Origin of the sequence: Pseudomonas sp. NPDC089428 (genome assembly GCF_044749325.1) — a bacterium.
In the GTDB taxonomy this organism is placed as follows: Bacteria; Pseudomonadota; Gammaproteobacteria; order Pseudomonadales; family Pseudomonadaceae; genus Aquipseudomonas.
The window spans coordinates 1-52,407 of sequence record NZ_JBIVHT010000024.1; the positions used below are offsets into that span (position 1 = coordinate 1).

The 52,407-nt window shown below is 63.0% G+C and carries 52 protein-coding genes and 1 pseudogene; 32 read left to right on the forward strand and 21 right to left on the reverse strand.

What is annotated here, in order from left to right; all coding sequences use genetic code 11:
- Positions 1–130: 130 nt before the first annotated feature.
- Together ACIPZ5_RS26095 and ACIPZ5_RS26100 are read right to left on the reverse strand one after the other, a co-directional pair.
- Positions 131–826 (reverse strand): glutathione S-transferase N-terminal domain-containing protein, encoded by a 696-nt coding sequence (locus ACIPZ5_RS26095; RefSeq protein WP_400811378.1) that lies wholly within the window; start codon positions 824–826, stop codon positions 131–133.
- A 74-nt stretch (positions 827–900) separates the two neighbouring features.
- Positions 901–1,401 (reverse strand): PaaI family thioesterase, encoded by a 501-nt coding sequence (locus ACIPZ5_RS26100; protein ID WP_400811379.1) that lies wholly within the window; start codon positions 1,399–1,401, stop codon positions 901–903.
- 224 nt (positions 1,402–1,625) lie between these two features.
- On the opposite strand from ACIPZ5_RS26100, the gene ACIPZ5_RS26105 reads away from it, so the two are divergent.
- The gene (locus ACIPZ5_RS26105; RefSeq protein WP_400811380.1) at positions 1,626–2,018 is read left to right on the forward strand and encodes a hypothetical protein; all 393 of its coding nucleotides are present in this window, start codon (positions 1,626–1,628) and stop codon (positions 2,016–2,018) included.
- 64 nt (positions 2,019–2,082) lie between these two features.
- Here the strand turns inward: ACIPZ5_RS26105 and ACIPZ5_RS26110 are convergent, their stop codons facing one another.
- Positions 2,083–3,468 carry an amino acid permease gene (locus ACIPZ5_RS26110; RefSeq protein ID WP_400811382.1) on the reverse strand — a complete coding sequence of 462 codons (1,386 nt, stop codon included), beginning with the start codon at positions 3,466–3,468 and terminating at the stop codon, positions 2,083–2,085.
- A 267-nt stretch (positions 3,469–3,735) separates the two neighbouring features.
- Here ACIPZ5_RS26110 and gcvA point away from each other — a divergent pair, with 267 nt between their 5' ends.
- Both gcvA and ACIPZ5_RS26120 read left to right on the forward strand, forming a co-directional pair.
- The gene (gene gcvA / locus ACIPZ5_RS26115) at positions 3,736–4,632 is read left to right on the forward strand and encodes a transcriptional regulator GcvA (protein ID WP_343596704.1); all 897 of its coding nucleotides are present in this window, start codon (positions 3,736–3,738) and stop codon (positions 4,630–4,632) included.
- Between the two features lie 210 nt (positions 4,633–4,842).
- Entirely contained in the window at positions 4,843–6,093 is a 1,251-nt protein-coding gene (locus ACIPZ5_RS26120) for an aspartate aminotransferase family protein (protein ID WP_343596706.1), read from the forward strand.
- 8 nt (positions 6,094–6,101) lie between these two features.
- On the opposite strand, the gene ACIPZ5_RS26125 is transcribed toward ACIPZ5_RS26120, so the two are convergent.
- Positions 6,102–6,404 carry a hypothetical protein gene (locus tag ACIPZ5_RS26125; RefSeq protein WP_085676159.1) on the reverse strand — a complete coding sequence of 101 codons (303 nt, stop codon included), beginning with the start codon at positions 6,402–6,404 and terminating at the stop codon, positions 6,102–6,104.
- Between the two features lie 263 nt (positions 6,405–6,667).
- Between ACIPZ5_RS26125 and ACIPZ5_RS26130 the strand changes: the two genes are divergently transcribed.
- On the forward strand, positions 6,668–7,093 hold the full coding sequence (locus tag ACIPZ5_RS26130) for a hypothetical protein (RefSeq protein ID WP_343596709.1): 426 nt from the start codon (positions 6,668–6,670) through the stop codon (positions 7,091–7,093).
- A 73-nt stretch (positions 7,094–7,166) separates the two neighbouring features.
- A complete protein-coding gene (gene fusA / locus ACIPZ5_RS26135) occupies positions 7,167–9,278 on the forward strand; it encodes an elongation factor G (protein WP_261943425.1) in 2,112 nt (703 codons plus the stop codon).
- 112 nt (positions 9,279–9,390) lie between these two features.
- On the opposite strand, the gene ACIPZ5_RS26140 is transcribed toward fusA, so the two are convergent.
- Positions 9,391–10,833, reverse strand: coding sequence for a SulP family inorganic anion transporter (locus ACIPZ5_RS26140; RefSeq protein ID WP_400811384.1), 1,443 nt, complete (start codon positions 10,831–10,833; stop codon positions 9,391–9,393).
- A gap of 178 nt (positions 10,834–11,011) precedes the next feature.
- On the opposite strand from ACIPZ5_RS26140, the gene ACIPZ5_RS26145 reads away from it, so the two are divergent.
- The 16 genes from ACIPZ5_RS26145 (at position 11,012) to nuoN (ending at position 29,839) form a co-directional block, all read left to right on the forward strand.
- Positions 11,012–11,776, forward strand: a complete 765-nt coding sequence (locus ACIPZ5_RS26145; RefSeq protein WP_313712802.1) for a secretin N-terminal domain-containing protein — start codon at positions 11,012–11,014, stop codon at positions 11,774–11,776.
- A 490-nt stretch (positions 11,777–12,266) separates the two neighbouring features.
- Positions 12,267–13,592, forward strand: a complete 1,326-nt coding sequence (gene aceA, locus ACIPZ5_RS26150) for an isocitrate lyase (RefSeq protein ID WP_138221560.1) — start codon at positions 12,267–12,269, stop codon at positions 13,590–13,592.
- A 224-nt stretch (positions 13,593–13,816) separates the two neighbouring features.
- Positions 13,817–14,479, forward strand: a complete 663-nt coding sequence (locus tag ACIPZ5_RS26155) for a lysoplasmalogenase (RefSeq protein ID WP_313712803.1) — start codon at positions 13,817–13,819, stop codon at positions 14,477–14,479.
- Between the two features lie 381 nt (positions 14,480–14,860).
- Entirely contained in the window at positions 14,861–15,274 is a 414-nt protein-coding gene (locus tag ACIPZ5_RS26160; protein WP_011534614.1) for an NADH-quinone oxidoreductase subunit A, read from the forward strand.
- A 10-nt stretch (positions 15,275–15,284) separates the two neighbouring features.
- A complete protein-coding gene (locus ACIPZ5_RS26165; RefSeq protein ID WP_027920598.1) occupies positions 15,285–15,962 on the forward strand; it encodes an NADH-quinone oxidoreductase subunit B family protein in 678 nt (225 codons plus the stop codon).
- 79 nt (positions 15,963–16,041) lie between these two features.
- On the forward strand, positions 16,042–17,823 hold the full coding sequence (gene nuoC / locus ACIPZ5_RS26170; protein ID WP_261943421.1) for an NADH-quinone oxidoreductase subunit C/D: 1,782 nt from the start codon (positions 16,042–16,044) through the stop codon (positions 17,821–17,823).
- A 2-nt stretch (positions 17,824–17,825) separates the two neighbouring features.
- A complete protein-coding gene (nuoE, locus tag ACIPZ5_RS26175) occupies positions 17,826–18,323 on the forward strand; it encodes an NADH-quinone oxidoreductase subunit NuoE (RefSeq protein WP_003251433.1) in 498 nt (165 codons plus the stop codon).
- Positions 18,320–19,696, forward strand: coding sequence for an NADH-quinone oxidoreductase subunit NuoF (gene nuoF, locus ACIPZ5_RS26180; protein WP_400811387.1), 1,377 nt, complete (start codon positions 18,320–18,322; stop codon positions 19,694–19,696). Before nuoE ends, nuoF begins: the two co-directional genes overlap by 4 nt.
- A 132-nt stretch (positions 19,697–19,828) precedes the next feature.
- The gene (gene nuoG / locus ACIPZ5_RS26185; RefSeq protein WP_343596720.1) at positions 19,829–22,543 is read left to right on the forward strand and encodes an NADH-quinone oxidoreductase subunit NuoG; all 2,715 of its coding nucleotides are present in this window, start codon (positions 19,829–19,831) and stop codon (positions 22,541–22,543) included.
- Complete coding sequence (gene nuoH, locus ACIPZ5_RS26190; RefSeq protein ID WP_027920602.1) at positions 22,540–23,547, forward strand: NADH-quinone oxidoreductase subunit NuoH; 1,008 nt, start codon at positions 22,540–22,542, stop codon at positions 23,545–23,547. The genes nuoG and nuoH overlap by 4 nt, the downstream gene beginning before the upstream one ends.
- 11 nt (positions 23,548–23,558) lie before the next feature.
- A complete protein-coding gene (gene nuoI, locus ACIPZ5_RS26195; RefSeq protein WP_043209143.1) occupies positions 23,559–24,107 on the forward strand; it encodes an NADH-quinone oxidoreductase subunit NuoI in 549 nt (182 codons plus the stop codon).
- 10 nt (positions 24,108–24,117) lie between these two features.
- Positions 24,118–24,618, forward strand: a complete 501-nt coding sequence (nuoJ, locus tag ACIPZ5_RS26200; protein WP_261943418.1) for an NADH-quinone oxidoreductase subunit J — start codon at positions 24,118–24,120, stop codon at positions 24,616–24,618.
- Positions 24,619–24,621: 3 nt separating this feature from the next.
- Positions 24,622–24,930 carry an NADH-quinone oxidoreductase subunit NuoK gene (nuoK, locus tag ACIPZ5_RS26205; protein WP_008096201.1) on the forward strand — a complete coding sequence of 103 codons (309 nt, stop codon included), beginning with the start codon at positions 24,622–24,624 and terminating at the stop codon, positions 24,928–24,930.
- Positions 24,927–26,780: an NADH-quinone oxidoreductase subunit L gene (gene nuoL, locus ACIPZ5_RS26210; protein ID WP_085676170.1), complete on the forward strand. Its 1,854-nt coding sequence runs from the start codon at positions 24,927–24,929 to the stop codon at positions 26,778–26,780. The genes nuoK and nuoL overlap by 4 nt, the downstream gene beginning before the upstream one ends.
- A 49-nt stretch (positions 26,781–26,829) precedes the next feature.
- Positions 26,830–28,362, forward strand: coding sequence for an NADH-quinone oxidoreductase subunit M (gene nuoM, locus ACIPZ5_RS26215; RefSeq protein ID WP_261943417.1), 1,533 nt, complete (start codon positions 26,830–26,832; stop codon positions 28,360–28,362).
- Between the two features lie 7 nt (positions 28,363–28,369).
- Entirely contained in the window at positions 28,370–29,839 is a 1,470-nt protein-coding gene (nuoN, locus tag ACIPZ5_RS26220; RefSeq protein ID WP_261943416.1) for an NADH-quinone oxidoreductase subunit NuoN, read from the forward strand.
- Between the two features lie 43 nt (positions 29,840–29,882).
- Here the strand turns inward: nuoN and ACIPZ5_RS26225 are convergent, their stop codons facing one another.
- Positions 29,883–30,188 carry an ogr/Delta-like zinc finger family protein gene (locus ACIPZ5_RS26225; protein ID WP_343596778.1) on the reverse strand — a complete coding sequence of 102 codons (306 nt, stop codon included), beginning with the start codon at positions 30,186–30,188 and terminating at the stop codon, positions 29,883–29,885.
- A 201-nt stretch (positions 30,189–30,389) separates the two neighbouring features.
- Here ACIPZ5_RS26225 and ACIPZ5_RS26230 point away from each other — a divergent pair, with 201 nt between their 5' ends.
- Entirely contained in the window at positions 30,390–30,782 is a 393-nt protein-coding gene (locus ACIPZ5_RS26230; protein ID WP_400811390.1) for a helix-turn-helix domain-containing protein, read from the forward strand.
- Here the strand turns inward: ACIPZ5_RS26230 and ACIPZ5_RS26235 are convergent.
- Genes ACIPZ5_RS26235 through ACIPZ5_RS26245 form a run of 3 tightly spaced genes read right to left on the reverse strand, consistent with a single transcriptional unit; the run spans position 30,779 to position 31,763 of the window.
- Positions 30,779–31,141: a hypothetical protein gene (locus ACIPZ5_RS26235; protein ID WP_343596733.1), complete on the reverse strand. Its 363-nt coding sequence runs from the start codon at positions 31,139–31,141 to the stop codon at positions 30,779–30,781. The two genes, ACIPZ5_RS26230 and ACIPZ5_RS26235, sit on opposite strands and share 4 nt — an antisense overlap.
- On the reverse strand, positions 31,134–31,505 hold the full coding sequence (locus tag ACIPZ5_RS26240) for a head completion/stabilization protein (protein ID WP_343596735.1): 372 nt from the start codon (positions 31,503–31,505) through the stop codon (positions 31,134–31,136). Before ACIPZ5_RS26240 ends, ACIPZ5_RS26235 begins: the two co-directional genes overlap by 8 nt.
- A 9-nt stretch (positions 31,506–31,514) precedes the next feature.
- Positions 31,515–31,763 (reverse strand): helix-turn-helix domain-containing protein, encoded by a 249-nt coding sequence (locus tag ACIPZ5_RS26245; RefSeq protein ID WP_343596737.1) that lies wholly within the window; start codon positions 31,761–31,763, stop codon positions 31,515–31,517.
- A gap of 230 nt (positions 31,764–31,993) precedes the next feature.
- Between ACIPZ5_RS26245 and ACIPZ5_RS26250 the strand changes: the two genes are divergently transcribed.
- Positions 31,994–34,057: a TonB-dependent receptor family protein gene (locus tag ACIPZ5_RS26250; RefSeq protein ID WP_400811393.1), complete on the forward strand. Its 2,064-nt coding sequence runs from the start codon at positions 31,994–31,996 to the stop codon at positions 34,055–34,057.
- Between the two features lie 9 nt (positions 34,058–34,066).
- On the opposite strand, the gene ACIPZ5_RS26255 is transcribed toward ACIPZ5_RS26250, so the two are convergent.
- Entirely contained in the window at positions 34,067–35,131 is a 1,065-nt protein-coding gene (locus tag ACIPZ5_RS26255; RefSeq protein WP_400811394.1) for an AI-2E family transporter, read from the reverse strand.
- 129 nt (positions 35,132–35,260) lie between these two features.
- Between ACIPZ5_RS26255 and yegQ the strand changes: the two genes are divergently transcribed.
- From yegQ to ACIPZ5_RS26280, 5 genes are all read left to right on the forward strand, one after another.
- Positions 35,261–36,625 (forward strand): tRNA 5-hydroxyuridine modification protein YegQ, encoded by a 1,365-nt coding sequence (gene yegQ, locus ACIPZ5_RS26260; protein ID WP_400811395.1) that lies wholly within the window; start codon positions 35,261–35,263, stop codon positions 36,623–36,625.
- A gap of 43 nt (positions 36,626–36,668) precedes the next feature.
- The gene (locus ACIPZ5_RS26265; RefSeq protein ID WP_400811397.1) at positions 36,669–36,773 is read left to right on the forward strand and encodes a hypothetical protein; all 105 of its coding nucleotides are present in this window, start codon (positions 36,669–36,671) and stop codon (positions 36,771–36,773) included.
- Between the two features lie 14 nt (positions 36,774–36,787).
- Entirely contained in the window at positions 36,788–37,216 is a 429-nt protein-coding gene (locus ACIPZ5_RS26270) for a DUF411 domain-containing protein (protein ID WP_261943412.1), read from the forward strand.
- Positions 37,216–37,653 (forward strand): YqaA family protein, encoded by a 438-nt coding sequence (locus ACIPZ5_RS26275; protein ID WP_261943411.1) that lies wholly within the window; start codon positions 37,216–37,218, stop codon positions 37,651–37,653. The genes ACIPZ5_RS26270 and ACIPZ5_RS26275 overlap by 1 nt, the downstream gene beginning before the upstream one ends.
- A gap of 75 nt (positions 37,654–37,728) precedes the next feature.
- A complete protein-coding gene (locus tag ACIPZ5_RS26280) occupies positions 37,729–38,727 on the forward strand; it encodes an alpha/beta fold hydrolase (RefSeq protein WP_400811398.1) in 999 nt (332 codons plus the stop codon).
- A gap of 22 nt (positions 38,728–38,749) precedes the next feature.
- On the opposite strand, the gene ACIPZ5_RS26285 is transcribed toward ACIPZ5_RS26280, so the two are convergent.
- From ACIPZ5_RS26285 to ACIPZ5_RS26310, 6 genes are all read right to left on the reverse strand, one after another.
- Positions 38,750–39,331: a DinB family protein gene (locus ACIPZ5_RS26285; protein ID WP_400811400.1), complete on the reverse strand. Its 582-nt coding sequence runs from the start codon at positions 39,329–39,331 to the stop codon at positions 38,750–38,752.
- 12 nt (positions 39,332–39,343) lie between these two features.
- Positions 39,344–40,453 (reverse strand): cell division protein ZapE, encoded by a 1,110-nt coding sequence (zapE, locus tag ACIPZ5_RS26290; protein ID WP_400811402.1) that lies wholly within the window; start codon positions 40,451–40,453, stop codon positions 39,344–39,346.
- A gap of 87 nt (positions 40,454–40,540) precedes the next feature.
- On the reverse strand, positions 40,541–41,689 hold the full coding sequence (locus ACIPZ5_RS26295; RefSeq protein WP_343596751.1) for a PQQ-dependent sugar dehydrogenase: 1,149 nt from the start codon (positions 41,687–41,689) through the stop codon (positions 40,541–40,543).
- Between the two features lie 43 nt (positions 41,690–41,732).
- A complete protein-coding gene (locus ACIPZ5_RS26300) occupies positions 41,733–42,050 on the reverse strand; it encodes a hypothetical protein (RefSeq protein WP_400811404.1) in 318 nt (105 codons plus the stop codon).
- Positions 42,051–42,185: 135 nt separating this feature from the next.
- Complete coding sequence (gene speB / locus ACIPZ5_RS26305; RefSeq protein ID WP_400811406.1) at positions 42,186–43,148, reverse strand: agmatinase; 963 nt, start codon at positions 43,146–43,148, stop codon at positions 42,186–42,188.
- A gap of 25 nt (positions 43,149–43,173) precedes the next feature.
- Positions 43,174–44,253, reverse strand: a complete 1,080-nt coding sequence (locus ACIPZ5_RS26310; protein WP_400811408.1) for an extracellular solute-binding protein — start codon at positions 44,251–44,253, stop codon at positions 43,174–43,176.
- 103 nt (positions 44,254–44,356) lie between these two features.
- On the opposite strand from ACIPZ5_RS26310, the gene ACIPZ5_RS26315 reads away from it, so the two are divergent.
- Positions 44,357–45,247, forward strand: a complete 891-nt coding sequence (locus ACIPZ5_RS26315; RefSeq protein ID WP_400811409.1) for a LysR family transcriptional regulator — start codon at positions 44,357–44,359, stop codon at positions 45,245–45,247.
- 114 nt (positions 45,248–45,361) lie between these two features.
- Here ACIPZ5_RS26315 and ACIPZ5_RS26320 read toward each other — a convergent pair whose 3' ends face one another.
- From ACIPZ5_RS26320 to ACIPZ5_RS26330, 3 genes and pseudogenes are all read right to left on the reverse strand, one after another.
- Positions 45,362–47,785 carry a TonB-dependent siderophore receptor gene (locus ACIPZ5_RS26320; RefSeq protein ID WP_400811417.1) on the reverse strand — a complete coding sequence of 808 codons (2,424 nt, stop codon included), beginning with the start codon at positions 47,783–47,785 and terminating at the stop codon, positions 45,362–45,364.
- Between the two features lie 129 nt (positions 47,786–47,914).
- Positions 47,915–48,790 (reverse strand): FecR family protein, encoded by an 876-nt coding sequence (locus tag ACIPZ5_RS26325; RefSeq protein ID WP_400811411.1) that lies wholly within the window; start codon positions 48,788–48,790, stop codon positions 47,915–47,917.
- A gap of 4 nt (positions 48,791–48,794) precedes the next feature.
- Positions 48,795–49,301 (reverse strand): annotated as a pseudogene (locus ACIPZ5_RS26330) (RNA polymerase sigma factor); the annotation flags it as partial.
- Positions 49,302–49,436: 135 nt separating this feature from the next.
- Between ACIPZ5_RS26330 and ACIPZ5_RS26335 the strand changes: the two are divergent.
- The gene (locus tag ACIPZ5_RS26335; protein ID WP_261943401.1) at positions 49,437–49,925 is read left to right on the forward strand and encodes an LEA type 2 family protein; all 489 of its coding nucleotides are present in this window, start codon (positions 49,437–49,439) and stop codon (positions 49,923–49,925) included.
- Between the two features lie 9 nt (positions 49,926–49,934).
- Here ACIPZ5_RS26335 and ACIPZ5_RS26340 read toward each other — a convergent pair whose 3' ends face one another.
- The gene (locus tag ACIPZ5_RS26340) at positions 49,935–50,198 is read right to left on the reverse strand and encodes a hypothetical protein (protein ID WP_027920628.1); all 264 of its coding nucleotides are present in this window, start codon (positions 50,196–50,198) and stop codon (positions 49,935–49,937) included.
- Between the two features lie 129 nt (positions 50,199–50,327).
- Here ACIPZ5_RS26340 and ACIPZ5_RS26345 point away from each other — a divergent pair, with 129 nt between their 5' ends.
- Positions 50,328–50,648, forward strand: a complete 321-nt coding sequence (locus ACIPZ5_RS26345) for a YqjD family protein (protein ID WP_261943400.1) — start codon at positions 50,328–50,330, stop codon at positions 50,646–50,648.
- A gap of 3 nt (positions 50,649–50,651) precedes the next feature.
- Here the strand turns inward: ACIPZ5_RS26345 and ACIPZ5_RS26350 are convergent, their stop codons facing one another.
- Positions 50,652–51,269, reverse strand: coding sequence for a tRNA-(ms[2]io[6]A)-hydroxylase (locus tag ACIPZ5_RS26350; RefSeq protein WP_400811414.1), 618 nt, complete (start codon positions 51,267–51,269; stop codon positions 50,652–50,654).
- Positions 51,270–51,422: 153 nt separating this feature from the next.
- Between ACIPZ5_RS26350 and ACIPZ5_RS26355 the strand changes: the two genes are divergently transcribed.
- Positions 51,423–52,286: a universal stress protein gene (locus tag ACIPZ5_RS26355; protein ID WP_400811416.1), complete on the forward strand. Its 864-nt coding sequence runs from the start codon at positions 51,423–51,425 to the stop codon at positions 52,284–52,286.
- The last annotated feature ends 121 nt before the right edge of the window (positions 52,287–52,407 follow it).

The following is a 52,407-nucleotide window of genomic DNA, read 5'->3' on the forward strand; positions in this document are numbered from 1 at the left end:
TGGGAGCCGCGCTTGCCGGCGATGGGCCGCGAAGCGGCCCCACGATTTCAAGGTTCTTGCATGAATCGCCGGGGCCGCTTCGCGGCCCATCGCCGGCAAGCGCGGCTCCCACAGTGTCCTCAGCTGTTTATCAGGCGGGGATTTTCAGCCCACGCTGCACCGCTGGCCGCTCGAGGAATTTCGCCAGCACCCGCTGCACTTCCTTGAATTGGTCAAAGCCCACCAGCTCGCGCGCGTTGTAGCGCTCCACCAGGTTGCGCACCCAGGGGAAGATGGCGATGTCGGCGATGCTGTACTCATCGACCATCCACTCACGCCCTTTCAGGTGCCGGTCCAGCACCCCCAGCAGGCGCTTCGATTCGTTGACGTAACGGTCACGCGGGCGCTTGTCTTCATATTCCTTGCCAGCAAAGAAATGGAAGAAACCGACCTGGCCAAACATCGGCCCGATGCCGCCCATCTGGAACATCAGCCACTGCAGGGTCTGGTAACGTTGGGCCGGGTCCTGACTCAAAAGCTGCCCGCTTTTCTCCGCCAAGTACTGCAAGATCGCCCCCGACTCGAACAACGGCAGCGGCTGGCCGCCTGGGCCGTTGGGGTCGAGGATCGCCGGGATCTTGTTGTTGGCACTGAGCGAGATGAACTCGGGGCTCAGCTGGTCATCGTTGTCGAAGCTGACCTTGTGTGGCTCATAGGCCAGACCGACCTCCTCCAGCATGATCGACACCTTGACGCCGTTGGGCGTGGGCAGCGAGTACAGTTGCAGGCGCTCGGGGTGCTTTGCGGGCCACTTGTGAGTGATAGGGAATGCGCTCAGATCGGTCATGGTCAACCTTGGCCTTGAAATGGAACCTCTCACTCTAGAGACATCCCGGCTGGCTGACCATCACCCGCCGTTGATCAGCTGGCCTGACCATGCGCCTTGAGCTTGAGCTTTTCGGTGTCCACCCGCACGAACACCGAGTCGGCGCTGACCGTCAGCACGTCGCCGGCCCAGACCTCGCAGATGACCCGGGTCTTGCGCCCGACTTCACCTTCGACGCGCGCCTTGAGCAGCAGCTCCACCCCCATCGGCGTGGGTTTGAGGTAGTTCAGCCCGAGGCTGCCGGTCACGCAGTCGATACGCGGCAGGCTGCCCGCTTCGCGGCCTTCGGCGCGGTAGTGATAGGCCATCGCGGTCCAGTTGGAATGGCAGTCGACCAGCATGGCCAGCAGGCCGCCGTAGACCAGGCCGGGCCAACCGATGAAGGTGCTGTCGGGTGAATGCCGGCACAAAAGGTGGATGCCATCGTCATCCCAGTGGCTTTGCAGGTGCAGGCCGCTGGGGTGCGAGCAGCCGCAGCCGTAGCAGGTGCCATCGGGTGCAGCCAAGGTCTGGAGAGAAAGGTGGTTGTCGGTCATAGGCTGACTCTGCTTGTTGTAAAAGCTTATAAGTGGGGCTAAGCGCCCCCATTAAAGCAGAAAGTCAGGCGAGTGGGTTATTACATCGCCCGAGCGCGGATTCGCCGAGCCCGTTGCCTGAGATCTAACTTAGACGTACTGGCAACTATTAGTTTTGTCAGTTTTTGCCCTTGGCTCACGCGCCTATGATTGCGAGGTGTTTTCCAACATTAAAGGGTGTTCAAATGGCCAATACAGCAGTCAAGGCAGAATCCACTGCACAGCAATTATTCTCTCTAACACTCAAAGATGGCGATGTCATCAAAGCAGACGGCAAGTTCAGGGGGTTAAAAGCAACCAGAAACTTGATCCATGGGGTTGACTTGCCAGACTATGATCTGAACCTGGCAATATCCGTCAAATGGGATTTCGTAACGGGGCAATATGGCACAGGCGATTTCAGTGCGACGCTGTTGGGCACGATCGATGGAAAAGCGATCAGACTCGGCAGTGACGAGGGCACGATCGACGTCACGAGACTAGACAGTAACAATATAAAAGGAAACTACCGTGTTAATTTCAGCTCGGATAACAATACGTGGGTAGCAACGGGTGAATTTGAGTTGCACCATGACTAATGGACTATGGGCGGGCGTGCCGGCCCGGCAAGTTGTTGCTGCCGGCACGCCGCTTCATTTAGTTTCAGGCCATTTGTTCAAGCACCTTGGCGCTCTTTTTCTGGGTCAGTGAAACCAGCAGGATGAATGCGGTCACGCCAGCGGTCATCAGCGTCTCGTAGCGGTAGGCATCGCTCAACAGCATGTAGCCCAGGACCATGACGATGGTGCCGATCACCAGCCACGTCAGCCATGGGAACAACCACATCTTCAGCTCCAGCGGCCGCCCTTCACGTTCGGCGCGGGCGCGCATGCGCAGTTGCGACACGGCAATCACCAGGTACACCAGCAAGGCGATGGCGCCCGTGGTAGACAGCAGGAACCCGAACACCTTGCCCGGCAGCACGTAGTTGACGAAGCAACCGACGAAACCTGCCAGGGTCGAGAGGATTACCGCCACGGTCGGCACGCCAGCACCGGAAATACGCTTGGTCATGCTCAGCGCCTGGCCACGGGCACCCAGCGAATAGAGCATCCGCGACGCCGTGTACAGGCCGGAGTTCATGCAGCTGGTCACAGCTACCAGCACCACCAGGTCGACCAGCAACTTGGCGCCCGGCACATTGAGCACTTCAAGCACGCGCTGGAACGAGCCCACCGCCTTCAGGCCAGGGTCGTTCCAGGCCACCAGTGACACCACCAGGAAGATCGACGCCAGGTAGAAGATCGCGATGCGGTACACCACCAGGTTGGTGGCGCGGCGGATCTTGTCTTTCGGGTTGGCGGTTTCGTCGGCGGCAATGGTGACGATCTCGGCGCCGAAGAACGAGAAGATGGTGATCAACACGCCACCGAGCACGGTGCCAAAGCCGTTGGGCATGAACCCGCCGTGGTCCCACAGGCGGCTGATGCCGGATACCTCGGCCAGCGGCCAGAAGCCAAACACCGCCAGGCTGCAGACCACGATGAAGGCGATGATCGCGATCACCTTGACCAGTGCGAACCAGTACTCGAACGCGCCGAAGTTCTTCACGCTGACCAGGTTGCTGCCCGACAGCACCACCATGATCAGGAAGGCGAACAGCCAGGACGGCACGCCCGGGAAGTAGGCATGCAGGATGTCCGCGCCGGCGATGGCCTCGACCGGGATGATCAGTACCCAGAACCACCAGTACAGCCAGCCGATGGTGAAGCCGGCCCACGGGCCGATGGCCTCGGAGGCGTAGGTCGAGAACGAACCGCTGTTGGGGTTGGCGATGGCCATTTCGCCCAGCATGCGCATCACCAGCAGCACCAGCAGGCCGGTCATGGCGTAGGAGATGAGAATGGCCGGGCCAGCCGTGGCAATGGCGTTGGAAGATCCGATGAACAGGCCGGCACCGATGATGCCGGCAATGGAAATCATGGACACCTGACGCGAAGTCAGGCCGTGCTGCAAGGAACGCTGTTTGTTGTTGTGTAGCGAAGCCATGGAGAACCCTCGAATGGGTCGGCCGGCGTGCGGCTGTGCTGCCGTCGACGGCTGAAAAGTTGGAGCAGAATTCGTGCAGGTCGTATTGCTCGTTGTTGTTGTTTTATGTCGCCGGTGCCGTACTTGCCTCCTCTTCGCCGTACCGGTTGTAATCGTTGTTCGAGGTCAGTATTAATCTATAGGGCGAGGTCAACAAACGACCTTTTCGAAGCACATGATTCCATTACGGAATGAACTTCTTCCTTTTTTGCTCGGTATGCGCCTGCCATGTCCAAACGCCTGATGCCCTCGACCACCGCCCTGCAGTGCTTCGAAGCCGCCGCCCGGCACCTGAGCTTCACCCGTGCGGCACAGGAGCTGCACCTGACCCAGAGCGCCGTCAGCAAGCAGGTCGCGCAGCTCGAGGACATGCTGTCGCATTCGCTGTTCCAGCGTATTCGCCGGCGCCTGCACCTGACCCCGGCTGGCGCGCTGTACCTCACCGAGGTGAACAAGATCCTCACCCAGATCGACATCTCCAGCCGCTACATCCTCAGCTACGGCGACGAGACCGAGGTGCTGCGCATCGCCACCCAGCCGACCTTCGGCGCGCGCTGGCTGGTACCCAGGCTCAAGGGCTTCGGCGACCGCCACCCGCGCATCCACCTGGACATCCGCAACGAGCTGGAACCGTTCGACCTGGTGCAGGCCAAGGCCGATATCGCCTTCTTCTTCGGCCAGGGCACCTGGCCGGGGGCCACCTGCATCGAGCTGTTCAGCGAGGAGGTGGTACCGGTGTGTGCGCCCGAGGTGCTGGCCCGGCACCGTTTCGACAGCGCCCAGGCACTCACCGAACACCGGCTGCTGCAGTGCGCCTCACGGCCGGAGGCCTGGCACGAATGGTTCCTGGGGCTGGGCCTGCATAGCCAGAACAGCTACCACGGGCCGCGCTTCGACACGTTCTACCTGTGCATCCGGGCGGCCATCGCCGGCTGTGGCATCGCCCTGATCCCGCGCTACCTGGTCGCCGAGGAACTGAGCGAAGGCAAGCTGGTGGTGGCCTGGGACCACCCGGTGGCGAGCAATGGCCGGCATTTCATTGCCCATGCCGAACATGCCGCCGAAGTGCCCAAGGTCAAGGCGTTCGTACAGTGGATTCGCGAGCGGGTGGCTGAGGGAGATTGATATGGCCTGTACTGGCCTCTTCGCGGGCAAGGCCCGCTCCCACAGGTACTACACAAGACTTGAATCTTGCGCTGACCCTGTGGGTGCGGGCTTGCCCGCGAAGGGGCCAGTTCATGAATCTGGGGAATGACCGCAATCGAATAATTCGTTTGCGCAATAATACCGCGGCGCGATTGGATATTAAGAAACTCGAACAAGGTCCGCGTGCCCATGAATCTGGAAAGTATCAGTCAATCCATCGCCATCGTTCATCCGATCACACTTTCCCATGGGCGTAATGCCGAAGTCTGGGATACCGACGGCAAACGTTACATCGACTTTGTCGGCGGCATCGGCGTGCTCAACCTGGGCCATTGCAACCCGGCCGTGGTCGAAGCGATCCAGGCCCAGGCCAGCCGCCTCACCCACTACGCGTTCAACGCCGCCCCCCATGGCCCGTACCTGGAATTGATGGAGCGCCTGCGCCAGTTCGTGCCGGTCAGCTACCCGCTGGCCGGCATGCTCACCAACAGTGGCGCGGAAGCGGCGGAAAACGCCCTGAAGGTCGCCCGCGGCGCCACCGGTAAACGCGCCATCATCGCCTTCGACGGAGGCTTCCACGGCCGCACCCTGGCCACCCTGAACCTCAACGGCAAGGTCGCGCCCTACAAGCAACGGGTCGGTGAACTGCCAGGGCCGGTGTACCACCTGCCCTACCCCAGCGCCGATACCGGCGTCACCTGCGAGCAGGCGCTCAAGGCCATGGATCGCCTGTTCAGCGTCGAGCTGGCGGTAGAAGACGTGGCGGCGTTCATCTTCGAGCCGGTGCAAGGCGAAGGTGGGTTCCTTGCCCTCGACCCGGCGTTTGCCCAGGCGCTGCGGCGCTTCTGCGACGAGCGCGGGATCCTGATCATCATCGACGAGATCCAGTCCGGCTTCGGCCGCACCGGCCAACGCTTCGCCTTCCCGCGTCTGGGTATCGAACCAGACCTGCTGTTGCTGGCGAAAAGCATCGCCGGTGGCATGCCACTGGGTGCGGTGGTCGGGCGGCAGGAACTGATGGCAGCGCTGCCCAAAGGCGGCCTGGGCGGCACCTATTCGGGCAACCCGATCGCCTGCGCGGCGGCGCTGGCGAGCCTGGCGCAGATGACCGACGAGAACGTCGCCACCTGGGGTGAGCGACAGGAGCAGGCGATCGTTGGCCGCCATGCCCGCTGGAAGGCCTCGAACCTGAGCCCGTACATCGGCCGCCTGACCGGTACCGGCGCCATGCGCGGCATCGAATTCGTCAATGCCGATGGCAGCCCGGCGCCCGCCCAGTTGGCCAAGGTGATGGAGGCGGCGCGAGCCAAGGGGCTGCTGCTGATGCCCAGCGGCAAGGCGCGGCACATCATTCGCCTGCTGGCACCGCTGACCATCGAGGCCGAGGTGCTCGAGGAAGGGCTGGATATCCTCGAGCAGTGCCTGGCCGAGCTGAACTGAATCGGGGCTTACAGGCCCAGTTCTTCAGGGGTGAGCATGTCGGACTCGAAGGCGATCCAGCCGCCTTCGAGTTCAGCGTGGCCGTTGACGATCGGGCCGTAGTAGGTCAGGCCGTTCTCCAGGGTCACGCAGATGTGCGTGGCGGATTTCTCGGGGGCCGCGAGCGTACCGACGAAATGCACCTTCTTCAGGGTTTCGGTCACCGCCTCCAGGCCAACGCGCATGCCGGGGTTTTCCGAGGCTTCGGTGTCACCGCCACGGTCTTCGGCGCTGATGGTCACGGTGGCGGTGTACGGGTACTTGGTGCTCAAGCGGGGTTACCTCAAAGGGATGTATAGGCGTGAAGGCGCGTAGAGTACGGCAGGTGATCGCTGTTGTCTCTAGCGGCCTCTTCGCGGGCAAGCCCGCTCCCACAGGAATTTCTCATTGCTCACGATGTGCACAATACCTGTGGGAGCGGCGGTTCGGCGCCACGATTCATCCGCGAAAAGGCCAGACCTGCAACAGGTGATCTGAAAGGCCTGATCTGTTAGGGTGCCCGCCGATGCACGCCACACCACACGAGGACACCTGAGTGAGCGCCGAAGAACCCCTGATCGCCGACCTGTTCGAGGTCGACAAACGCCTGACCCTCAAGCCCGTCGTGGATTTCAACAGCTACCTGCGCAACGCCTTCGGCGAAGGCCCGTGCAGCTGTTACCGCTGCGCCGAAGGCAGCGATGAAAGCAGCTACAGCCACGCCCACAATTTCACCTTCGAAGGCCGCCCGTGGCACCGCCGCTTCGCCAGCACCGCCGGCAGCGACGTCGCCCAGGTGCTGAAAAAGGCCTGGCTGTCGTACACCAAGGCCGACCTCAGCCTGATCGGTGCGCTGGACCTCACCACCCTCAAGACCTTCACCGAAACGGCCCTGCACGAGCGCCTGCTGGCCCTGCTGCCGGCCAGCGGCCTGGCCCGCGAAATCGACGGCCAATGGATGCTGCAAGCCCAGGCTGACTGACGGCCCGGCGGTCAGGCAGGATTCCCCCGCTCTGCTACCGTGGGAGAATCCGCATCGCCGCAGGTAGTCCGTCATGGCCCGTACAACGCCCATCGAGCTGTACCGCAATATCGGCATCGTCGCCCACGTGGATGCTGGCAAGACCACGACCACCGAGCGCATCCTGTTCTACACCGGGGTCAACCACAAGATGGGCGAGGTGCACGATGGCGCCGCGACCATGGACTGGATGGCCCAGGAGCAGGAGCGCGGCATCACCATCACCTCGGCGGCGACCACGGCCTTCTGGCAAGGCTCGACCAAGCAGTTCGCCGACAAGTACCGCTTCAACATCATCGACACCCCCGGCCACGTCGACTTCACCATCGAGGTGGAGCGCTCGCTGCGCGTGCTCGATGGCGCGGTGGTGGTGTTCAGCGGCGCCGACGGCGTCGAGCCGCAATCCGAAACGGTCTGGCGCCAGGCCAACAAGTACCACGTGCCGCGGCTGGCTTACATCAACAAGATGGACCGCCAGGGGGCTGACTTCCTGCGGGTGGTCAAGCAGATCGACCAGCGCCTGGGCCACCACCCGGTGCCGATCCAGCTGGCCATCGGCAGCGAGGAGAACTTCATCGGCCAGATCGACCTGGTGAAGATGAAGGCGATCTACTGGAACGACAACGACCAGGGCACCAGCTACCGCGAAGAGGACATTCCCGCCGAACTGCAGGCGTTGGCCGACGAATGGCGCGCGCACATGATCGAGGCCGCCGCCGAAGCCAATGATGAGCTGACCATGAAGTTTCTCGAAGGCGAGGAACTGAGTGTCGATGAAATCAAGGCCGCCCTGCGCCAGCGCACCATCGCCAATGAAATTGTCCCGACCATCCTCGGCTCGTCGTTCAAGAACAAGGGCGTGCCGCTGATGCTCGACGCGGTCATCGACTACCTGCCCGCCCCCTCGGAGATCCCGGCGATCAAGGGCACCGACCCGGACGACGAAGAAAAACACCTGGAACGTCACGCCGACGACAAAGAGCCGTTCTCCGCCCTGGCCTTCAAGATCGCCACCGACCCCTTCGTCGGCACACTGACCTTCGCCCGGGTGTATTCCGGCGTGCTCAGCTCAGGCAACGCCGTGCTCAATTCGGTGAAAGGCAAGAAGGAACGTATCGGCCGCATGGTGCAGATGCACGCCAACCAGCGCGCCGAGATCAAGGACGTATGCGCCGGTGACATCGCCGCGCTGATCGGCATGAAGGATGTCACCACCGGCGATACCCTGTGCGACATCGACAAGCCGATCATCCTCGAACGCATGGACTTCCCCGACCCGGTGATCTCGGTGGCGGTAGAGCCCAAGACCAAGGGCGACCAGGAAAAAATGGGCATCGCCCTGGGCAAGCTGGCCCAGGAAGACCCGTCGTTCCGCGTGCGCACCGACGAAGAAACCGGCCAGACCATCATCTCCGGCATGGGCGAACTGCACCTGGACATCATCGTCGACCGCATGAAACGCGAGTTCAACGTCGACGCCAATATCGGCAAACCGCAGGTGGCCTACCGCGAGAAGATCCGCAACACCTGCGAGATCGAAGGCCGCTTCGTTCGCCAGTCCGGCGGGCGCGGCCAGTATGGCCACTGCTGGATCCGCTTCGCGCCCGGCGATGAGGGCAAGGAAGGCCTGGAGTTCATCAACGAGATCGTCGGCGGCGTGGTGCCGCGCGAGTACATCCCGGCGATCCAGAAAGGCATCGAAGAGCAGATGAAGAACGGCGTGCTGGCAGGTTATCCGCTGATCAACCTGAAAGCGGCAGTATTCGACGGCTCCTACCACGACGTCGACTCCAACGAGATGGCCTACAAGATTGCCGCCTCCATGGCCACCAAGCAGCTGTCGCAAAAAGGCGGCGCGGTGTTGCTGGAGCCGGTGATGAAGGTCGAGGTAGTGACGCCGGAAGAGTATCAGGGCGATATTCTTGGCGACTTGAGCCGGCGCCGGGGCATGATCCAGGATGGCGACGAGACGCCGGCCGGCAAGGTGATCCGCGCCGAGGTGCCGCTGGGCGAGATGTTCGGCTATGCCACCTCGATGCGCTCGATGACCCAGGGGCGGGCGAGCTTTTCGATGGAGTTCACTCGGTATGCCGAGGCACCGGCGAGCATTGCCGATGCCATCGTGAAGAAGAACCGCGGGGAGTAAAGCTCTCTCCTGTGCTGGCCTCATCGCGGCTAAAGCCGCTCCTACAGGGATCGCATAGCCCTTGTAGGAGCGGCTTTAGCCGCGATGAGGCCGGAACAGGCAGCAACCCTCTTCAATGTTGCTCGCCAGCCCGCTTCAGCAGCTTCTTGCAGCGCTCGGAAAGGTGCACCACACGCAAATGCTTGCCCGCCTTGGCATAGCGCTCACGCAAGGTCTTCAGCGCAGCAATCGCTGAGTAATCGACAAAGCTCAAATGCTGGCAATCAAGGGTGACCTTGGCCGGGTCACTGGCCGGGTCGAACTGGTTGAGAAATGGCGCGGTCGAGGCAAAGAACAGTGTGCCATGCACCTGGTAGTGCTTGCCCCCTTCCCCGTCCTCGTGGCTGTCGGCATACAGCTCGCGGGCATGCTGCCAGGCAAAGTTCACCGCCGCGATGACGATACCGAACAACACCGCCATGGCCAGGTCGGTGAACACCGTCACCACCGTGACTGCGATGATCGCCAGCACATCGCTCACCGGCACCTTGTGCAGCACGCGCAGCGAGGCCCAGGCAAAGGTCTGCTGGGCCACCACGAACATCACCCCGACCAGCGCCGCCAGCGGGATGCGCTCGATCAGCGGCGACAGGAACAGCACGAACAGCAGGATCATCACCCCGGCCACCACCCCCGACAGCCGACCACGGCCATTGGAGCTGAGGTTGATCACGGTCTGGCCGATCATCGCGCAGCCGCCCATGCCACCGCACAGGCCGGAGAGCATGTTGGCGGCCCCCAGGGCCACGCATTCGCGGTCCGGGTAGCCGCGGCTCTCGGTGATTTCGTCGGTCAGGTTGAGCGTCAGCAGGGTTTCCAGCAAGCCGACCATGGCCATCAGCACCGCGTAGGGGGCGACGATCTTCAGGGTTTCCAGGTTCCACGGCACCTGCGGCAAGGCCAGCTGCGGCAGGCCACCAGCGATGTGCGCCATGTCACCAAGGGTGCGCGTCGGCAGGTCGAGCAGGTACACCAGCATGCCAACCCCGAGAATCGCCACCAGCGCTGGAGGCACCGCGCGGGTCAACTTCGGCAGCACGTAGACCACCAGCATGGTCAGTGCCACCAGGCCGATCATCAGGTACAGCGGCGAGCCGGCTAGCCAGTGCTCACCGTCCTTGAAGTGCTCGAGCTGAGCCATGGCGATGACGATCGCCAGGCCGTTGACGAAGCCGAGCATCACCGGGTACGGCACCAGGCGCACCAGCTTGCCCAGTCGCAACAGGCCGAACAGGATCATCACCACCCCGCCCAGCAGCACCGTGGCCAGCAGGTATTGCACACCGTGTTGCACCACCAGGGCGACGATCACCACCGCCATCGAACCTGCGGCGCCGGAAATCATCCCCGGACGGCCGCCGAACAACGCCGTGAGGGTGCAGATGATGAAGGCGCCATACAGGCCCATCAATGGGTTGAGATGGGCCACCAGGGCAAAGGCGATGCATTCGGGCACCAAGGCAAACGAAGTGGTCAGGCCGGCGAGCAGGTCGGCGCGTAGTCGGGCGGGTTTCATGGGCATCCTGTGGTGCTGTCCAGGCGGACGGTACGAAAAATCAAGGGGCGCGATGTTACGGAATTTGTCTGGCAGCGGCCACCGCAAGGCGTTTCATCGGCCTGTGGCCATTGCGTGACAAACCTGCAGACAAGCAGCTGTGATCCAGGCCCGGCAAACTCCTGACAAATTTGCCATCATGTTGATTCCACTTGCGGAGAACATGAGCATGCCGCTACGCCCCCTTTTCGCCTCGCTGCTGCTGGCCGCCAGCCTCACCGCCCAGGCCGCCACCGAGGTGGTGCCCCTGCAGCATCGCAGTAGCGCCGAACTGCTGCCCGCCGCCCAGGCCTTCATCGGCCGCGACGGCACCGTCAGCGCCTTCGAGAACAAGCTGATCGTCAACGCCAGCCCCGAACGCATCGACGACCTGCGCACCCTGCTGCAACAGCTGGACACCGCACCCAAGCGCCTGTTGATCAGCGTCGACAACACCGACAGCAACTACCAGGACAACCGTGGCAACGGCCAGGTCATCCGCTACGGCACCAGCAACCGCGACGGCGGCCTGCAGCAGATCCAGGCCAGCGAGGGCCAACCGGCATTGATCCAGGTCGGCCAGAGCATTCCGATCACCAGCACCAGCACCGACGGCTACGGGCGCATCCAGAGCAATACCGAATACCGCAACGTGACCCAGGGTTTCTATGTCACGCCAAGCCTGAGCGGAGATACGGTTCGTCTGCAAATCAGCACCAATAATGACCGAATGAGCCAGGAACGTGCCGATGTAGTGAAAGTGCAAAGTACCGACACGACCATCAGCGGAAGGCTCGGCGAATGGATCACCCTGGCCGGCCACAACCAGCAGAGCCAAGCCGATCGCAACCCGTCAAGCCGTACTTACAGCACGCAACGGGGTGAAAACATGACTTTGCGTGTCAAAGTCGACCTTCTGGACTGATCCCAGGCAAATCAAGGCCTCGACCAAAGGCCTTGAAACTGACCAGCAAGTCGCATTAGACCAAAGATGTAGTAAGCAGAAAAAAGCACTACAAAACATTTGACAGGGTCTTTTTCCCAAGGGCATGATGGCCTCGCTCCCGCTAATCAGGGGCCCTGGCAAGGGCCTTCGAGGCGTACTCCTCCCACCCCTGGAGGCACCTCGTGTCTATACGGCCCACAAGGCGGTTCGACGGGATTGCGACTGCAACGAAGAAGTTGTCCCGAGGGACGGAAGCGCATCACCGCAGTACTGGCAATCGCGTAGCACCGCAGCAAGGCAACCACGAGCCGACCTGCCGGAGCACACTTGCGCCTGGGCTGCACACCCTTCCCCTTCGAGCCTTCGCGTTCGCCGCCGCACTCCCCCGGACAGGACAGCCGCCAGGTCCCTGATCAGCCCCGAGCATCAGCACAATTAACCCAAGATCGATGCGACGAGGTTTATTTCCATGGCACTGACACGCGAACAGCAAATTGCAGCCCTCGAGAAAGACTGGGCCGAGAACCCGCGCTGGAAAGGCGTGACCCGTACCTACACCGCCGCCGATGTCGTTCGCCTGCGTGGCTCCCTGCAGCCTGAGCACACCTTTGCTCGCCAAGGCGCAGAAAAACTGTGGAAGCTGGTCACCCAGGGTGCCCACCCGTCCTTCCGCCCAGAAAAAGATTTCGTCAACTGCATGGGCGCCCTGACCGGCGGCCAGGCGGTGCAGCAGGTAAAAGCCGGCATCCAGGCCATCTACCTGTCGGGCTGGCAGGTGGCCGCTGACAACAACTCGGCCGAGTCGATGTACCCAGACCAGTCGCTGTACCCGGTCGACTCGGTACCGACCGTGGTCAAGCGCATCAACAACGCGTTCCGCCGCGCCGACCAGATCCAGTGGAAAGCCGGCAAGAACCCAGGCGATGACGGCTACATCGATTACTTCGCACCGATCGTGGCCGACGCCGAAGCCGGTTTCGGCGGCGTACTCAACGCCTACGAACTGATGAAGAACATGATCGAAGCGGGCGCTGCCGGCGTGCACTTCGAAGACCAGCTGGCTTCGGTGAAAAAATGCGGCCACATGGGCGGCAAGGTACTGGTACCTACCCAGGAGGCCGTTCAGAAGCTGGTGGCAGCCCGCCTGGCTGCGGACGTTGCCGGCGTGCCGACCATCATCCTGGCCCGCACCGACGCCAACGCCGCCGACTTGCTGACCAGCGACTGCGACCCGTACGACCAGCCGTTCGTGATCGGCGAGCGTACCCGTGAAGGCTTCTACAAGGTGCGCGCCGGCCTCGACCAGGCCATCGCCCGTGGCCTGGCCTACGCCCCGTACGCCGACCTGATCTGGTGCGAGACCGCCAAGCCGGACCTGGACGAAGCCCGCCGCTTCGCCGAAGCGATCAAGAAGGAGTACCCGGACCAGATCCTGTCTTACAACTGCTCGCCTTCCTTCAACTGGAAGAAGAACCTGGACGACGCGACCATCGCCAAATTCCAGCGTGAGCTGTCGGCCATGGGCTACAAGCACCAGTTCATCACCCTGGCCGGTATCCACAACATGTGGCACGGCATGTTCAACCTGGCGCACGACTACGCCCGCAACGACATGACCGCCTACGTGAAGCTGCAGGAGCAGGAATTCGCCGACGCCAGCAAGGGCTACACCTTCGTGGCGCACCAGCAGGAAGTCGGCACCGGCTATTTCGATGACATGACCACCGTGATCCAGGGTGGCGCTTCGTCGGTAACCGCGCTGACCGGTTCGACCGAGGAAGAGCAGTTCCACTGATAGTGGGTTGCTGACTGAGGCCCGGGGCTTGCGAAAGCCCCGGGCCTTTCTTTTTCCTGTACCGGCCCTTTCGCGGGCAAGCCCGCTCCCACAGGATTACTGCAGCCCTCTAACTGTGCACAGTACCTGTGGGAGCGGGCTTGCCCGCGAAAGGGCCGGTACAGGCCGAAGCAGAAACCAGAATCAGGGCTATGCTTGTGGCAGCCCAGCAGCAAGGACCGCCCATGCCCCGTCCAAGCCACCTGATGATGCTCGCCCTGGCCGCCGCTGCCCTCTATATATATGCACTGGCCAGCGACAACGCCCTGCTCGGCCTACTGGCCAAACCCATCCCGGTAATGGCCCTGATCGCCTGGCTGCGCAGCGCCCCCGTCACACCCTATCGCAACTGGATCACCATCGGCCTGGCCTTCTCGGTGCTCGGCGACCTCCTCCTGGCCATCCCTGCCGACCTGTTCGTATTCGGCCTGGCCGCCTTCCTCTGCGCGCACCTGGCCTACCTGCGCGCCTATTGCGGGAAGACGCTGCGCCCCGCCCTGCCCGCACTGCTGTTGAGCGCGATCACCGGCATCACCCTGTTCGGCGTGCTCGCCAGCCACGGCCTTGGCCCACTGCTGGCCCCGGTCGCGGTCTACGCTCTGGCCATCAGCGCCATGCTTTGGCGCTCGCTGGCCTGCGGCGGTGTCGCTGCATTGGGCGCCTGCCTGTTCGTGTTCTCCGACAGCCTGATCGGCATCGACCGCTTTGTCAGCCCGTTCGCTGCCGCGCCCTACCTGATCATCCTCGCTTACTGGCTCGGCCAGTGGGCGATCGCTTCATCGGCGCGCCAGGGCTCAACCGACAAAGTATTGACCCAGAGCGGTGCGCGCGGTGTCGGAAGCTGCTAGAACACGACTATTTCGCATTTGCAAGCAGGGGAAAACTGCAGATGAACTTTACAAGGTGCAGAACAGCCGAATTAGAAGGCATCAGGTCAAATGATATCAATTATCATTACTAGACTTGTAATTCGTTACCAGCCGCAAGAAACATAATTAACTAAAGCGCATGCAATGCCCGAATCTCAAGGCTTTCAGCCAGTTAGCAGCGGGTTTTGTTCTAAATCCTACGAATAAATTTGCAACGGAAATTTTACTTGCACCGGGTTTACCCATAAAATCAGCGCGATTGATTCAGCTGCGACATTTGGTCACTGCACCTGCGACACCACGTCGCCGCTCTACTTATTTCAGACTGCAGAGCTGGGTCTCTGTATAAGGATCTCTAGCATGTCCGATTCGGCAGGACTCATCGCCCACAACTGGGGCTTTGCCATCTTCCTTCTGGGTGTCGTCGGCCTGTGTGCCTTCATGCTCGGTCTCTCCAGCCTGCTCGGTAGCAAGGCATGGGGCCGCGCCAAGAACGAACCCTTCGAATCCGGCATGCTGCCCGTCGGCAGCGCCCGCCTGCGCCTGTCCGCCAAATTCTATCTGGTCGCGATGCTGTTCGTGATCTTCGATATCGAAGCCCTCTTCCTGTATGCATGGTCTGTGTCCGTCCGCGAAAGCGGCTGGACCGGATTCGTCGAAGCACTCGTTTTCATAGCAATTCTGTTGGCTGGTCTTGTCTACCTATGGCGCGTCGGGGCACTTGATTGGGCTCCCGAAGGTCGCCGCAAGCGGCAAGCGAAGCTGAAACAATGAGGCTTTGGCAATGCAATACAATCTCACCAGAATCGATCCGGATGCGCCCAACGAGCAGTACCCGGTAGGTGATCGGGAAACCGTCACCGACCAGCTGCTCGAGGACCAGGTCCACAAGAACATCTTCATGGGCAAGCTTGAAGATGTGATGCGTGGCGCGGTCAATTGGGGTCGCAAGAACTCCCTCTGGCCGTACAACTTCGGCCTGTCCTGCTGCTACGTGGAAATGACCACGGCCTTCACGGCACCCCACGACATCGCCCGCTTCGGCGCCGAAGTCATCCGGGCCTCGCCGCGTCAGGCCGACTTCATGGTCATCGCCGGTACCTGCTTCGTCAAAATGGCGCCGATCATCCAGCGCCTCTACGAGCAGATGCTCGAGCCGAAGTGGGTCATCTCCATGGGTTCGTGCGCCAACTCCGGTGGCATGTACGACATCTACTCGGTCGTTCAGGGGGTCGACAAGTTCCTCCCCGTGGACGTCTATGTGCCTGGCTGCCCGCCGCGCCCTGAGGCTTTCCTGCAAGGCTTGATGCTGCTGCAGGAGTCGATCGGCCAAGAACGACGCCCGCTTTCCTGGGTAGTTGGTGATCAAGGCATCTACCGTGCCGAGATGCCCGCCCAGAAAGACCTGCGTCGCGAACAGCGCATTGCGGTAACCAACCTGCGCAGCCCCGACGAAGTCTGATCCAGCGACCTGCCGCCCGCTCCCGAACGAGCCGGCGGCCTGGCTTCATTCTTAACGCTGACCCAAAGCGACCGAGACCATGACAGCGGACAACGCTATTTTCATTCCGCCCTACAAGGCTGACGACCAGGATGTGGTCGTCGAACTGCACAACCGTTTTGGCGCCGACGCATTCGTCGCCCAGGAAACCCGCACCGGCATGCCCGTGCTGTGGGTCAAGCGCGCCCAGCTCAAGGAAGTGCTCAGCTTCCTGCGCGGCGTCGCCAAGCCGTACAGCATGCTGTACGACCTGCACGGCGTCGACGAGCGCCTGCGCACCCAGCGCCGCGGCCTGCCAGCCGCCGACTTCAGCGTGTTCTACCACTTGCTGTCGATCGAACGTAACAGCGACGTGATGATCAAGGTGTCGCTCAGCGAAGGCGACCTGAACCTGCCGACCGTCACCGGTATCTGGCCCAACGCCAACTGGTACGAGCGCGAAGTCTGGGACATGTTCGGCATCGACTTTGCCGGCCACCCGCACCTGAGCCGCATCATGATGCCGCCGACCTGGGAAGGTCACCCGCTGCGCAAGGACTACCCGGCCCGTGCCACCGAGTTCGACCCCTACAGCCTGACCCTGGCCAAGCAGCAGCTTGAAGAGGAATCGGCGCGCTTCAACCCGGAAGCCTGGGGCATGAAGCGTCAGGGCGCCAACGAGGACTACATGTTCCTCAACCTCGGCCCGAACCACCCTTCGGCCCACGGTGCCTTCCGTATCGTCCTGCAGCTGGACGGTGAAGAGATCGTCGACTGCGTACCGGACATCGGCTACCACCACCGTGGTGCCGAAAAAATGGCCGAGCGCCAGTCCTGGCACAGCTTCATCCCCTACACCGACCGTATCGACTACCTCGGCGGGGTGATGAACAACCTGCCGTACGTGCTCGCGGTCGAGAAGCTGGCCGGCATCCAGGTACCACAAAAGGTCGACGTGATTCGCATCATGCTGGCCGAGTTCTTCCGCATCACCAGCCACCTGCTGTTCCTGGGTACCTACATCCAGGACGTCGGCGCCATGACCCCGGTGTTCTTCACCTTCACCGACCGCCAGCGCGCCTACACCGTGATCGAAGCGATCACCGGTTTCCGCCTGCACCCGGCCTGGTACCGCATCGGTGGCGTCGCCCACGACCTGCCGCGCGGCTGGGACAAGCTGGTCAAGGACTTCGTCGAATGGCTGCCCAAGCGCCTCGACGAGTACACCAAGGCTGCCCTGCAGAACAGCATCCTCAAGGGCCGCACCATCGGCGTTGCCGCGTACAACACCAAGGAAGCCCTGGCCTGGGGTACCACCGGCGCCGGCCTGCGTGCCACCGGTTGCGACTTCGACCTGCGCAAGGCCCGCCCTTACTCCGGCTACGAGAACTTCGAGTTCGAAGTACCGCTGGCCCACAACGGCGATGCCTACGATCGCTGCATGGTCCGTGTCGAAGAGATGCGCCAGAGTATCCGCATCATCGACCAATGCCTGCGCAACATGCCGGAAGGCCCGTACAAGGCGGACCACCCGCTGACCACGCCGCCGCCGAAAGAGCGCACCCTGCAGCACATCGAGACCCTGATCACGCACTTCCTGCAAGTCTCGTGGGGCCCGGTCATGCCGGCCAACGAGTCGTTCCAGATGATCGAGGCGACCAAGGGCATCAACAGTTACTACCTGACGAGCGATGGCGGCACCATGAGCTACCGCACCCGGATCCGTACCCCGAGCTACCCGCACCTGCAGCAGATCCCTTCGGTGATCAAAGGCAGCATGGTCGCCGACCTCATTGCGTACCTGGGCAGTATCGACTTCGTTATGGCTGACGTGGACCGCTAAGCATGAACAGCACGCTTATCCAGACAGACCGTTTCGCCCTGAGCGAAACCGAGCGCTCGGCCATCGAGCACGAAATGCATCACTACGAGGACCCGCGCGCGGCGTCCATCGAAGCCCTGAAGATCGTCCAGAAGGAACGTGGCTGGGTGCCGGACGGCGCCATCCACGCCATCGGCGAAGTCCTGGGCATCCCGGCCAGCGACGTCGAGGGTGTGGCCACCTTCTACAGCCAGATCTTCCGTCAGCCTGTTGGCCGCCACATCATCCGCGTGTGCGACAGCATGGTCTGCTACATCGGCGGCCACGAATCGGTGGTCAGCCAGATCCAGAGCGAGCTGGGCATCGGCCTTGGCCAGACCACCGCCGACGGCCGCTTCACCCTGCTGCCGGTGTGCTGCCTGGGCAACTGCGACAAGGCACCGGCGCTGATGATCGACGACGACACCTTCGGTGACGTGCAGCCGGCTGGCGTTTCCAAACTGCTGGAGGGTTACGTATGACCATTACTTCCTTCGGCCCGGCCAACCGCATCGCGCGTTCGGCCGAAACCCACCCGCTGACCTGGCGCCTGCGTGATGACGGCGAGCCGGTCTGGCTGGCCGAGTACGAGTCGAAGAACGGCTACGCCGCTGCCCGCAAGGCACTGGCGCAGATGTCCGCCGACGACATCGTGCAAAGCGTCAAGGACTCCGGCCTCAAGGGCCGTGGCGGTGCAGGCTTCCCCACTGGCGTGAAGTGGGGCCTGATGCCCAAAGACGAAACCATGAACATCCGCTACTTGCTGTGCAACGCGGACGAAATGGAGCCGAACACCTGGAAGGACCGCATGCTGATGGAGCAACAGCCCCATCTGCTGGTCGAGGGCATGCTGATCAGTGCCCGCGCCCTGAAGGCCTACCGTGGTTACATCTTCCTGCGTGGCGAATACACCACCGCAGCGAAGAACCTCAACCGCGCCATCGATGAAGCCAAGGCCGCCGGCCTCCTGGGCAAGAACATCCTGGGCAGCGGCTTCGACTTCGAGCTGTTCGTGCACACCGGTGCCGGCCGCTACATCTGCGGCGAAGAAACCGCACTGATCAACTCGCTGGAAGGCCGCCGCGCCAACCCGCGCTCCAAGCCGCCCTTCCCTGCCGCCGTTGGCGTATGGGGCAAGCCGACGTGCGTGAACAACGTCGAAACCCTGTGCAACGTGCCCGCCATCGTCGCCAACGGTAACGACTGGTACAAGTCGCTGGCCCGTGAAGGCAGCGAAGACCACGGCACCAAGCTGATGGGCTTCTCCGGCAAGGTAAAGAACCCGGGCCTGTGGGAGCTGCCGTTCGGCGTCACCGCCCGCGAGCTGTTCGAAGACTACGCCGGTGGCATGCGCGACGGCTTCAAGCTCAAGTGCTGGCAGCCAGGCGGCGCCGGTACCGGCTTCCTGCTGCCCGAGCACCTCGATGCGCAGATGTACGCCGGTGGCATCGCCAAGGTCGGCACCCGTATGGGTACCGGCTTGGCCATGGCGGTCGACGACAGCATCAACATGGTGTCGCTGCTGCGCAACATGGAAGAGTTCTTCGCCCGCGAGTCGTGCGGCTGGTGCACCCCATGCCGTGACGGCCTGCCGTGGAGCGTGAAGATGCTGCGCGCACTGGAAAAAGGCCAGGGCCGCGCCGAAGACATCGAGACACTGCTGGGGCTGGTCAACTTCCTCGGCCCAGGCCGTACCTTCTGTGCTCACGCACCGGGTGCCGTCGAGCCATTGGGCAGTGCCATCAAATACTTCCGCTCGGAGTTCGAGGCCGGTGTTGCACCCGCTAACGCGGGTGACACCCTGCGCCCGAACCTTTCCGTCAACCGGAGCGGGCCGATTGTGGTCGGCGCATAACAAGATGAAACGCGGGTGGTCCGTGCCACCCGCCAGCCTGCAGGCCGGCCCGAACGATTCGTGGCGGGCCGCAGGCATACAGATTTCCATTAGCCACGCCCGCTCACGCGGGCCAACGAAGAACTTTGAACAATGGCCACTATCCACGTAGACGGCAAAGCGCTCGAAGTCAACGGTGCAGACAACCTGTTACAGGCGTGTCTGTCGCTCGGCCTCGATATCCCCTACTTCTGCTGGCACCCGGCGCTCGGTAGCGTCGGCGCCTGCCGGCAGTGTGCGGTCAAGCAGTACACCGACGAGAACGACACCCGTGGTCGTATCGTCATGTCCTGCATGACCCCTGCCTCCGACGGCACCTGGATCTCCATCGACGATGACGAGTCCAAGGCGTTCCGCGCCAGCGTCGTCGAATGGCTGATGACCAACCACCCGCACGACTGCCCGGTGTGCGAGGAAGGCGGTCACTGCCACCTGCAGGACATGACGGTAATGACCGGCCACAACGAGCGCCGCTACCGTTTCACCAAGCGTACCCACCAGAACCAGGACCTCGGCCCGTTCATCGCCCATGAGATGAACCGCTGCATCGCCTGCTACCGCTGCGTGCGCTACTACAAGGACTATGCCGGTGGTACCGACCTGGGCGTCTACGGCGCCCACGACAACGTGTACTTCGGCCGCGTCGAAGACGGCGTGCTGGAAAGCGAGTTCTCCGGCAACCTGACCGAGGTCTGCCCGACCGGCGTGTTCACCGACAAGACCCACTCCGAGCGCTACAACCGCAAGTGGGACATGCAGTTCGCCCCGAGCATCTGCCACGGCTGCTCCAGCGGCTGCAACATCAGCCCGGGCGAGCGCTACGGCGAACTGCGCCGGGTCGAGAACCGCTTCAACGGTTCGGTCAACCAGTACTTCCTGTGCGACCGCGGCCGCTTCGGCTACGGCTACGTCAACCGCAAGGACCGCCCGCGCCAGCCACACCTGGCCGACGGCACCAAGCTGGGCCTGGACGCCGCCCTGGACAAAGCCGCCGACCTGCTGCGCGGCCGCACCATCGTCGGCATCGGCTCGCCACGCGCCAGCCTCGAAAGCAACTACGGCCTGCGTGAGCTGGTCGGCGCCGACTACTTCTACTCCGGTATGGAAGCTGGCGAGCTGGCCCGCGTACGCCTGGCCCTGGACGTGCTGAACAACAGCCCGCTGCCGGTGCCGACCCTGCGCGACATCGAAGACCACGACGCCGTGTTCGTGCTCGGTGAAGACCTGACCCAGACCGCTGCCCGCGTTGCCCTGGCCGTGCGCCAGTCCACCAAAGGCAAGGCCGAGGCCATGGCCGAAGCCATGAAGGTTCAACCGTGGCTCGACGCGGCAGTGAAGAACATCGGCCAGCACGCGCTGTACCCGCTGTTCATCGCTTCACTGGCGGAGACCAAGCTGGACGACGTTGCCGAAGAATGCGTGCACGCCGCCCCGGCCGACCTGGCCCGCATCGGCTTCGCCGTGGCCCACGCCATCGACCCAAGCGCCCCGGCCGTCGAAGGCCTGGACGCCGAAGCCAAGGCCCTGGCCCAGCGCATCGCCGACGCCCTGGTCGCAGCCAAGCGCCCACTGGTGATCGCCGGTACCTCGCTGGCCGACGCGGCGCTGATCGAAGCCGCCGCCAACATCGCCAAGGCCCTGAAGCTGCGCGAGAAAAATGGCTCGCTGAGCCTGGTGGTGCCTGAGGCCAACAGCCTCGGCATGGCCATGCTGGGTGGCGAGTCGGTGGATGCCGCACTGGACGCCGTCATCAGCGGCAAGGCCGACGCCATCGTCGTGCTGGAAAACGACCTGTACACCCGCGTACCGGCTGCCAAGGTCGACGCAGCCCTGGCTGCGGCCAAGGTGGTGATCGTTGCCGACCACTCCAAGACCGCGACTGTCGACCGCGCCCACCTGGTGCTGCCGGCTGCTTCGTTCGCCGAAGGCGACGGCACCCTGGTCAGCCAGGAAGGCCGTGCCCAGCGATTCTTCCAGGTGTTCGACCCGCAGTACCTGGACAGCAGCATCCTGGTTCACGAAGGCTGGCGCTGGATGCACGCCCTGCGTGCCACCCTGCTCAACAAGCCGGTCGACTGGACCCAGCTGGACCACGTCACCAGCGCCTGCGCCGAAGCCGCCCCGCAACTGGCCGGCATCGTCAACGCCGCACCAAGCGCCGCGTTCCGCATCAAGGGCATGAAGCTGGCCCGTGAGCCGCTGCGCTACTCTGGCCGTACCGCCATGCGCGCCAACATCAGCGTGCACGAGCCGCGTACCCCGCAAGACAAGGACACCGCGTTCGCCTTCTCGATGGAAGGCTACTCGGGTTCGGCCGAACCGCGCCAGCAGGTGCCGTTCGCCTGGTCGCCGGGCTGGAACTCGCCGCAAGCCTGGAACAAGTTTCAGGACGAGGTCGGTGGCCACCTGCGTGCCGGTGACCCGGGCGTGCGCCTGATCGAATCGCAAGGCGATCGCCTGAACTGGTTCAACGCCATCCCGGGCGCCTTCAACCCGGCCCGTGGCACCTGGACTGCAGTACCGTTCTTCCACCTGTTCGGCAGCGAAGAGAGTTCCTCGCGCGCCGCCCCGGTGCAGGAGCGCATCCCGGCCGCCTACGTCGGCCTGGCCAAGTCCGAAGCCGACCGCCTGGGTGTCAACGACGGCGCCCTGCTGAGCCTGAACGTGGGCGGTGTGGCCCTGCGCCTGCCGCTGCGCATCAATGAAGAACTGGGCGCTGGCCTGGTTGCCCTGCCGAAAGGCCTGGCCGGCATTCCGCCTGCCATCTTCGGTGCATCCGTCGAAGGTCTGCAGGAGGCAGCACAATGAGCTGGTTCACCCCCGAAGTGATCGATGTGATTCTCACCGTGGTCCGGGCTGTCGTGGTCCTGCTCGCGGTGGTGGTCTGCGGCGCACTGCTCAGCTTCGTCGAGCGGCGCCTGCTGGGCTGGTGGCAGGACCGTTACGGTCCGAACCGCGTCGGCCCGTTCGGCATGTTCCAGATCGCTGCCGACATGCTGAAGATGTTCTTCAAGGAAGACTGGAACCCGCCCTTCGTCGATCGCATGATCTTCACCCTGGCGCCGGTGGTGGCCATGAGTGCCCTGCTGATCGCCTTCTGCGTGATCCCGATCACCCCGCTGTGGGGCGTCGCCGACCTGAACATCGGCCTGCTGTTCTTCTTCGCCATGGCCGGCCTGTCGGTCTACGCGGTGCTGTTCGCCGGCTGGTCGTCGAACAACAAGTACGCCCTGCTGGGCAGCTTGCGTGCCTCGGCGCAGACCGTGTCGTACGAAGTGTTCCTGGGCCTGGCGCTGATGGGCGTGGTGGTGCAGGTGGGTTCGTTCAACATGCGCGACATCGTTGAATACCAGGCGCAGAACCTGTGGTTCATCATTCCGCAGTTCTTCGGCTTCTGCACCTTCTTCATCGCTGGCGTCGCCGTGACTCACCGTCACCCGTTCGACCAGCCAGAAGCGGAACAGGAACTGGCCGACGGCTACCACATCGAGTATGCCGGCATGAAATGGGGCATGTTCTTCGTCGGTGAGTACATCGGCATCATCCTCATCTCGGCGCTGCTGGTGACCCTGTTCTTCGGCGGCTGGCACGGCCCGTTCGGCATCCTGCCGCAACTGTCGTTCCTGTGGTTCGCACTGAAGACCGCGTTCTTCATCATGCTGTTCATCCTGCTGCGCGCTTCGATCCCGCGCCCGCGCTATGACCAGGTGATGGACTTCAGCTGGAAGTTCTGCCTGCCGCTGACCCTGATCAATTTGCTGGTGACCGCTGCGATCGTGCTCTACAACACGCCAGCCGTCGCGGCCCAGTGAGGATTTGACCCATGTTCAAGTATATCGGCGACATCGTTAAGGGCACCGGCACTCAGCTGCGCAGCCTGGTCATGGTGTTCTCCCACGGGTTCCGCAAGCGCGACACCCTGCAGTACCCCGAAGAACCCGTGTACCTGCCGCCGCGCTACCGCGGCCGCATCGTCCTCACCCGCGACCCCGATGGCGAGGAGCGCTGCGTAGCGTGCAACCTCTGCGCGGTGGCCTGCCCGGTCGGCTGCATCTCGCTGCAGAAGGCCGAGACCGAGGACGGCCGCTGGTACCCGGAGTTCTTCCGCATCAACTTCTCGCGCTGCATCTTCTGCGGCCTGTGTGAAGAGGCGTGCCCGACCACCGCGATCCAGCTGACTCCGGATTTCGAAATGGCCGAGTTCAAGCGTCAGGACCTGGTGTACGAGAAAGAAGATCTGCTGATCTCCGGCCCCGGCAAGAACCCTGACTACAACTTCTACCGTGTTGCGGGTATGGCGATCGCTGGCAAGCCGAAGGGCGCTGCACAGAACGAAGCCGAGCCGATCAACGTGAAGAGCTTGCTCCCATAAGGACAGAAAGATGGAATTCGCTTTCTACTTCGCATCCGGGATTGCCGTGGTCTCCACCCTTCGGGTGGTGACTGGCACCAACCCCGTGCACGCCTTGCTTTACCTGATCATCTCGCTGATTTCCGTCGCGATGATCTTCTTCGCCCTGGGTGCGCCGTTCGCCGGCGCCCTGGAAGTGATCGCCTACGCCGGTGCCATCATGGTGCTGTTCGTGTTCGTGGTGATGATGCTCAACCTCGGGCCGGCTTCGGTCGCCCAGGAGCGGGGCTGGCTCAAGCCCGGCATCTGGGCCGGGCCAGTGATCCTGGCCGCCCTGCTGCTGCTGGAGCTGCTGTACGTGCTGTTCGTTTCGCCAAGCGGCGCGGCCATCAGCGGTACCACCGTCAGCCCGAAAGCAGTGGGTATCAGCCTGTTCGGCCCGTACCTGCTGGTGGTCGAACTGGCGTCGATGCTGCTGCTGGCTGCCGCCGTCACCGCCTTCCACCTGGGCCGCAACGAGGCGAAGGAGTAAATCATGGGTGCTATCCCTCTCGAGCATGGTCTGGCAGTCGCCGGCATCCTGTTCTGCTTAGGTCTGGTTGGCCTGATGGTCCGCCGCAACATCCTCTTCGTGCTCATGAGCCTGGAAGTCATGATGAACGCCTCTGCCCTGGCGTTCATCGTCGCCGGTGCCCGTTGGGTCCAGCCCGACGGCCAGGTGATGTTCATTCTGGTGATCAGCCTGGCAGCCGCCGAGGCCAGTATTGGCCTGGCGATCCTGCTGCAGCTGTATCGCCGCTTCCACACTCTCGACATCGATGCTGCCAGTGAGATGCGCGGATGAACCTTCTCTTCCTGACTTTCGTCTTCCCCCTCGTCGGCTTCCTGCTGCTGTCGTTCTCGCGCGGGCGGTTCTCGGAAAACCTGTCCGCGCTGATCGGCGTTGGCTCGGTGGGTCTCTCGGCCGCCACCGCCGCCTATGTCATCTGGCAATTCAACGTCGCCCCGCCTGAGGGCGGCGCGTACAGCCAGCTGCTGTGGCAGTGGATGTCGGTGGACGGCTTCGCGCCGAACTTCACCCTGTACCTGGACGGCCTGTCGGTCACCATGCTCGGCGTGGTCACCGGTGTCGGCTTCCTGATCCACCTGTTCGCGTCCTGGTACATGCGTGGCGAAGCCGGCTACTCGCGCTTCTTCTCGTACACCAACCTGTTCATCGCCAGCATGCTGTTCCTGATCCTCGGCGATAACCTGCTGTTCATCTACTTCGGCTGGGAAGGCGTGGGCCTGTGCTCGTACCTGTTGATCGGTTTCTACTACAGCAACCGCAACAACGGTAACGCGGCACTCAAGGCGTTCATCGTCACCCGCATCGGCGACGTGTTCATGGCCATCGGCCTGTTCATCCTGTTCGCCCAGCTGGGTACCCTGAACGTGCAGGAACTGCTGGTGCTGGCGCCACAGAAGTTCCAGGCTGGCGACACCTGGATGGTGCTGGCCACCCTGATGCTGCTGGGTGGTGCGGTCGGTAAATCCGCCCAGCTGCCACTGCAGACCTGGCTGGCTGACGCGATGGCGGGCCCGACTCCGGTTTCGGCACTGATCCACGCGGCAACCATGGTGACCGCGGGCGTTTACCTGATCGCCCGTACCAACGGCCTGTTCCTGCTGGCGCCGGATATCCTGCACCTGGTCGGCGTCGTCGGTGGCGTGACCCTGGTACTGGCCGGCTTCGCCGCGCTGGTGCAGACCGACATCAAGCGTATCCTCGCCTACTCGACCATGAGCCAGATCGGCTACATGTTCCTCGCTCTGGGTGTGGGTGCCTGGGACGCGGCGATCTTCCACCTGATGACCCACGCCTTCTTCAAGGCCCTGCTGTTCCTTGCCTCCGGTGCGGTGATCGTTGCCTGTCACCACGAGCAGGACATCTTCAAGATGGGTGGCCTGTGGAAGAAACTGCCACTGGCCTACGCCAGCTTCGTGGTCGGTGGCGCCGCCCTGGCCGCCCTGCCGATCGTGACCGTGGGCTTCTACTCCAAGGACGAGATCCTCTGGGAAGCCTTCGCCAGCGGTAACACTGGCCTGCTGTACGCCGGCCTGGTCGGCGCGTTCATGACCTCGCTGTATACCTTCCGCCTGATCTTCATCGCCTTCCACGGCGAAGCGAAGACCGAAGCCCATGCTGGCCACGGCATCAGCCACTGGCTGCCGTTGGGAGTGCTGATCGTGCTGTCGACCTTCGTCGGCGCCTGGATCACTCCGCCGCTGGCAGGTGTGCTGCCGGAAAGCGCCGGCCACGCCGGTGGCGAAGCCAAGCACGCGCTGGAGATCACCTCGGGTGCCATCGCCATCGCCGGTATCCTGCTGTCGGCCCTGCTGTTCCTTGGCAAGCGCCGCTTCGTCAGCGCCGTGGCTAACAGCGGCATCGGTCGCGTCCTGTCGGCCTGGTGGTTCGCCGCCTGGGGCTTCGACTGGATCTACGACAAGCTGTTCGTCAAACCTTACCTGCTGATCAGCCACGTCCTGCGCAAGGATCCGGTTGACCGCAGCATCGGCCTCATCCCTCGCCTGGCTCGCGGCGGCAACGTCGCCATGAGCAAGACCGAGACCGGCCAGCTGCGCTGGTACACCGCTTCGATCGCCGTTGGCGCAGTGCTGGTACTCGGCGCTGTGGTAGTGGCAGCGGTATGACCATGAACTTTGCGAACCTTGCGACTCTGCGAAAGGAAACCAACCCGTCATGATTTTGCCTTGGCTGATCCTGATCCCCTTCATCGGCGGCCTGCTGTGCTGGCTGGGTGAGCGCTTCGGCGCCACCCTGCCGCGCTGGATCGCGCTGCTGACCATGTCCCTGCTGCTCGGCATCGGCCTGTACCTGTGGGCCAATGGCGACTACACCCTGGCCCCCGCTCCGGGTGGCGAGCCTGCCTGGGCCCTGGAATACAAAGTCCAGTGGATCCAGCGCTTCGGCATCAGCATCCACCTGGCCCTCGATGGCCTGTCGCTGCTGATGATCCTGCTCACCGGCCTGCTCGGTGTGCTGTCGGTACTGTGCTCCTGGAAAGAGATCCAGCGCCACGTCGGCTTCTTCCACCTCAACCTGATGTGGATCCTCGGCGGCGTGGTCGGTGTGTTCCTGGCCCTGGACCTGTTCCTGTTCTTCTTCTTCTGGGAAATGATGCTGGTGCCGATGTACTTCCTCATCGCGCTCTGGGGTCACAGTTCTGCAGACGGCAAGAAGACCCGGATCTACGCGGCGACCAAGTTCTTCATCTTCACCCAGGCCAGCGGCCTGATCATGCTGGTGGCGATCCTGGGCCTGGTGCTGGTCAACTACTCCAACACCGGCGTAATCACCTTCAACTACAGCGACCTGCTCAAGGCCGAACTGCCGGCCGGTACCGAGTACCTGCTGATGCTGGGCTTCTTCATCGCCTTTGCGGTGAAGCTGCCGGTGGTGCCGTTCCACTCCTGGCTGCCTGATGCGCACGCCCAGGCACCGACTGCAGGTTCCGTGGACCTGGCTGGTATCTTGCTGAAGACTGCGGCCTACGGCCTGCTGCGCTTCGCCCTGCCGCTGTTCCCGAACGCCTCGGCCGAGTTTGCGCCGATCGCCATGACCCTGGGCCTGATCGGTATCTTCTACGGTGCCTTCCTGGCTTTCGCCCAGACCGACATCAAGCGCCTGATCGCCTTCTCCAGCGTCTCGCACATGGGCTTCGTGCTGATCGGTATCTACTCCGGCAGCCAGCAGGCCCTGCAAGGCGCGGTGATCCAGATGCTGGCCCACGGCCTGTCGGCTGCCGCGCTGTTCATCCTGTCCGGCCAGCTGTACGAGCGCCTGCACACCCGTGACATGCGCCAGATGGGCGGCCTGTGGCACCGCATTGCCTACCTGCCGGCCATCAGCCTGTTCTTCGCCGCCGCGTCGCTGGGCCTGCCTGGCACCGGCAACTTCGTCGGCGAGTTCCTGATCCTGATCGGCAGCTTCGTGCATGTACCGTGGATCACCGTGATCGCCACCACCGGCCTGGTGTTCGGTTCGGTGTACTCGCTGATCATGATCCACCGCGCCTACTTCGGCCCGGCCAAGGCCGACACCGTGCTGGCTGGCATGGACGGTCGCGAGCTGATCATGGTCCTCGGCCTTGCCGGGCTGCTGATCCTGCTGGGCGTGTATCCACAGCCGTTCCTCGACACCTCTGCCGCCACCATGAGTGGCGTGCAGCAGTGGCTCGGTTCCGCTTTCACTCAACTCGCTTCGGCCCGGTAAGAGCGCTATGGAATTCACCACTCAACACTTCATCGCATTGGCGCCGATGCTGATCACCACCATCACCACGGTGGTGGTGATGCTGGCGATCGCCTGGAAACGCAATCACTCGCAGACCTTCCTGCTGTCCACCGTGGGCCTGAACCTGGCCCTGCTGTCGATCCTGCCAGCGCTGAAGGTCGCACCACTGGCGGTCACCTCGCTGATCACCATCGACAAGTTCGCCTGCCTGTACATGGCGATCATCCTGGTCGCCACGCTAGCCTGCGTCACCCTCGCCCACGCCTACCTCGGCGAAGGTTCCAAGGGCTTCCCAGGCAACCGTGAAGAGCTGTACCTGCTGCTGCTGATGTCTGCCCTCGGTGGCCTGGTGCTGGTCAGCGCCAACCACCTGGCCGGTCTGTTCATCGGCCTGGAGCTGCTGTCGGTTCCGGTCTATGGACTGGTGGCGTATGCCTTCTTCAACAAGCGCTCGCTGGAAGCCGGCATCAAGTACATGGTGCTGTCGGCCGCAGGTTCCGCCTTCCTGCTGTTCGGTATGGCCCTGCTGTACGCCGACGCTGGCAGCCTGACCTTCGACCAGCTGGGCAAGGCCCTGGCTGCCACCAGCATGCCAAGCCTGCTGGCCCAGCTGGGCCTGGGCATGATGCTGGTCGGCCTGGCCTTCAAGCTGTCGCTGGTACCGTTCCACCTGTGGACCCCGGACGTGTACGAAGGTGCTCCAGCGCCAGTCGCCGCGTTCCTGGCCACCGCCAGCAAGGTTGCGGTATTCGCCGTGGTCGTGCGCCTGTTCATGCTCTCGCCTGCTGCCAGCAGCGGTGTGCTGAGCACCGTACTGGGCGTGATCGCCGTGGCGTCGATCCTCATCGGCAACCTGCTGGCGCTGACCCAGAGCAACCTCAAGCGCCTGCTCGGTTACTCGTCCATCGCCCACTTCGGCTACCTGGTCATCGCCCTGGTCGCCAGCAAGGGCCTGGCCCTGGAGGCCATGGGCGTGTACCTGGTCACCTACGTGATCACCAGCCTCGGTGCCTTCGGTGTCATCACCCTGATGTCCTCGCCTTACGCCGGCCGTGACGCCGACGCACTGTACGAGTACCGCGGCCTGTTCTGGCGCCGCCCGTACCTGACTGCGGTGCTGACCGTGATGATGCTGTCGCTGGCGGGTATTCCGCTGACCGCAGGCTTCATCGGCAAGTTCTACATCATTGCCACCGGCGTCGAGTCGCAGCTGTGGTGGCTGGTCGGTGCGCTGGTGATCGGTAGCGCCATCGGTGTGTACTACTACTTGCGCGTCATGGTCACCCTGTACCTGGTCGAGCCGAACCTGCGTCGCCACGACGCCCCACTGAAGTGGGAACAGCGCACCGGTGGCGTGATGCTGCTGGCCATCGCCATTCTCGCCTTCGTCCTGGGTGTGTACCCGCAACCGCTGCTGGACATGGTTCAGCACGCTGGCCTGCAACTGCTTGGTTGATTGCAGCTGAAATACAAACACCCCGCACATGCGGGGTGTTTTTTTATCTGCGCCTGGCAGCCACCTCGCCGGCGCCTTTCAACCCCGGGCTGACGGGCGAGACTTCGCCGCGTGGCTGCAGCGCAGACCTGCGCAGTTCTTTGCTGGCAGATGGCAGATGCACTTCCGGATTGGGCATGCCACTGGGTGAAAGTTCGTGGGTCATTTCAAACTCCGCACGCACCGACCAGCCACACGCCTCGTTGACACATTGCAAGTAGGCAATGCGCAGAAAGATATGCCGACCTTCACTGGTACGAATTCGCATACGGCTGTTGCAATGTGGGCAGACCAGCTTGTAAGTACTCACGCCGTGTACCCGCAAAAGCCGCACGAATAAACATGCTGTAAGAAAACTCGATACTTCGGTCGAGTATTGGCTACTTTCATAGAAAGCTTTTTCATCAAATTGCATCTCATGCCAAGATATCTCCTCAAATCGAAGGGCATATATTCATTAAGAGTATTCTAAGCCCAAGGAATGTCATTAAACCAGTCATGGATATTTGTTATGAGTAGCCACTTGTTTGCAGCGGTGCTGACACGCCTCAAGCTTATTACCGGCTCCAGCACCGACGTTCAACTGGCCAGAACCCTGGAGGTCAGTCCGCAGACGTTGAGCAGCTGGAAGGTCCGCGACAGCATTCCATACTCATTGTGCGTAGACCTGGCCCGGCAACATGGCTGTTCGCTGGATTGGCTATTACTCGGTGAGCGCGATGGCAAGCGGCCTGAGCAAACCCAGGACAGCTGGGAGAGCGACGTGCTCACCCGGCTGCGTGGGCTTTCCCACGCAGACCGCCATTCAGTACTTCTGCACATCGAGGACAAGCAACGCATACGCCAACTGGAACAGCAGATGCAGGAACTGGCCAAGCACTTGCCCGGCGCAGGCGCGGGCTAACCGCGGCGGCGCCAGCGCTGGACAAGCTCGCGCAGGTCGACCGAGTCCAGCCACACCAATACTTTCAGGGTGATCGGGATGACCACCACCGCTGCGGCAAAGGCTGCCATCCCCCGGGATAACATGGGCGCCAGCGAGTGAAGCAGAGGCTCGAACAAGTAGCCGACGCCCAACGTCAGAAACACCAGCAACAGCTGCTTGCGGCCCGACAGGCGCTTGCGCGAAACGATGATGAAACGGTCCCGGGCGGCGCTCACCAGCAGGGCACCCAACAACGCGCCAAACAGGGCTCGGCCTTCGGTATCGAGCAATTCGTAGAATGCCGCGATGGCTGCTTCCATCAGATAGGGTTCATCCATGTGAAATCCCTCCACGTCCTGTCGGCCCACCCAATAGATTGCGCCTCACCGCAGCCTCTACAAAGGAGCGATAGCAGACCGACAGCGCCCTTCCACTGGCATGCCCGGATACATCTTCCAGACGCCGGAAACCGTGACTACGCAATGCGCTGCGCCAGCTGGCGAATTCGTTGGCGGCATCGATTGCCGCGCAACGCACGGCCAATGCAAGGCGGGCTTCACTGACCTTCCCGTCAAGCTGCAGGCGTTCGCGCAGTACGCACAGTTCGATGCGTGGCCAGAATGGATCGTGACAATCGGGGAACCGTGAAGGGTTGAAGCACGGCTCGGTCCTTGTTGGCGGTGTCAGGTCTTCTGCACGCATATCGTCCCCTCACTGCTCGGCCAGCATGCCGTAGCGAATGGCTTTGATGACCGCCGCTACACGCGTGGGAACATCAAACTTGCGCAACAGGTTGGACACGTGAAAATTCACCGTCGACTCTTTGCACTGCAGAATCTGGCCAATTTCCCATGAACTCTTGCCATAGGCGCACCACAGCAACACTTGCTGCTCACGCGGTGTCAGGTGGATCGGCGCATCGGCATGGCCTTCAGGTGTCGGTCGCAGGTTGGTTTCCATCGCTGAGTTCCCCTAGTAGTCGCCAGGTGCGGCAGCGGACAGTGCTGCCGCCTATGGGTCCACCTTACGAATGCCCGCCCTGCCCGTGCCAGCGGTGCCACTTGTAAAGAACCTTCGTACACATACGTCCAACTCGAACTACGCAGGAAAGTTTCTTATCGCCGTGCTTCGACCAGCTTTTCGTGCGTCACAACGCCGTTGTCCATCCGACTATCGCCTGGAGTTGTACGATGCGTCCCGTTTTACCCCTCTCGTCTTACCTTGGTCTGCTGGCCATTTTCACCGTCAGCCAGCAAACCACGGCTGCCCCTGCGGTCGAACTGGGCCAGGTGCTGATCAAAGACGAAGAGCAAAGCGAACTGGACGACGCCCGCGAACGCTTGCGGGCAGTGCCTGGCGCCAGCAACCTGGTGGACATGGACAAGGTTGGACAAGGCCGGGTTGCCAGCAATCAGGATGTGCTGGCCTACCAGCCCGGCGTGTTCGCCCAATCGGCAGGCAACGACGGCATCAAGCTGTCGATCCGTGGTTCGGGCATCAACCGCGCGCCGGGCGCACATGGCTCGGGGGTGTACACGATGTTCGACGGTCTGCCGTTGACCGGCCCGGGCGGCACGCCCTATGAACTGTTCGAACCCCTGTGGCTGAGCCGTGCCGAAGTGCTGCGCGGGGCCAACGGCTTCGATCAAGGCTCGCTGGCCCTGGGCGGAGCCATCAACTACGTGACGCACACCGGCTATGACGCCGCGCCGCTGCAGGTGCGCTATGAAGCCGGCAGCCGCGGCTACCAGCACCGGCAGATCAGTTCCGGGCAGGTGCTTGGCAACCTCGACTACTACGTGGCGCTGACAGACTCGGAGTACGACGGCTATCAGGCGCACAGCAGCGGCAGCTCGAAAGGGATCGCCGCCAACGTCGGCTACCGCTTCAACCCGAATCTGGAAACACGCTTCTACCTGCGCTACCGGGAAACCGAAAACGAACTGGCCGGGCGCCTGACCAAAGACCAGATCAAGCACGACCCCCGCGCTGCGAACCCAGGCTACCTGTCGCGCAACGACAGCCGCCCGCAACCGGGCAGCACCTGGGTAGGCAACAAGACCACCGTCTACCTCGACGACGATTCGCGCCTGGAGACCGGGCTGGTCTATCACGACTACCCGATGGACCTGCGCGAGGGCGCCATGCGCCTGAAGGTGGCCTACGCCGATGTCAGCGGCACACTGAACTACTTCCGTCGCGACACCCTGTTAGGCCACGAGAGCAAGACCACCGTCGGCTGGCGCACCACCAAGCACCTGCCCAACAGTGGCGCCTCGCAGTTTTCGCGGGTCAATGATGTCGTCGGCGCCCGCACCCGTGACTTCACCTACCAGGGTTCGGACACCGTGCTGCATGCCGGCAACGACCTGGAGCTGATCCCCGACCTGTGGCTGACCACGGGCCTTGCGATGATCTACACCCGCCGTGAAAGCGATGTCACCTACCCGGCCAGTGGTGGCAAGGTCAGTCAGCATGACTGGGACTATGCGCCACGCGTTGGCCTGCGCTACGACATTCGCCCGGACCTGCAGGTGTTCGGCAACCTCAGCCGTTCGGTGGAGCCACCGCATCCGTGGTCTCTGGTCTGGAGTGCGCCGGTCAACAACCAGCCCATGAAGATGCAGAACCAGACCGCCACTACCCTGGAGCTGGGCGCTCGCGGCGATTCGGCGCTGGGGCATTGGGACCTGGCCTGGTACTACTCGCAAGTGCGTCATGAGCTGCTGAACGTTGAAGTGGTGCAAGGCTTGCCGTTCAAGGAGTTCAACGCCAGCCCTACCGTGCACCAGGGCGTCGAGGCCGGCCTGGCCAGCATCCTCTGGGAGCAACCCGGCACTGGCAGGCTGAGCCTGCGCCAGGCCTACACCTTCAGCGACTTCCATTACCGCGACGACGACAAGTTCGATGACAACCGCCTGCCCGGCATTCCCATGCACTATTACCAGGCCGAACTGCGCTACGACTGGCCGAGCGGTTTCTACGCCGGGGTCAACACACAAATGGCGTCGAAGGTGCAGGTGGATTACGCCAACAGCTACCACGCCGATGCCTATGCCCTGCTCGGCGCGCGCCTTGGCTGGGACTCGCCGAAACAGGACTGGCAAACCTGGCTCGACCTGCGCAACCTGACCAACAAGCGCTACGCAGCGACCGTGACTCCAGGGTACGACGATGCCGGGCAGGACGTCGCCCGCTCGACACCGGGTGAAGGCTTTGCCGTTTATGCCGGGGTTTCGTACAGCTTCCGCTGACAGAACGCCTCAGGACGGTAGTTGCACCTGTGGCTTGGTCGCGGCAAAAATCCCCCAGCTGGAGACGAACAACGCCGCGATCAGCGGCCCGATCACAAAGCCATTGAGCCCGAATACCGCCAGCCCGCCCAAGGTGGACACCAGGATCAGGTAATCGGGCATGCGCGTGTCCTTGCCCACCAGTATCGGCCGCAGCAGGTTGTCCACCAGGCCGATCACCAGTATCCCGAACGCGGTCAGGATCACCCCTGGCAGAATCGCACCCGTAAGCAGGAAGTACGCTGCCACCGGCGCCCAGACGATCCCCGCGCCCACCGCCGGCAACAGTGACAGAAACGCCATCAGCACGCCCCACACCAACGCGCTGGGGATATCCAGCACCCAGAAGATCAAACCACCCAGCGCACCCTGGGTAATGGCCACCAGCACATTGCCCTTGACCGTGGCCCGCACCACCCGGTTGAACTTCAGCTGCAGGCGGCGCTTCTGGTGCTCCGGCAGCGGCACCGCAAGGCGTACCCGGCGCGCCACGTCGGCACCTTCGCGCAGGAAGAAGAACAGCAGGTAAAGCATGATGCCGAAGCTCACCAGGAACTCGAAGGTGCCTTGGCCGAAACTGAACGCCTGGCTGGCCAGCACCTGGCTGCCCTGCGTGGCCCACTTGGTGATCTTGTCGCGCAGCCCGTCCAGGTTGCCCATGCCCATGCGGTCCAGGCCGTGCTGGGCAAAGGCCGGCAGCATGTCCTTGCCGCGCTCGACGTAGCCAGCGATGTCCAACTGCCCGCTTTCGATACGCTGGTACAAGGTAGCGCCCTCCTGCACCAGCAGGGCACTGGTGATGATCACCGGCAGCACTGCCACCAACAGGCACACCAGCAAGGTGCTCAGCGCTGCCAGGTTGCGGCGACGGCCGAAACGGATCAGCAGGTGACGCTGCAACGGGGCAAACAGGATGCCGAGAATCACCGCCCAGAAGATGGCGCCGTAATACGGCAGCAGGATCCACACGAAGGCGATGGTCACCAGTGTCAGTAGTACTGCCAGCGCTTTGTTCTGCAGGGCATCGTGGTTCATGGCGGCTCCTCAGGTGTCATGGTCATTAGTGCACGCCACCTGCGCAAAAGTGCCACCCTGACCTTGATTCAAATCAATGCCATGCCCCCGATCAACCGTTAGCATCCGCGCCTTTGCCCCGGTGCGCCCATGAACCTACCCGCCAAGCCCGAACTGCTTGCCCCCGCTGGCAGCCTCAAGACCCTGCGCTATGCCTTCGCCTACGGTGCCGACGCGGTGTACGCCGGCCAGCCACGGTACAGCCTGCGAGTGCGCAACAACGAATTCGACCACGCCAACCTGGCGCTGGGCATCGCCGAGGCCCATGCCCTGGGCAAGCGCTTCTATGTGGTGGTCAACATCGCCCCACACAACGCCAAGCTGAAGACCTTCCTCAAGGACCTGGCGCCCGTGATCGAGATGGCACCCGACGCGCTGATCATGTCCGACCCGGGCCTGATCATGCTGGTGCGCCAGCATTTTCCGCAGATGCCGGTACACCTGTCGGTGCAGGCCAATACGGTGAACTGGGCCAGCGTGCAGTTCTGGCAGCAGCTGGGCCTTAGCCGGGTCATCCTGTCGCGCGAGCTGTCACTGGAAGAAATCGAAGAGATCCGCCAGCACGTACCGGGCATGGAACTGGAAGTGTTCGTCCACGGCGCACTGTGCATGGCCTACTCCGGCCGTTGCCTGCTGTCCGGCTACCTGAACAAGCGCGATGCCAACCAGGGCACTTGCACCAATGCCTGCCGCTGGAAGTACGAGGCTACGCCAGCCACGGAAAACGCCACCGGCGACATCGTTCGCGTGGTCGAACCGACGCTGGGCCTGGGCGCACCCACCGAGCAGGTTTTCCTGCTGCAGGAGAGCAATCGCCCTGGCAGCGAGATGCCGGCCTTCGAGGACGAGCATGGCACCTACATCATGAACGCCAAGGACCTGCGGGCCATCCAGCACGTCGAGCGCCTGTCGGTCATGGGCGTGCATTCGCTGAAGATCGAAGGGCGCACCAAGAGCCACTTCTACTGCGCCCGGGCCGTGCAGTCCTACCGCAAGGCCATCGACGACGCTGCGGCCGGGCGGCCGTTCGACATGAGCCTGATGGACGACCTCGAATCGCTGGCGCAGCGCGGTTACACTGAAGGCTTCCTGCGCCGCCACGTGCACGATGAATACCAGAACTACCTGCGCGGCAACTCGCTGTCCGAGCGCCAGCAGTTCGTCGGTGAACTGACCGGTGTGCGCGTCGATGGCCTGGCCGAAGTCAAGGTGAAGAACCGCTTCGCCCTGGGTGACCACCTGGAATTGATGACCCCGCGTGGCAACTACCACTTCGACCTGCACCGCCTGTTCGACCGCCAGCAGCAGGCCATCGAGGTGGCCCCTGGCGACGGCCATGTGGTGTACCTGCCGATTCCGGAGCAGGTTGCCCTTGAGTACGGCCTGCTGATGCGCGACCTGGACAACGCTGAACAGGCGCCTCACAAGGCTGTAATCAGCACCTCAGCCAGCTGACAGGCGCCCGTGGTGGGAACTGGTCGGCGGCCTGCGCTACGATATGAGCCGGGGTTTCGCGCCCTATGTCGGGTTAAGCTTAGAGCGCCTGCACGGCAACCGCGCCGACCAGGCCTGTCTGGTGGCAGGCATCCGCCTGCGTTTCTAAGGAGTTGTTCGACCATGCTGCGTAAACACCTGATCACCTTCGGCCTGCTGGCCATCACCGGCCTGGCCCAGGCCGCCGAGACCATTGATGTCTATCGCGATCCCAACTGTGGCTGCTGCAAGGCCTGGATCAGCCACCTGCGCGACAACGGCTTCACCGTCAACGACCACGTCGAGCCGAACATGAGCGCCGTCAAGCAGCGCCTGGGTGTGGCGCCGCGCCTGGCGTCGTGCCACACCGGGGTGATCGACGGCAAGTTCGTCGAAGGCCATGTGCCCGCCGAACAGGTGCGCCTGCTGGCCAAGCGCAACGACCTCAAGGGCCTGGCCGTGCCGGGCATGCCCATGGGTTCGCCCGGCATGGAAATGGGTGACCACAAGGATGCCTACCAGGTCATCGGTGTGACCCAGGATGGCCAGGACACCGTGGTCGCCAGCTACTGATGCTGAGCCTCTGGGCGCTGTTTCTCAGCGCCTTCGGTGCCGCGACCCTGCTGCCGCTGCAATCGGAGGCGGTACTGGTCGGCCTGCTGCTGCGCCAGCCCGAAGCCTGGTTGACGTTGCTGCTGGTCGCCACCCTGGGCAACGTGCTTGGCTCGGTGGTCAACTGGCTGCTCGGCCGAGCCATCGAGCACCTGCGCGACAAGCGCTGGTTCCCCTTCAGCGCCAGCCAGCTGGAGCGCGCGCAACAGCGTTACCAACGTTGGGGGCAATGGTCGCTGCTGTTGAGCTGGATGCCGGTGATCGGCGATCCGCTGACCCTGATTGCCGGCCTCATGCGTGAGCCGTTCTGGCGTTTTCTGCTGCTGGTGACCCTGGCCAAGGGCGGGCGCTATATCGTCGTGGCGATGATTACCCTGGGCTGGTTTCATGCCTGGTAACACCTTTAACGTTTAAGGTATTCCACTGACTGCTACAGTCGCCAATTCCTACATGGTCCTACACGGAGTGCCCCCATGCTGCGCGCAACCGCCCTGGCCCTGGCCTGCCTCGTCGGCGCCCCGGCCATCGCCGCCGAATCGCCCACCTATGGCAAACAGCTCGAAGGCTTCAGCTATCCTCACCCTCTCAAGCATTTCGACTTCCAGTCCCAAGGCCAGCACCTGCAGATGGGGTACATGGATGTGCCTGCCCAAGGCCAGGCCAATGGCCGCAGCGTGGTGCTGATGCATGGCAAGAACTTCTGTGCCGCCACCTGGGAGACCACCATCGACGCCTTGAGCCAAGCGGGTTATCGGGTGATCGCCCCCGACCAGATCGGTTTTTGCACCTCCAGCAAGCCGGCCCATTACCAGTACAGCTTCCAGCAACTGGCGGTGAACACCCACGCCCTGCTCGAGCAGTTGGGCGTCAAGCAGACCATCGTGCTCGGCCACTCCACCGGTGGCATGCTCGCTACCCGCTATGCATTGATGTATCCGCAGCAGGTCGAGCGCCTGGCGATGGTCAACCCCATCGGCCTGGAAGACTGGAAAGCCCTGGGTGTGCCGTACCGCACCGTGGACCAGTGGTACGCCCGCGAACTCAAGCTCGATGCCCAAGGCGTGCGCGAATATGAGCGCAAGACCTACTACGCCGGGCGCTGGAAGCCTGAGTACGAACGCTGGGTGCAGATGCTGGTGGGGCTGAACCAGGGGCCGGGGCATGAGGCGGTGGCGTGGAACTCGGCGTTGATCTACGACATGATCTTCACTCAGCCGGTGTATCACGAGTTCAAGGACCTGAAGATGCCGACCTTGCTGCTGATCGGCGACCAGGACACCACGGCGATCGGCAGCGACATCGCCCCGCCTGAGGTGAAGGCGAAGCTGGGCAAGTACCAGGAACTGGGGCCGCGGGTCGCCAAGCTGATTCCACAGGGCGAGCTGGTGACCTTCGAGGGCATGGGGCATGCGCCGCAGATCGAGGAGCCACGGCGCTTCAACCGGACACTGGTGGAGTGGCTCGGGCGCTAAGCGGGCCAATGCTGTGCGCCCCCTACACTCTCCAGACCTGCGCTTCAGTCCAGCCGAGCTCGGCAAAATCCAAAGCCCGCAGGTCGGCTTCCTCTTCACAGAAGAACTCGTCGAGCTGCGGCGGCCGCACCGCAGTATCGCTGAGCATCGCATGCACCTGGCCACGGTGATGAATCTGGTGCTCGAACAGGTGCGCCAGCAGGCGCAGGCGCTGTTCGCGCTGGATCCGTTGCGGGCGCACGATGCTCACATAGCGCTCCAGTTGAGCATCCTGCAACAGGCTGCAATAGGCGATCAGCCGGTGGTCAGCCTGGGCCTGCTCGGCATGCAGGTCGGTGCAGGTGGCGAACGGTTGCTCCGGTTCGAAGAAGCGCTCGCCATCCGGGTTCGGCGGCTCTCCGCGCTGTTCGCACTCGAGCATGTCGAGGTAGAACCAATCCACCGTCAGCAGGTGGTTGAGGGTGGCCTTGATCGACGGGAAGAAGCTGCAGCGGGGGGCGACGAATTCGTCGTGGGTCAGTTGCAGGCAGGCCTTGTACAGGCGGTGGTTGGCCCAGCCATTGTTGTAGGCCTGGGTCAGCAGATGATGCGACAGCGGCTCCATGGTTCGGCTCCTTCAGGCGAAGCGTTGCAGTTGCATCTCCCGTAGCCGGCTCAGGGTCCTTTGGTACGGGAACGCCAGATACCCTTGAGTGTAGAGCGCATCGAGCGGAACCTGCGCCTCCAGGTACAGCGCCACCCGGCGGTCGTAGCATTCGTCGACCAGGGCGATGAAACGGCGCACGGCGTCATCCTTGGGGGACAGCCTTGGCAGCTCACGGTCGCCTGCCACCACACGCGCCGCGCCATCCTCGGTGCCGCGGGCAATGCGCCCGTTGCGCTGCTCACCGCCCAGGGCCGGGATGCCCTCCACCAGAATCGCCGGGAAGTGATCGCACAAGGCCATGAACTCCATGACGGCCAAAGGCCGTTCGCACAGCTCGGTAAAGTGGCACCAGACAGCCTGGGTGCTGCGCCGGATCACCTCGATCTGCCGCGAGCCAATTTGCAGTGGCGCGTTGCTGCCGGGGTCATGCGGGCTGAGCTGCTGGAACACCGCTGCCAGCGCACCGCCCGTGGTCCCCTCCTCCGCCACCCAGTAACGCTGGCGTTGCGCACCCGGATGCAGGCGATGGTCCTGTTCGCCTGCCACCGAGAGCACCTGCATGTGCCGCTCGATGGCGCTGATGGCCGGCAGGAAACGCTCGCGATTGAAACCGTCGCGGTACAACTGTTGCGGCGGCTGGTTGGAGGTGGCGACGACCACCACACCGTGATCGAACAGCACCTGGAACAGGCGGCCGAGGATGATCGCATCGCCGATATCGCTGACGAACAGTTCGTCGAAGCACAACACCCGGATCTGCCCGGCCAGTTCCCGGGCCAGCGCTTTCAAGGGGTCGGCTGTGCCGTTGAGCTGGAACAGGCGCTGGTGCACCCAGCCCATGAAGTGATGGAAGTGCTGGCGCCGGGACGGGACGCTGAGGCAGCGGTGGAACAGGTCCATGAGCCAGGTCTTGCCACGGCCGACCGGCCCCCAGAGGTACAGGCCCTGGGTGGCACGGCCATTTTCCAAGGCTTCGAAAGCGGTTTGCAGGGCCATGACAACCTGAGCCTGAGCCGGGTCATGAGCAAAACCTTGTTCAGTGAGAGCCTGATGATAAAGGGACTGCGGGTCGAGGGGCATAGTAGCTGGCTTGGCCTGTTAGAGCTCCATTGTCTGCACTGGCCCCTTCGCGGGCAAGCCCGCTACCACGGGTACTAAAAAACGGTTTCAGCCTTCGCTCAGCCCCACCTTCAGCAACGCCCCATCCTTGGCATCGGTCAGCACATACAGGTAGCCATCAGGCCCTACCCGCACATCACGAATACGCGCCTTCAACTCGCCCAGCAAGCGCTCTTCATGAACGACCCTGTCACCATCGAGTTGCAAACGAATCAGTTCCTGGCCCACCAGCGCACCTATGAACAGGTTGTGATCCCAGGCCTTGAAGGTCGGGCTGTCATAGAAGGCCATGCCGCTGATGCCGGGCGACTTCTCCCAGACATGGTGGGGGTCGACCATGCCGTCGACATGCTTGCCCTTGGCCTCGGGGATCGGCAGCAGCGAGTAGTTGATACCGTGCGTTGCGATGGGCCAGCCATAGTTCTTGCCCGGCGCCGGTATGTTGATCTCGTCGCCACCGCGCGGGCCGTGCTCGTGGGTCCAGAGCTTGCCGGTCCAGGGGTTGAGCGCCGCCCCTTGCTGGTTGCGGTGGCCGAACGACCAGATTTCCGGGCGCACATCCTGCTTGCCGACGAAGGGGTTGTCTTTTGGTATTTCGCCGTCGGGCAGGATCCGCACCACCTTGCCCTGCAGCTTGTCCAGGTCTTGGGCGGTCGGGCGCTGGTTGTTCTCGCCCAAGGCGATGAACAGGAAACCGTCACGGTCGAATACCAGCCGCGAGCCGAAGTGGTTGCCTACAGAGAGCTTGGGTTGCTGACGGAAGATCACGCTGAAGTTTTCCAGCCGGGCGCGGTCCTCGGACAGCTGGCCACGGCCCACTGCCGTGCCGGCCTTGCCATCACTGCCCTCCTCGGCATACGACAGGTACACCGTGCGGTCCTTGGCGAACTGAGGCGAAAGCACCACGTCGAGCAAACCACCCTGGCCTTCGGCCCAGACCTTGGGCACGCCGCTGATGGGCGGGCCGACCTTGCCTTCGGCGCTGACCACCCGCAGGTTGCCGGGGCGCTCGGTGACCAGCATGTCCTTGCCACCCGGCAGGAATGCCAGCGCCCAAGGGTTGCGCAGGCCGTCGGTCACGGTGCTGACGGTAAGTTGCCCTTCCTCGCTGGGAAGCTGCTGCTCGGGGGCGGCTTGGGCCATCAGGGGCAGCAGTGCTGCAGCGGTCAGGGTCGTCAGCCAGGTAATTCGGATCATGCAGCATTCCTTTCTAGCGAGTGGGGCTTCTAGCGTGTGGCGCTCAGGGCACGCGCTGGGTATCACGCGGCGGCCGCGCGGGGTCCAGGTTCGGCGCCTGCTGCTGGCGGCGCATGTTGTCGCCGTTGCCAATGCCGCGGTTGTCCAGGCTGGGCGTGCGGTAGATGGGCTCGGTGGACGGGGCGCGCACCGGCGGTGTGGCCGGCATGCTGCCCTGGCGGCTGTTGGGGTTGGCGCGCTGGATCGGGCTGTTGTACGGGTTGTTGTTGCTGGCGGCGAGCTGCAACGGCTGCACGGGCGCAGCCTGCACCGGCAGGCACAGCAGCAGGCCGATGACCAGGGTGGGCAATGTACGATTCATGCTTCACCTCCTGTACGAAAAGCGCGCCTTGAGCATTTGGATAGCCTAAGGCGCGAAGGGTTCGCGGCAAAAGGGTGAATGCGATTCCTGATGTTTCAGTATGGGCCTGATGGCGTTGCCCACCAGGCTCGCCGATCACCGGGCAATGTCGACCTTGTGCCGCGCCGCATACAGGCACAGCATCTCCATGGCCAGGGTGGCTCCGGCCAGTGCGGTGATATCGGCATGATCATAGGCCGGCGCAACTTCCACCAGGTCCATGCCCACCAGGTTGATGCCGCGCAGGCCGCCCAGGATTTCCAGCGCCTGTACCGTGCTCAGGCCACCGCACACCGGGGTACCCGTTCCGGGCGCATAGGCCGGATCGAGGCAATCGATGTCGAAGGTCAGGTACACCGGCCGATCGCCGACCCGCTGGCGGATCGCCGCGATGATCGCTTCGGTCCCCTGGCGGTGCACCTGCCGGGCATCGAGAATGGCGAAGCCCTGGCTGTCGTCATTGGTGGTGCGCAGGCCGACCTGCACCGAGCAGGACGGATCGACCAGCCCCTCCCGCGCGGCATGCCAGAACATGGTGCCATGGTCGATACGCCCCTCGTCGTCCGGCCAGGTGTCGCTGTGCGCATCGAAATGAATCAGCGCCAGCGGGCCATGGCGCCGGGCATGGGCCTTGAGGAGCGGGTAGCTGATGAAATGGTCTCCGCCCAGGGTGAGCATGGCGCAACCGGCCTCAAGAATCTGCTCGGCGTGGGCCTGGATGCTGTCCGGTACCGAGTGTGGGGTGCCGCTGTCGAAGGCGCAGTCGCCATAGTCGATCACGGCCAGGTGGTCGAACGGGTCGAACGCCCAGGGCCAGTGGCGGGCCCAGGCCTGCTGCACCGAGGCGGCGCGGATCGCGCGCGGCCCGAAGCGCGCGCCAGGGCGGTTGCTGGTGGCGGTGTCGAACGGCACACCGCTGACCACCACATCCACCCCGCGCAAGTCGCGGCTGTAGCGGCGACGGGAGAAACTGGTAATACCGGCGTAGGTGCTTTCCGCTGCGGTACCGTACAGGCTGTCACGGGTCATGGCCTGGTCGTTGTTCTGGGCTTTATCCACGGTTGGGTTCCTTTGTGTTTATCGGTCACTGGCGGCTGCGGAAGGCCGTCCACAGCCGGTTGCGCTGGCGCAGGTCGGACAGCGCCATGCTGCGATCGGCGTACAGCCGCTCACGTACCTGGGCAGGTGGGTAGATATCCGGGTCATTGCGCACGGCCTCATCGACCAGAGGCGTCGCTGCCTGGTTGGCGTTGGCGAAAAACAGCGTGTTGGTCAACGCTGCCACCGACTCTGGCTTGAGCATGAAAGCGATGAAGGCCCGAGCAGCCTCAGGGTGCGGGGCGTCCTTGGGGATGACCAGGTTGTCCTGCCACACCAGCGTGCCTTCGCGAGGGATGCGGTAGATCAGCTCGAACGGCTTGCCGGCGCGGCGCGCCTGGTCGGCGGCCATGGCCGCATCGCCGTTGTAGGTCAGCGCCAGGCATACGCTGCCATTGGCCAGGTCATTGATCTGCCGGCCATTGGCGACATAGCTGACCGACGGTTGCAGCTGGTTCAGCAGGTTCTGCGCCGCCGTGAGGTCAGCCTTGTCCTGGCTGTAGGGGTCCTTGCCGAGGTAGTTGAGCGCGACACCGATCACTTCCTGCGGCGAGTCCGGCATGGCGATGCCACATTCCTTGAGGCGGCTGGCGTACTCGGGCTTGAACAACAGGTCGAGGCTGTCCAGCGGCACATCACCCAGGCGCTGGCGCACCGCCTCGACATTCACCCCCAGCCCCAGGGTTCCCCAGGTATAGGGCACGGCGTAACGGTTGCCAGGGTCGGTCTCGGCCAGCTTGGCCAGCAGGTCCTTGTCGAGGTTGGCGTAGCCGGGCATGCGTTGCGCATCGAGCGGTTGCAGGGCATTGGCCTGGAGCGCCCGGGCCAGCACAGTGGCTGACGGCACTACCACGTCGTAGCCGCTGCGGCCGGTGAGCAGCTTGGTCTCCAGGACTTCGGTGGTGTCGAAGGTGTCGTAACGCACCTTGTAGCCGGCTTCCCGTTCGAAGCGCTGGAGTGTTTCCGGGGCAACGTAGTCGGCCCAGCTGTAGAGATTGACGACCTTTTCTTCGGCCTGCAGCGGCAAGGCCAGGATCAGGGACAACAGGCACAACGATCGACGCATGACGGACACCTCGGGCGAATGGGTGGATGCCGCCAGCATGCCAGCCGGGTAACATTGCAAGAATGGCAAGTTTGCAAAGCTGACATTCATCGGGAGCAATGTGATGCTCGGACAACTGCACGACCCCGACCTGCACCTGCTGCGGCTGTTCGTCACTGTAGTAGAGGCCGGCGGCTTCAGTGCCGCCCAGGGCGTACTGGGCTTGAGCCAGCCCACCATCAGCCAGCGCATGGCGCAGCTGGAAACGCGGCTCGGCTACCGCCTGTGCAGCCGCGGAAAAAGTGGCTTTCGCCTGACCGACAAGGGCGAGTTGCTGCTGGAGGCAGCCCGTGGGCTGTTGCTGAACATCGAGCTGTTTCGCCAACAGGCCAACGGCGTGGCCGGGCGCCTGCTGGGGACGGTGCGGGTAGGCATGGCGGAGAACCAGGACTCAGCGGTGAGCCTGCGCCTGGCCTCGGCCATTTCATGCTTTCGTGAACGAGACGAGTCGGTGCAGCTGGAATTGATCAGCGCGCCACCGGCAGAGTTGGAGCGACTGTTGCTGGAGCAACGGCTGGATTACGCGATCAGCTACTTTTCCGGCAACCAGGCGGCTTTCGACTATCAGCCATTGTTCGAGGAACGCCAGCGGTTGTATTGCGCCAAGGGCCATGCACTGTTCGACGTGGCCGAGGTGGCGCTCGAACAGTTGCTGGAAGCCGATCAGGTACGCCATCCCTACCGCTTTCTCAAAGGCGGCGAGCCGTTCCAGAGCCAGCGCAGCATGGCGGTGGCGGAACAGATCGAGAGCGTGCTGACGTTCATCCTGTCAGGGAAGCATATTGGTTATCTGCCATGTCACTGCGCGGCGAGCTGGGAGGCTCAGGGGGTGTTGCGGGGGCTGGATCCGGGGCTGGATTTTGTGGTTCCGTTCACTCTGGCGCGGCACCGGGCGCAGGTGCCTGGGGAGGCGCAGGCAGCATTTGCAGAGGATTTGCTGGCAGCGTTCTCCTGACATGGCCGCTTCGCGGGCAAGCCCGCTCCCACAGGTATCGCACGCGGCCTGAGGTTGTGATGAACCTGTGGGAGCGGGCTTGCCCCGCGAAGAGGCCATGTCAGGCAACAACAATCAGTAAGCCATGCTCCAGGTCAGCGTGTAGGTACGGCCCCGACCTTGGTAGTCATAGAGATAGGCCGGCCCGTAGGTCGGCGAATAGAACAGCGTCGCCCGCTGCCCCCAGACCGTGCTGTACTGCTTGTCCAGCAAGTTCTGGATCCCCGCGCTGAAGGTGCCGAAGCCGGTATCCTGGCTCCCCAACAGGTCAAACGTGGTGTAACCGTCGATTTCGTGTTCGGCATCGTCCTTCAGGCTGAACGCATGGTTGGCCTGCAGCCGCGCACTGCGGCCATCGCCCTTCCAGCCGACGAACGCAGTGGCCTTGGACAGCGAGGCATAGCGGGCATCACGCTTGATCCAGTCGCCGTCGGCGTCTTCTTCCTCGGATCGGGTCAGGTGCAGGGTACCGCCTGCCTCCCAGCCCGTCTGGAAATGCCGGGTCAGCGCGCCCTCGAAGCCGAAGTCGCGGCTTTTCTGGTCTTCGACGTTGATGGTCAGGGTTTGCGAGTCGACGTTGATGATCTTGTCCGACCAGATGTAGTACAGCGCTGCCTGCGCGTCCCAATCCAGGTCGGCATAGCGCCAGCCCAGCTCGACCTGGCGGCTCTTGATACCGGCCAGCGGGTTGTCCGCCACGCTCAGCCCAGGCTTGCCGTAGTACTTGGCCGGGTCCGGCAGGTCAAAGCCTTCGCCGTAGTTGGTCCACACCTGGTGGCCGTTCTTGAAGTCGTAGATGGCGCCGACGTTGTACAGGTCGACTTGATAGTCGTTACTGCCACCGGGTACGCCCTTGAAGTCGCTGACATCCACATCCATCTGCTGGCGTCGGGCACCACCGGACAAGGTCAGGTTGTCGCTGGCATGCCAATCGAGCTGGGCGTAGAGCGAAACGCCATCGACCCGATAGCTGGGGTAACGCTCGGCCTTGCTCTGCTTTTCCAGGTCCAGGCCGCCGCTTTGGGATGAAGTCAGGGCATCGAAGGTGGTCTGGTCGGCATTGAAGCGCTCGCGATCCAGGTCGACGCCATAAGTCAGCTTGAGGGTATCCCACTGCTTGGCGAACAGTCCCTTGAGGCTGGTAACCTCGAAGTTCTGCTGCGAAGCGGCGAAGTACACGCCACGCGAACCGGTTGGCGTGGCACGGTTGTAGTACGGGAACGGGTAGAAGTTGTCGTCTTCCTTGCGGTACGAGGCCTGCAGGTAGAAATCCTGGCCCAGTACATCGGTGTGATGGTAGTTGGCGTTGAGCAACAGGCGCCGGGTACGCGGCTCCAGGTCGGAGGCGTAGCCACTGCGCAATTCGGCGTCCTCCAGGTCGGAGGGGGCGTTGTAGTTCAGGTTGGGGAAGTAGATGCCGGTGCTGCCATGGTTGCCGGAGTCGTAGTACTGGGCCAGCAGGTCGAGGTTTTGCGCGTCGGTGAGTGTCAGGCCAAGGGTGCCCAGCACGTCGAGGGTGCGGTTGTACTGCAGGTCAGTCTGGGTATTGTCGATGAAGATCTGCTCGCCCGCGCCATCGTAGAAGGCTTCGTTCTGCTCGCCGGATACCCCCAGTCGCGCATTGATCCTGTCGTTGCCGCCGCTGATCGACTGAGCGAAACGGGTGGCCAGGTCATCACTGTTGTTGAAACCGCTGCTGGCACCGAGCTGGGTCTCGAAGCGTGCCGGGCCCGGCTCGCCCTTCTTGGTGACGATGTTGATGATGCCACCAGTGGCGCCGCCGCCGTAGAGAGCGCTGGCGCCGGACAGAACCTCGACGCGTTCGACGTTGAACGGAGAAATGCTGTCGAACTGGCGCGACAAGCCACGCGAGCTGTTCTGGCTGACACCGTCGATCATCACCAGCACATTGCGCCCACGCATGTTCTGGCCATAGTTGGTCCGCCCTTCGGGCGCCAGGTCCAGGCCTGGCACCAGCTTGCCGATGGCCTCCTTGAGACTGACGCCGCTGTCGATCTGTTCACGCAGCTGCTGTTGATCCACCACCCACACCGTGCCGGGGATTTCGCTGATGGCGGTGCTGGTGCGCGAGGCAACGCTGACTTCGATAGGCTTGAGGTTGACCGCCTGCGCTGCAGGCTCGGCTTTGCGCAGGGTGACGGTGCGGGCATCGTTGAACTGCCAGGCCATGTCGCTACCGGCCAGCAGCAGTTGCAGTGCCTGTTCGATGCTGTAGCTGCCTTGCAGCGCCGGGCTGCGCAAGCCTGCCACATCCCCGGTGGTGTACAGCAAGTGCAGACTGGCCTGATCGGCAAATGTAGTCAGGGCCTGATCCAGGGGCTGTGCTGGTAGGTCCAGTTGAACCTGGCGGGCCTGTACCTGTGCGTGTACGTCGGTAGCGGCCCATGCCTGCAGGGGGCCGGCGAGCATGGCAAGGGCGCTGCAGGAGATCAAGGCGTGGTGGAGGCGAGCGCCGCGACGGTGAGTGGGCTTGGGCAAAAGAGGCACGAATGAGCTTCCAGACAAGTCGTAATTGAGAATGGGTTGCTGATCAGTCCCACTACGACGATCTGGCTTGCAGGAACTTGCAGTGCCAAATGAAAAAAGTTTCGATTATTTTTTACAAACTCAATGCACCACGGCCAGCCACGGCAGATAGGTGACTGTCAGGCCGTAGCGCTGCTCCAGGGTGCGCAACAGGGCGTGCGGCTCGTTCAGGTCAAACACACCGCTGACCTCAAGTGCCGAGAGTTTGGGGTCGGACAGCAGAATGCGACCGTGCTGGTAGCGCTCGAGTTCGGCCAGTACCTGCCCCAGCGGTTTGCCATTGAAAATCAGCTTGCCGCGCTGCCAGGCAGTCTGTGCGCTGGCATCGGCGGCAATGGCCAAGCTGTGCTCACCGCTTCGCGCTTCGCCCTTGGCCAGCACCACATGGCCGTCTCGGCGCACACTGAAGGTTGCCGCACTGCCCTGCACGGGCTCGCCGGCGGTTTCGACCACGAAGGGCCGGGGATCATCGGCGGTTTCGAACAGCGCCTCACCCGCCTGCAGCGTCACCCTGCGCTCGAGGGCGCTGAAGGCCACGTCGAGGGCGCTGCCGCTATTGAGCACCACCCGCGAGCCGTCCGCCAGGGTAATGCTGCGCTGCTCGCCAATGCCGGTGTGATAGTCCGCCAGCCACACCGGCGCCTGTTGCCAGCCACTGTAGCCTGCAACCAGCAGCACCAGCGAGGCGGCGATGCCCGTTGCCCAGTGCCGCTTGCTACGGCGTGCAGGCGATGCCTCGAACAGCTGGGCAGTCGGCGTATGACCAAGATCCTGCCACAGCGCTTCGGCCTCTCGCGCCGCCTCGGCATGCGCCGGGCTCAGCTGACACCAGCGCTGGTAGCGCGCCTGGTCGCCGGCGTTGGCATTGCCCGAGTGCAGCAGTACCTGCCAGTCGAGGGCATCGTCGGACACGTCGCTGATCGGCTGGGGAGCGTGCATAGTCGAAGTATCAGTCATGGTTGTGCTTGAGCCAGTCGCGGCAATGGCGCAGGGCCTGGCCGATGTATTTTGCCACCATGCTCTCGGAAACGCCCAGTCGTTGTGCGATCTGCGCCTGGGTCAGGCCCTCGACACGGTTGAGCAGCAGCGCCTGGCGAGCATTGCCGGGCAACTGCAGCAGGGCTTCGTCGAGCAACTGCAGGCGCTCGCGGGCCAGCAATGCGGCCTCTGGAGCAGGCGCCGGGCAGGCAACCTCCCCTGCGCCATCGCTGCCCTCATGGCTGGCGGCGATACGCTGTTCGCGGCGCAGCGCATCGATGGCCAGATTGCCGGCCACGCGGAAGATGAAGCTGCGCGCATGCAGCACCGGCACCGCCTGCTCGTCGATCTTCACCAGCTTGAGGTAAGTCTCCTGAGCCACGTCAGCGGCACGCTGCCGGTCGCTCATGCGCCGGGTGAGAAACTGCAGCAGGTCGTCGTAGTGCTCCTGGAAACTCGCCAGCAGACCGGACACGGGTGACGTCAGCATTGGGTAGAAGCACTGCCAGTAGGAGGAGTTATCGGGCGTTAATGAGAAACAGTATCTTTCATAAAGCCTGACACTTTCAACGCTGGCGTGCATTTGCCACACTGGGGACACACTTCGTCAGCGAGGACCTCGCCCATGGCTGCCCGTTTGCGCTGCTCCCTTCGCCTGCTGCTCGCGCTGATACTGGCCAGCGGGCTCAACGCCTGCGCGCTGTTCCAGGCCCACGACCCACTCAACATCAGTGTGATCGGCATCGAGCCGCTGCCGGGGCAGGAGCTGGAAATGCGCATGGCGGTGAAGATGAGGGTGCAGAACCCCAACGAGTCAGCCATCGACTATAACGGCGTCGCGCTGAACCTGGAGGTCAACGGACAGCCGCTGGCCGCTGGGGTCAGTGACCAGCAAGGGCACATCGGCCGCTACGACGAAGCCGTGATCGTGGTGCCAGTGAGCATCACTGCGTTCGCCTTCCTGCGCCAGGCCTATGGCCTGGGCAAGCTCGAGTCGCTGCAAGGAATGCCCTACAAACTACGCGGCAAGCTGGCTGGCGGGCCATTGGGCACGGTGCGCTTCACCGACGAGGGCAAACTGGACCTGCCCAAGCAGGGCAGCCTGTATTGGTAAGGCGGTAGATCAGCGATTGGCGCTGGCTGCGGCCATCATCTTGTTGACTTCGCTGCGCACCATGTTGGCGTACTCTGGTGGCGACATGCCCTCCAGCTCGGCGCGCACCCACTCTGCCCACTTGCCTTTGCGCCGGGATTTTTCCGAGATCAACCGCGCGGCTTCGCCCTTGGCCTTGCCCAGGTTGTTCTGCCACATCTCGAACAGCCGGGCCTTTTCTGCCTCGATCTGCGCCCGTTCCTCGAAGCTCATGTTGGCCAGATTGAAACTCATGAAGGTACCTGCCTGTTGAAAATGGCCGCTATCTTACACCGTGACGTCGCATCATCGGCAAAGCCGTCGCAACTTTCCCGGCGCGCTGGCATCCATTGTTCAAACCACCCCATCGACGAGGACGTGTTCATGGCCCGTAAAACCGCCGCACTGGCCGACAGTGATCAGATCAAGGACCAGGTGTTCAGTGAGCTTCAGGTATTGATCGAAGAATCGGAAAAGCTGCTCAACGAAAGCGCCGCGCTGGTTGGCGAAGAAGCCGAGACCCTGCGTGCACAGGTCAGCCTGAAACTGCGCCAGGCACGCGAGGCCGCCGGCCAGGTACGTGCCAAGGCGCAACCGGTGGTCGATGCCACCCAGGACTATATCGGTGGCCATCCCTGGCAGACGGTGGCGGTGTCAGCGGGCTTCGGCCTGGTGATTGGCCTGCTGCTGGGGCGCCGCCACTGAGCGTCAGGCCGCTTGCACCATCGGGATGCCGCTGTGGAAACGTAGCTCCTGATCCGGTGACTGGATCAGTTCGGCTTCAGCTTCACGCACCAGGGTGACGCGGCGGGCGATGTCCGCCTCGTCGCCATACTGGTGGGCCAGTTTCAGGTAGCCCTGATAGTGCCGCGCCTCACTTTTCAGCAAGCCGTGATAGAAGGCGCCAAGCTCTTCATCGAGGTGTGGCACCAAGGCTGCAAAGCGTTCGCAGCTGCGGGCTTCGATGAATGCACCGACCACTAGCGTATCCACCAGTTTCACCGGCTCATGGGCCCGCACCAGCCGACGCAGGCCAGACGCATAGCGGCCCGCCGACACCGGCCGCAGCGGCACGCCGCGCCGCTTCATCAGGCGCAGTACCTGCTCGTGATGCACCAACTCTTCACGGGCCAGGCGCGACATCATGTTGATCAGGTCCAGGTGGGTGTTGTACTTGGCGATCAGGCTCAGGGCGGTGCTGGCGGCCTTGAACTCACAGTTCTTGTGGTCGATCAGCAGGGTTTCCTGGTCGGCGAGTGCCGCTTCGATCCAGGCATCTGGAGTCGGGCAGCCGAGGAAGGCATCGATTTCGGGGATCAGCGACATAAGCGAACAACCACACTGGACGGGCAGGACCGGCGATTATACCGACGGCAACGGGTAGCACCAGTGACTATGCTTGATGTACATCAAGCGGCGACGCGAGGGGCGCCGACTATAGTCAGGCATTGCTCGCCACCTTTGAAGGGAGTTAACGCCATGCAAGCCGTCCGCAGCATCCTCGTCGTCCTTGACCCCGACCATGCCCATAGCCGAGCACTGACGCGGGCCAAGCTGATTGCCGGCGTGACCGGTGCCCGCCTGCATCTGTTGATGTGCGACAAGAAACATGACCACAGCGCGCTACTTAGCCTGCTCGGCAGCCAGTTGCATGATGATGGCTATGACAATGTCACCCATGAGCAGGCCTGGCATGACACCTTGCATGAATCGATCATTGCCGTGCAGCAAGCCGAAGGTTGTGAGCTGGTCATCAAGGAGCATCGGCCGGATAATCCGCTGAAGAAGGCGCTGCTGACCCCGGCCGACTGGAAGCTGTTGCGCCAGTGTCCCTGCGCGGTATTGATGGTCAAGAGCGAGCGCCCCTGGACAGGTGGCGTGATCCTCGCAGCAGTGGATGTGGGCAACCAGGACGAGGATCATCGTCGGCTGCATGCCAGCATCATCGACCATGGCTACGCCATTGCCGGATTGGCCAAGGGCGAGCTGCATGTGGTCAGTGCACATCCCTCCCCCATGCTGTCTGCGTCTGACCCTGTGTACCAGCTGAGCGAGACCATCGAGAAGCGCTATCGGGAAGCCTGCAGCGCGTTTCAGGCCGAATTCGATATCAGTGAAGAGCGCCTGCACGTGGCGGAGGGGCCGGCGGATGTGCTGATACCCTATACCGAAAAGAAACTGGATGCGGTGGTCACGGTAATTGGCACGGTTGCCCGTACCGGGATATCGGGCGCCCTGATCGGCAATACCGCAGAAGTGGTGCTCGACTCGCTGGAAGGCGATGTGCTGGTGCTCAAGAGCGAAGAAGCGACGGCGCACCTGGCGGAGCTTGCCCGGGGCTGAAGTGCGCCTAGATAAACCGTGAACGGCAGAAAGACAAAACCCCTACCTGCATGTGCAGATAGGGGTTTTGCGAAATGAATCTTGACGATGACCTACTCTCACATGGGGAAACCCCACACTA

Excerpts from the sequence above, each read along its gene's own strand:
- nuoK (WP_008096201.1), top strand. The coding sequence starts at position 24,622 with ATGGGTGCTATCCCTCTCGAGCATGGTCTGGCAGTCGCCGGCATCCTG.
- nuoJ (WP_261943418.1), top strand. The coding sequence starts at position 24,118 with ATGGAATTCGCTTTCTACTTCGCATCCGGGATTGCCGTGGTCTCCACC.
- ACIPZ5_RS26270 (WP_261943412.1), top strand. The coding sequence starts at position 36,788 with ATGCTGCGTAAACACCTGATCACCTTCGGCCTGCTGGCCATCACCGGC.
- ACIPZ5_RS26340 (WP_027920628.1), bottom strand. The coding sequence starts at position 50,198 with ATGAGTTTCAATCTGGCCAACATGAGCTTCGAGGAACGGGCGCAGATC.
- ACIPZ5_RS26240 (WP_343596735.1), bottom strand. The coding sequence starts at position 31,505 with ATGCGTGCAGAAGACCTGACACCGCCAACAAGGACCGAGCCGTGCTTC.
- ACIPZ5_RS26160 (WP_011534614.1), top strand. The coding sequence starts at position 14,861 with ATGTCCGATTCGGCAGGACTCATCGCCCACAACTGGGGCTTTGCCATC.
- ACIPZ5_RS26235 (WP_343596733.1), bottom strand. The coding sequence starts at position 31,141 with ATGGATGAACCCTATCTGATGGAAGCAGCCATCGCGGCATTCTACGAA.
- ACIPZ5_RS26145 (WP_313712802.1), top strand. The coding sequence starts at position 11,012 with ATGTTGATTCCACTTGCGGAGAACATGAGCATGCCGCTACGCCCCCTT.
- yegQ (WP_400811395.1), top strand. The coding sequence starts at position 35,261 with ATGAACCTACCCGCCAAGCCCGAACTGCTTGCCCCCGCTGGCAGCCTC.
- fusA (WP_261943425.1), top strand. The coding sequence starts at position 7,167 with ATGGCCCGTACAACGCCCATCGAGCTGTACCGCAATATCGGCATCGTC.
- ACIPZ5_RS26310 (WP_400811408.1), bottom strand. The coding sequence starts at position 44,253 with ATGCGTCGATCGTTGTGCCTGTTGTCCCTGATCCTGGCCTTGCCGCTG.
- ACIPZ5_RS26100 (WP_400811379.1), bottom strand. The coding sequence starts at position 1,401 with ATGACCGACAACCACCTTTCTCTCCAGACCTTGGCTGCACCCGATGGC.
- ACIPZ5_RS26335 (WP_261943401.1), top strand. The coding sequence starts at position 49,437 with ATGGCTGCCCGTTTGCGCTGCTCCCTTCGCCTGCTGCTCGCGCTGATA.
- ACIPZ5_RS26300 (WP_400811404.1), bottom strand. The coding sequence starts at position 42,050 with ATGAATCGTACATTGCCCACCCTGGTCATCGGCCTGCTGCTGTGCCTG.
- nuoF (WP_400811387.1), top strand. The coding sequence starts at position 18,320 with ATGACCATTACTTCCTTCGGCCCGGCCAACCGCATCGCGCGTTCGGCC.
- aceA (WP_138221560.1), top strand. The coding sequence starts at position 12,267 with ATGGCACTGACACGCGAACAGCAAATTGCAGCCCTCGAGAAAGACTGG.
- ACIPZ5_RS26275 (WP_261943411.1), top strand. The coding sequence starts at position 37,216 with ATGCTGAGCCTCTGGGCGCTGTTTCTCAGCGCCTTCGGTGCCGCGACC.
- ACIPZ5_RS26105 (WP_400811380.1), top strand. The coding sequence starts at position 1,626 with ATGGCCAATACAGCAGTCAAGGCAGAATCCACTGCACAGCAATTATTC.
- zapE (WP_400811402.1), bottom strand. The coding sequence starts at position 40,453 with ATGCCCCTCGACCCGCAGTCCCTTTATCATCAGGCTCTCACTGAACAA.
- ACIPZ5_RS26355 (WP_400811416.1), top strand. The coding sequence starts at position 51,423 with ATGCAAGCCGTCCGCAGCATCCTCGTCGTCCTTGACCCCGACCATGCC.
- ACIPZ5_RS26155 (WP_313712803.1), top strand. The coding sequence starts at position 13,817 with ATGCCCCGTCCAAGCCACCTGATGATGCTCGCCCTGGCCGCCGCTGCC.
- nuoC (WP_261943421.1), top strand. The coding sequence starts at position 16,042 with ATGACAGCGGACAACGCTATTTTCATTCCGCCCTACAAGGCTGACGAC.
- nuoL (WP_085676170.1), top strand. The coding sequence starts at position 24,927 with ATGAACCTTCTCTTCCTGACTTTCGTCTTCCCCCTCGTCGGCTTCCTG.
- gcvA (WP_343596704.1), top strand. The coding sequence starts at position 3,736 with ATGTCCAAACGCCTGATGCCCTCGACCACCGCCCTGCAGTGCTTCGAA.
- ACIPZ5_RS26095 (WP_400811378.1), bottom strand. The coding sequence starts at position 826 with ATGACCGATCTGAGCGCATTCCCTATCACTCACAAGTGGCCCGCAAAG.
- ACIPZ5_RS26325 (WP_400811411.1), bottom strand. The coding sequence starts at position 48,790 with ATGACTGATACTTCGACTATGCACGCTCCCCAGCCGATCAGCGACGTG.
- nuoH (WP_027920602.1), top strand. The coding sequence starts at position 22,540 with ATGAGCTGGTTCACCCCCGAAGTGATCGATGTGATTCTCACCGTGGTC.
- ACIPZ5_RS26285 (WP_400811400.1), bottom strand. The coding sequence starts at position 39,331 with ATGGAGCCGCTGTCGCATCATCTGCTGACCCAGGCCTACAACAATGGC.
- nuoI (WP_043209143.1), top strand. The coding sequence starts at position 23,559 with ATGTTCAAGTATATCGGCGACATCGTTAAGGGCACCGGCACTCAGCTG.
- ACIPZ5_RS26315 (WP_400811409.1), top strand. The coding sequence starts at position 44,357 with ATGCTCGGACAACTGCACGACCCCGACCTGCACCTGCTGCGGCTGTTC.
- ACIPZ5_RS26120 (WP_343596706.1), top strand. The coding sequence starts at position 4,843 with ATGAATCTGGAAAGTATCAGTCAATCCATCGCCATCGTTCATCCGATC.
- ACIPZ5_RS26165 (WP_027920598.1), top strand. The coding sequence starts at position 15,285 with ATGCAATACAATCTCACCAGAATCGATCCGGATGCGCCCAACGAGCAG.
- ACIPZ5_RS26280 (WP_400811398.1), top strand. The coding sequence starts at position 37,729 with ATGCTGCGCGCAACCGCCCTGGCCCTGGCCTGCCTCGTCGGCGCCCCG.
- nuoM (WP_261943417.1), top strand. The coding sequence starts at position 26,830 with ATGATTTTGCCTTGGCTGATCCTGATCCCCTTCATCGGCGGCCTGCTG.
- ACIPZ5_RS26350 (WP_400811414.1), bottom strand. The coding sequence starts at position 51,269 with ATGTCGCTGATCCCCGAAATCGATGCCTTCCTCGGCTGCCCGACTCCA.
- nuoE (WP_003251433.1), top strand. The coding sequence starts at position 17,826 with ATGAACAGCACGCTTATCCAGACAGACCGTTTCGCCCTGAGCGAAACC.
- ACIPZ5_RS26110 (WP_400811382.1), bottom strand. The coding sequence starts at position 3,468 with ATGGCTTCGCTACACAACAACAAACAGCGTTCCTTGCAGCACGGCCTG.
- ACIPZ5_RS26250 (WP_400811393.1), top strand. The coding sequence starts at position 31,994 with ATGCGTCCCGTTTTACCCCTCTCGTCTTACCTTGGTCTGCTGGCCATT.
- ACIPZ5_RS26245 (WP_343596737.1), bottom strand. The coding sequence starts at position 31,763 with ATGGAAACCAACCTGCGACCGACACCTGAAGGCCATGCCGATGCGCCG.
- nuoG (WP_343596720.1), top strand. The coding sequence starts at position 19,829 with ATGGCCACTATCCACGTAGACGGCAAAGCGCTCGAAGTCAACGGTGCA.
- ACIPZ5_RS26345 (WP_261943400.1), top strand. The coding sequence starts at position 50,328 with ATGGCCCGTAAAACCGCCGCACTGGCCGACAGTGATCAGATCAAGGAC.
- ACIPZ5_RS26265 (WP_400811397.1), top strand. The coding sequence starts at position 36,669 with ATGAGCCGGGGTTTCGCGCCCTATGTCGGGTTAAGCTTAGAGCGCCTG.
- ACIPZ5_RS26140 (WP_400811384.1), bottom strand. The coding sequence starts at position 10,833 with ATGAAACCCGCCCGACTACGCGCCGACCTGCTCGCCGGCCTGACCACT.
- nuoN (WP_261943416.1), top strand. The coding sequence starts at position 28,370 with ATGGAATTCACCACTCAACACTTCATCGCATTGGCGCCGATGCTGATC.
- ACIPZ5_RS26295 (WP_343596751.1), bottom strand. The coding sequence starts at position 41,689 with ATGATCCGAATTACCTGGCTGACGACCCTGACCGCTGCAGCACTGCTG.
- ACIPZ5_RS26255 (WP_400811394.1), bottom strand. The coding sequence starts at position 35,131 with ATGAACCACGATGCCCTGCAGAACAAAGCGCTGGCAGTACTACTGACA.
- ACIPZ5_RS26230 (WP_400811390.1), top strand. The coding sequence starts at position 30,390 with ATGAGTAGCCACTTGTTTGCAGCGGTGCTGACACGCCTCAAGCTTATT.